This window comes from Saprospira grandis DSM 2844, from assembly GCF_000275825.1.
Taxonomy (GTDB): domain Bacteria; phylum Bacteroidota; class Bacteroidia; order Chitinophagales; family Saprospiraceae; genus Saprospira; species Saprospira grandis_A.
Map to the genome: position 1 here is coordinate 3,642,282 of NZ_JH719942.1, position 47,016 is coordinate 3,689,297.

The 47,016-nt window shown below is 46.9% G+C and carries 42 protein-coding genes and 1 pseudogene; 25 read left to right on the plus strand and 18 right to left on the minus strand.

Annotated features, from left to right (window positions below; all coding sequences use genetic code 11):
- Positions 1 to 231: pseudogene (locus SAPGRDRAFT_RS23295) on the plus strand (hypothetical protein); the annotation flags it as partial.
- Between the two features lie 86 nt (positions 232 to 317).
- On the opposite strand, the gene SAPGRDRAFT_RS16270 reads toward SAPGRDRAFT_RS23295, so the two are convergent.
- The 3 genes from SAPGRDRAFT_RS16270 to SAPGRDRAFT_RS16280 all read right to left on the minus strand — a co-directional run bounded on the left by SAPGRDRAFT_RS16270 (position 318) and on the right by SAPGRDRAFT_RS16280 (position 5,731).
- Positions 318 to 869 (minus strand): hypothetical protein, encoded by a 552-nt coding sequence (locus SAPGRDRAFT_RS16270; RefSeq protein WP_002660319.1) that lies wholly within the window; start codon positions 867 to 869, stop codon positions 318 to 320.
- A 1,167-nt stretch (positions 870 to 2,036) separates the two neighbouring features.
- Positions 2,037 to 2,456, minus strand: coding sequence for a nucleoside-diphosphate kinase (locus SAPGRDRAFT_RS16275; protein ID WP_002660320.1), 420 nt, complete (start codon positions 2,454 to 2,456; stop codon positions 2,037 to 2,039).
- Positions 2,457 to 2,545: 89 nt separating this feature from the next.
- Complete coding sequence (locus tag SAPGRDRAFT_RS16280; protein WP_002660321.1) at positions 2,546 to 5,731, minus strand: CHAT domain-containing protein; 3,186 nt, start codon at positions 5,729 to 5,731, stop codon at positions 2,546 to 2,548.
- Positions 5,732 to 6,105: 374 nt separating this feature from the next.
- On the opposite strand from SAPGRDRAFT_RS16280, the gene SAPGRDRAFT_RS16285 reads away from it, so the two are divergent.
- The 5 genes from SAPGRDRAFT_RS16285 to SAPGRDRAFT_RS16305 all read left to right on the plus strand — a co-directional run bounded on the left by SAPGRDRAFT_RS16285 (position 6,106) and on the right by SAPGRDRAFT_RS16305 (position 9,854).
- Positions 6,106 to 6,651 carry a YqgE/AlgH family protein gene (locus tag SAPGRDRAFT_RS16285; protein ID WP_002660322.1) on the plus strand — a complete coding sequence of 182 codons (546 nt, stop codon included), beginning with the start codon at positions 6,106 to 6,108 and terminating at the stop codon, positions 6,649 to 6,651.
- Positions 6,642 to 7,379 (plus strand): CRISPR-associated endonuclease Cas6, encoded by a 738-nt coding sequence (locus SAPGRDRAFT_RS16290; protein WP_002660323.1) that lies wholly within the window; start codon positions 6,642 to 6,644, stop codon positions 7,377 to 7,379. The genes SAPGRDRAFT_RS16285 and SAPGRDRAFT_RS16290 overlap by 10 nt, the downstream gene beginning before the upstream one ends.
- Before the next feature lie 106 nt (positions 7,380 to 7,485).
- A complete protein-coding gene (locus SAPGRDRAFT_RS16295) occupies positions 7,486 to 8,532 on the plus strand; it encodes a hypothetical protein (RefSeq protein ID WP_002660324.1) in 1,047 nt (348 codons plus the stop codon).
- A gap of 11 nt (positions 8,533 to 8,543) precedes the next feature.
- Positions 8,544 to 9,374, plus strand: a complete 831-nt coding sequence (locus tag SAPGRDRAFT_RS16300; RefSeq protein ID WP_002660325.1) for a GIN domain-containing protein — start codon at positions 8,544 to 8,546, stop codon at positions 9,372 to 9,374.
- A gap of 108 nt (positions 9,375 to 9,482) precedes the next feature.
- A complete protein-coding gene (locus SAPGRDRAFT_RS16305; protein ID WP_002660327.1) occupies positions 9,483 to 9,854 on the plus strand; it encodes a DUF805 domain-containing protein in 372 nt (123 codons plus the stop codon).
- 373 nt (positions 9,855 to 10,227) lie between these two features.
- On the opposite strand, the gene hemL is transcribed toward SAPGRDRAFT_RS16305, so the two are convergent.
- The 8 genes from hemL to SAPGRDRAFT_RS16350 all read right to left on the minus strand — a co-directional run bounded on the left by hemL (position 10,228) and on the right by SAPGRDRAFT_RS16350 (position 19,576).
- On the minus strand, positions 10,228 to 11,514 hold the full coding sequence (gene hemL / locus SAPGRDRAFT_RS16310) for a glutamate-1-semialdehyde 2,1-aminomutase (RefSeq protein ID WP_002660329.1): 1,287 nt from the start codon (positions 11,512 to 11,514) through the stop codon (positions 10,228 to 10,230).
- A 13-nt stretch (positions 11,515 to 11,527) separates the two neighbouring features.
- The gene (locus SAPGRDRAFT_RS16315; protein WP_002660330.1) at positions 11,528 to 13,321 is read right to left on the minus strand and encodes an ABC transporter ATP-binding protein; all 1,794 of its coding nucleotides are present in this window, start codon (positions 13,319 to 13,321) and stop codon (positions 11,528 to 11,530) included.
- A gap of 329 nt (positions 13,322 to 13,650) precedes the next feature.
- Positions 13,651 to 14,406: a menaquinone biosynthetic enzyme MqnA/MqnD family protein gene (locus SAPGRDRAFT_RS16320; RefSeq protein ID WP_002660333.1), complete on the minus strand. Its 756-nt coding sequence runs from the start codon at positions 14,404 to 14,406 to the stop codon at positions 13,651 to 13,653.
- Between the two features lie 11 nt (positions 14,407 to 14,417).
- Positions 14,418 to 15,050: a histidine phosphatase family protein gene (locus SAPGRDRAFT_RS16325; protein WP_002660335.1), complete on the minus strand. Its 633-nt coding sequence runs from the start codon at positions 15,048 to 15,050 to the stop codon at positions 14,418 to 14,420.
- Positions 15,051 to 16,259 carry an aminofutalosine synthase MqnE gene (gene mqnE, locus SAPGRDRAFT_RS16330; protein ID WP_037350902.1) on the minus strand — a complete coding sequence of 403 codons (1,209 nt, stop codon included), beginning with the start codon at positions 16,257 to 16,259 and terminating at the stop codon, positions 15,051 to 15,053. It lies immediately after the preceding gene.
- A gap of 1,077 nt (positions 16,260 to 17,336) precedes the next feature.
- Positions 17,337 to 18,329 (minus strand): biotin synthase BioB, encoded by a 993-nt coding sequence (bioB, locus tag SAPGRDRAFT_RS16340; protein WP_002660339.1) that lies wholly within the window; start codon positions 18,327 to 18,329, stop codon positions 17,337 to 17,339.
- A gap of 99 nt (positions 18,330 to 18,428) precedes the next feature.
- A complete protein-coding gene (locus SAPGRDRAFT_RS16345) occupies positions 18,429 to 18,899 on the minus strand; it encodes a hypothetical protein (RefSeq protein WP_002660341.1) in 471 nt (156 codons plus the stop codon).
- Positions 18,900 to 18,943: 44 nt separating this feature from the next.
- A complete protein-coding gene (locus SAPGRDRAFT_RS16350; protein ID WP_002660342.1) occupies positions 18,944 to 19,576 on the minus strand; it encodes a deoxynucleoside kinase in 633 nt (210 codons plus the stop codon).
- Between the two features lie 140 nt (positions 19,577 to 19,716).
- On the opposite strand from SAPGRDRAFT_RS16350, the gene SAPGRDRAFT_RS16355 reads away from it, so the two are divergent.
- Positions 19,717 to 20,469, plus strand: a complete 753-nt coding sequence (locus SAPGRDRAFT_RS16355; protein WP_002660343.1) for an ABC transporter ATP-binding protein — start codon at positions 19,717 to 19,719, stop codon at positions 20,467 to 20,469.
- 444 nt (positions 20,470 to 20,913) lie between these two features.
- Here SAPGRDRAFT_RS16355 and SAPGRDRAFT_RS16360 read toward each other — a convergent pair whose 3' ends face one another.
- From SAPGRDRAFT_RS16360 to SAPGRDRAFT_RS16370, 4 genes are all read right to left on the minus strand, one after another.
- Positions 20,914 to 21,405, minus strand: a complete 492-nt coding sequence (locus SAPGRDRAFT_RS16360) for a hypothetical protein (protein ID WP_002660345.1) — start codon at positions 21,403 to 21,405, stop codon at positions 20,914 to 20,916.
- A gap of 27 nt (positions 21,406 to 21,432) precedes the next feature.
- The gene (locus SAPGRDRAFT_RS22995) at positions 21,433 to 21,576 is read right to left on the minus strand and encodes a hypothetical protein (protein ID WP_002660346.1); all 144 of its coding nucleotides are present in this window, start codon (positions 21,574 to 21,576) and stop codon (positions 21,433 to 21,435) included.
- 28 nt (positions 21,577 to 21,604) lie between these two features.
- Positions 21,605 to 22,513: a WG repeat-containing protein gene (locus SAPGRDRAFT_RS16365; RefSeq protein ID WP_002660348.1), complete on the minus strand. Its 909-nt coding sequence runs from the start codon at positions 22,511 to 22,513 to the stop codon at positions 21,605 to 21,607.
- A 122-nt stretch (positions 22,514 to 22,635) separates the two neighbouring features.
- Positions 22,636 to 27,075: a hypothetical protein gene (locus SAPGRDRAFT_RS16370; protein ID WP_002660350.1), complete on the minus strand. Its 4,440-nt coding sequence runs from the start codon at positions 27,073 to 27,075 to the stop codon at positions 22,636 to 22,638.
- Between the two features lie 321 nt (positions 27,076 to 27,396).
- Here SAPGRDRAFT_RS16370 and SAPGRDRAFT_RS16375 point away from each other — a divergent pair, with 321 nt between their 5' ends.
- Positions 27,397 to 27,795 carry a DUF7793 family protein gene (locus SAPGRDRAFT_RS16375; RefSeq protein ID WP_002660352.1) on the plus strand — a complete coding sequence of 133 codons (399 nt, stop codon included), beginning with the start codon at positions 27,397 to 27,399 and terminating at the stop codon, positions 27,793 to 27,795.
- A gap of 67 nt (positions 27,796 to 27,862) precedes the next feature.
- Here SAPGRDRAFT_RS16375 and SAPGRDRAFT_RS16380 read toward each other — a convergent pair whose 3' ends face one another.
- Both SAPGRDRAFT_RS16380 and SAPGRDRAFT_RS16390 read right to left on the minus strand, forming a co-directional pair.
- On the minus strand, positions 27,863 to 28,942 hold the full coding sequence (locus SAPGRDRAFT_RS16380) for a fatty acid desaturase family protein (protein WP_002660353.1): 1,080 nt from the start codon (positions 28,940 to 28,942) through the stop codon (positions 27,863 to 27,865).
- 646 nt (positions 28,943 to 29,588) lie between these two features.
- Positions 29,589 to 32,249, minus strand: a complete 2,661-nt coding sequence (locus SAPGRDRAFT_RS16390; protein WP_002660355.1) for a TonB-dependent receptor — start codon at positions 32,247 to 32,249, stop codon at positions 29,589 to 29,591.
- Positions 32,250 to 32,755: 506 nt separating this feature from the next.
- Between SAPGRDRAFT_RS16390 and SAPGRDRAFT_RS16395 the strand changes: the two genes are divergently transcribed.
- From SAPGRDRAFT_RS16395 to SAPGRDRAFT_RS16450, 11 genes are all read left to right on the plus strand, one after another.
- Positions 32,756 to 33,454, plus strand: coding sequence for a MotA/TolQ/ExbB proton channel family protein (locus SAPGRDRAFT_RS16395; RefSeq protein WP_002660359.1), 699 nt, complete (start codon positions 32,756 to 32,758; stop codon positions 33,452 to 33,454).
- Positions 33,455 to 33,479: 25 nt separating this feature from the next.
- Positions 33,480 to 33,899: an ExbD/TolR family protein gene (locus SAPGRDRAFT_RS16400; RefSeq protein ID WP_002660361.1), complete on the plus strand. Its 420-nt coding sequence runs from the start codon at positions 33,480 to 33,482 to the stop codon at positions 33,897 to 33,899.
- 23 nt (positions 33,900 to 33,922) lie between these two features.
- Positions 33,923 to 34,330, plus strand: coding sequence for an ExbD/TolR family protein (locus SAPGRDRAFT_RS16405; RefSeq protein WP_002660363.1), 408 nt, complete (start codon positions 33,923 to 33,925; stop codon positions 34,328 to 34,330).
- A gap of 4 nt (positions 34,331 to 34,334) precedes the next feature.
- Positions 34,335 to 34,715: a hypothetical protein gene (locus SAPGRDRAFT_RS16410; protein WP_002660365.1), complete on the plus strand. Its 381-nt coding sequence runs from the start codon at positions 34,335 to 34,337 to the stop codon at positions 34,713 to 34,715.
- A gap of 306 nt (positions 34,716 to 35,021) precedes the next feature.
- Positions 35,022 to 35,867 (plus strand): hypothetical protein, encoded by an 846-nt coding sequence (locus SAPGRDRAFT_RS16415; RefSeq protein ID WP_002660367.1) that lies wholly within the window; start codon positions 35,022 to 35,024, stop codon positions 35,865 to 35,867.
- A 4-nt stretch (positions 35,868 to 35,871) separates the two neighbouring features.
- Positions 35,872 to 36,357: a YqiA/YcfP family alpha/beta fold hydrolase gene (locus tag SAPGRDRAFT_RS16420; protein ID WP_002660368.1), complete on the plus strand. Its 486-nt coding sequence runs from the start codon at positions 35,872 to 35,874 to the stop codon at positions 36,355 to 36,357.
- Positions 36,354 to 36,644, plus strand: a complete 291-nt coding sequence (locus SAPGRDRAFT_RS16425) for a DUF2752 domain-containing protein (RefSeq protein ID WP_002660370.1) — start codon at positions 36,354 to 36,356, stop codon at positions 36,642 to 36,644. The genes SAPGRDRAFT_RS16420 and SAPGRDRAFT_RS16425 overlap by 4 nt, the downstream gene beginning before the upstream one ends.
- Positions 36,645 to 36,985: 341 nt before the next feature.
- Positions 36,986 to 37,486 (plus strand): hypothetical protein, encoded by a 501-nt coding sequence (locus SAPGRDRAFT_RS16435; RefSeq protein ID WP_002660372.1) that lies wholly within the window; start codon positions 36,986 to 36,988, stop codon positions 37,484 to 37,486.
- A 17-nt stretch (positions 37,487 to 37,503) separates the two neighbouring features.
- Positions 37,504 to 38,001: a hypothetical protein gene (locus SAPGRDRAFT_RS16440; RefSeq protein WP_002660374.1), complete on the plus strand. Its 498-nt coding sequence runs from the start codon at positions 37,504 to 37,506 to the stop codon at positions 37,999 to 38,001.
- Positions 38,002 to 38,484 carry a hypothetical protein gene (locus SAPGRDRAFT_RS16445; RefSeq protein ID WP_002660375.1) on the plus strand — a complete coding sequence of 161 codons (483 nt, stop codon included), beginning with the start codon at positions 38,002 to 38,004 and terminating at the stop codon, positions 38,482 to 38,484.
- A 44-nt stretch (positions 38,485 to 38,528) separates the two neighbouring features.
- Positions 38,529 to 38,900 (plus strand): TM2 domain-containing protein, encoded by a 372-nt coding sequence (locus SAPGRDRAFT_RS16450; RefSeq protein ID WP_002660376.1) that lies wholly within the window; start codon positions 38,529 to 38,531, stop codon positions 38,898 to 38,900.
- A 98-nt stretch (positions 38,901 to 38,998) separates the two neighbouring features.
- Here SAPGRDRAFT_RS16450 and SAPGRDRAFT_RS16455 read toward each other — a convergent pair whose 3' ends face one another.
- Positions 38,999 to 39,979, minus strand: coding sequence for a polyprenyl synthetase family protein (locus SAPGRDRAFT_RS16455; RefSeq protein WP_002660378.1), 981 nt, complete (start codon positions 39,977 to 39,979; stop codon positions 38,999 to 39,001).
- Positions 39,980 to 40,351: 372 nt separating this feature from the next.
- Between SAPGRDRAFT_RS16455 and SAPGRDRAFT_RS16465 the strand changes: the two genes are divergently transcribed.
- From SAPGRDRAFT_RS16465 to SAPGRDRAFT_RS16490, 6 genes are all read left to right on the plus strand, one after another.
- Positions 40,352 to 41,194 carry an alpha/beta hydrolase family protein gene (locus SAPGRDRAFT_RS16465; RefSeq protein ID WP_002660381.1) on the plus strand — a complete coding sequence of 281 codons (843 nt, stop codon included), beginning with the start codon at positions 40,352 to 40,354 and terminating at the stop codon, positions 41,192 to 41,194.
- A gap of 194 nt (positions 41,195 to 41,388) precedes the next feature.
- Entirely contained in the window at positions 41,389 to 42,378 is a 990-nt protein-coding gene (locus tag SAPGRDRAFT_RS16470; RefSeq protein ID WP_002660382.1) for a hypothetical protein, read from the plus strand.
- Between the two features lie 19 nt (positions 42,379 to 42,397).
- Positions 42,398 to 43,558: a homogentisate 1,2-dioxygenase gene (locus SAPGRDRAFT_RS16475; protein ID WP_002660384.1), complete on the plus strand. Its 1,161-nt coding sequence runs from the start codon at positions 42,398 to 42,400 to the stop codon at positions 43,556 to 43,558.
- Between the two features lie 261 nt (positions 43,559 to 43,819).
- Entirely contained in the window at positions 43,820 to 45,019 is a 1,200-nt protein-coding gene (gene xseA / locus SAPGRDRAFT_RS16480) for an exodeoxyribonuclease VII large subunit (RefSeq protein WP_002660385.1), read from the plus strand.
- A complete protein-coding gene (locus tag SAPGRDRAFT_RS16485) occupies positions 45,003 to 45,869 on the plus strand; it encodes an SDR family oxidoreductase (RefSeq protein ID WP_002660387.1) in 867 nt (288 codons plus the stop codon). The genes xseA and SAPGRDRAFT_RS16485 overlap by 17 nt, the downstream gene beginning before the upstream one ends.
- On the plus strand, positions 45,853 to 46,368 hold the full coding sequence (locus tag SAPGRDRAFT_RS16490; RefSeq protein WP_002660389.1) for a hypothetical protein: 516 nt from the start codon (positions 45,853 to 45,855) through the stop codon (positions 46,366 to 46,368). The genes SAPGRDRAFT_RS16485 and SAPGRDRAFT_RS16490 overlap by 17 nt, the downstream gene beginning before the upstream one ends.
- Positions 46,369 to 47,016: the final 648 nt, after the last annotated feature.

The following is a 47,016-nucleotide window of genomic DNA, read 5'->3' on the forward strand; positions in this document are numbered from 1 at the left end:
ACCCACTCCGCAGCGCTGGGCCGTTTGGCCTTCGGCCATGGCGGCTTTGCCGCTATCTGCAGCCTAAAGGCCGCAGCCAATCTGCTTGGGCCATCATCTTGCTCGCCGCAGGAGCTTAAAAGCCCCTGCTTCGGTGATAGAAGGCAAGGGCTTGGGTTTTTCAGGAATCTGCAGCCTAAAGGCCGCAGCCAATCCGGTTGGGCTATTACCTTGCTCGCCGCAGGAGCTTAAAAGCCCCTGCTTCCAGGATAGAAGGCAGGGGCTTAGGTTTTTCAGGACCTGCGGCTTTTAAGCTGCAGGCCAAAATAACAATGAGCTTAACGGCTAATAATTGGGTTGTCGTTATCCACCGTATCATCATCGTTTGTAGATGAAGACTCAGGATTTTCTACTGTTTCTTCCTTGTTAGGAGATCCTTGTTTCTTAAAGCGTTCACTAAGACGGTCATAGGCCGTTTTTGCACCAGGTACGCTAGCTTCTGCATAGGCAGTAATAATCTTGTAGACAAAAAGGCTATTCACATAAGCTTCGCTACCTGATAGGGCCGCCGTGTTTTTGAGGGCCTTTAGAAACTGCTCCATACGCACGATAAACTGCTGAAGCTGATCAAAGAGCCGTAGGTCATTTGAAATTTCAGTCATGTTGATGTGTGCAGGCATGCTAAGGTCAAGGTAGTTGACCACAGAAATAGTTTCTGCAACAAAGCGATGATTGTCTACGCTAATGTGGTTAAGCTTGCGAATTTCTTCTTCATCTAGCTCTGTAAGAAAAGGAAAAAGCGTTTGGCAGTCATTCAAGAGCTGCTCAGCATTTGCGAAATCGGCGTCAGTCATAAATGCAGACACTCGATTCAAATTGAGGTTTGCCATAAAATTATGGGTATTAAAGTTTGTGAATAAGAGTTATAACTCCATGTACATTACAATTATAGGCGTATACTTTTATAGATGCAACTATATCTTTAATTTTTTACGACAAAAATAATTAGTCGCATTGTTTTATGTGACATACTTTATAACTTAAATTTTACCAAAAGACTTTATATATCGACCTTTGACGACGAAAAAAGCCAGTCTACTCTTTTGTAGACTGGCTTTTTTATTAACCTAGCATTAACACTTTTTTAGGACCTAGAGCTGAGCTGTCTTATGCAATTACTTGATAATTATGGTTTTGGTTACTCTTATTGCCTACCAAAAAGCTTGCAGTAGGTCTAGCTGCTAGCTGAGTAGGTCAGGCTGCTAGCTGGGTAGGTCAGGCTGCTAGCTGAGTAGGTCAGGTTGCTAGCTGAGTAGGTCTGGTTGCTAGCTGGGTAGGTCTGGTTGCTAGCTGAGTAGGTCTGGTTGCTAGCTGAGTAGGTCTGGTTGCTAGCTGGCTAGGTCTGGTTGCTAGCTGAGTAGGTCTGGCTGCTAGCTGAGTAGGTCTGGTTGCTAGCTGAGTAGGTCTGGCTGCTAGCCGAGTAGGTCTGGTTGCTAGCTGAGTAGGTCTGGCTGCTAGCTGGCTAGGTCTGGTTGCTAGCTGGCTAGCTGGTTGCGGGACTGTTCAGAATTTTGTGTATTAGAATAAAATTTGGGCCTTTAGCCTAGTGCTCAAAAGCAGGATTCAGCCAATCATCGCCTAGGGACAAGCCCCTAGGCTAATCCAATGGAGTCAGCCCTCTGCGAGGGCCTCAACTGTTGATGTATAAGGCCTTGCTAAGTCATTTTAGCAGAGAAGTAGCTTATCCAAGGCCCTCTTTAGAGGGCTGTCTGAAAAAGCTAGCCTAGGGGCTTGTCCCTAGGCAGCAAAAAGGAGAAACACAAAATTTTAAACAGTCTCAAATTTTGAACAGTCCCCATCCTACAGGCCCGAAGGGCCGCAGGCCTAGGGGCCTGAAAGGGTGGCCGCAGGCCAGACCGAGCCGCTGAAAGCGGCGAAGGGCCGAGCAGACCTGCGAGCCCTGCAAGGGCCCGGCCGCCGAAGGCGGCAGGCCCCAAACAAAAAAAAGCCAAGTCCTCTAAACAGAGAACTTGGCTTAATGCTCAAGCGAAAAAAGCTTAGAACTGCTCTAGTCCAGCAAAGTGGAAATCGCCTTCAATCTTGGCGTTTTCGTCAGAGTCAGAACCGTGGATAGCGTTTTCTCCGATGCTAGTGGCATACTTAGCGCGGATAGTACCTTCTGCGGCCTCAGCAGGGTTGGTGCTACCGATAAGCGTACGGAAGTCGGCTACGGCATTGTCTTTTTCCAAAATGGCGGCCACGATAGGACCCGAAGTCATAAACTCAACGAGTTCGCCAAAGAAGGGGCGCTCCTTGTGTACTGCATAAAAACGCTCAGCAGCAGCAGTGCTCAATTGAGTCATTTTTAGGGCCACAATACGAAAGCCTGCTTCATTGATTTGGGCCAAGATGGCGCCAGTGTGCCCAGCTTTTACAGCATCGGGCTTGATCATGGTCAGCGTTTTATTAGTTGCCATTAGTTTGTTTTTTATTATTGTAGTAAAAGGTATTCTGCTTAATTGGGCGCAATAATATAAAAAGCCCTTGGCATATCCAAATGCTGTCTTTAATTTCCTGATTGTGGCCGAAAATAACGAGCCAAAAGGCCCAAAAGCAGGATAATCAGGCTAGTGAGCAGCAAATAGAGTTTCCAGTTGCCGGCTCGGCTGAGCTTAATCGGGCGGTCATCGCCCAGCTCAATAAAGGAGGCCCAAAAGAAGGGGTGGCTACTGATATCGCCAGCGGCATCTAGGTAATTGAGTTTGGCTTGTCGCAGCGCTTCCGATTTGCTTTTGCCTGCGCTTAGGCCCTCATAAAAGTCTTGCATCAAGATGGCCGTAGCTTGGTCGTTAATGGGCCAAAGGGTCATTACTAGAGCGGGTACTCCGGCATACATAAAGCCTCGGCCTAGGCTCACCACGCCCTCGCCTCTTTCATATTTGCCAAAGCCTGTTTCGCAGGCAGAAAGGACCACCAAGTTGGCCTTAATCTTTAGTAAGTTGAGCTCATAGGCATGTAGGAGGTCATCTTCTAGGCTATCGTGGCGGTGGCTAAAGACCAGGTTAGAGTATTCGGGGCGTTCTTCATCTACCCAGCCGTGCATGGCCAAATGAATCAGGGCATATTCTTCTTTGCTAGTTTGCTTTTTAAATTCGGTTTCATTGGCTTGTTGGCCATATAAAAAGAGGCCCTTAAAGGCTTTGCTGAGCTGCTGCACCTCTATTTTGGCGCCGGGTAGTTCATCTACTGAGCTGCGAATATGATGTTGTCGGCTATCGGTTCCGGAGGCATGGGCTGCGGCATCATAGGCATAGGAGGGGGCCATACCCAGCACTCGGCCCGACTTAATTTTGGGCCTTTCATACAAGAGCAAGGCTGCCGAATAATGATAATTCACATTATAGCGCTTGAGCAAATAGGGTAGTGTCTTAAAGCTTGGCTGGCGGAGCTCTTCTGGGGCTGGGGCTTCAGAGAGCAAGACCTCAAAGGGAATATAATTGAGGAGGCCATCGGGGACCAAGAGAATTTTATCGATGCCATCTACTTTTAGGGCGGGGGCCACAAACTGCCGGTAGAGGTCCCAGCCCTCGGCAATGAGGAGTTGTTTTAGGGCCAAGATTTTTTGTTCATCCTTGAGCCAGCTGCTATTGGTTAGTGCTAGGCGAAAGTTGCGCATTTTGCGGTTAAAGTCTTCGCCTTTGGGCAAATAAAAGAGCTCTCCAGACTGGGGGCTAAGGGCAAGGAGATAAAAGCCATCTTGGGCCGAAAAGTACTCTAAAAAGCGTTCGCCCGGTTTCAATTTTTTCTGTAGTTGTTCTAGGCTAGGGGTTTTATCTTCATACTTGAGGCGGAAATAATCGTAGTAATTGGCCTCTAGGGTATCTTGTAGGCGTTGGCTTTCTCTTTTTAGGGCCAGCAGTTCTTTGTCGAGGGCATCCATTTGGCCTGCATTATTGGCGAGTTGGGCCTCAAAATACTGCTTGCGTTTTTTGGCCAACTCTCGGCTGAGGCGGCGCTCCTCTTTGAGGAGCTTTTTGGGCAGGCCACCAAAGGCTCTGGCATTTTCGGTTTGTAGGGCCTCTAGGAGCAGTAGGGCCTTGCTGCGTTCCACCAACTGAAAGGCCTCTAGGAGATAATCCGTTTTGGGTTCTTTTTGGTATCGTTTATAGACAATAGCGAGGGCTTGTTCGTAGATAGGAATCAGGCGTTGGAGTAAAAAGAGGCGAGAGCCTTCAGACTTAAAGCTATTTCGGAGTTCATAGGCGAGGCTAGCGGCTTTTAGGGCGAGGCGGTAGGCCATTTCTTCTTGGCCGGCTTGGTTGTAGAGTTTCATTTGGACCTCCATGACCTCCAGCAGTAGTTCTCGGTCTGAAACGGCAGAGAGTTTTTCGCTAGCGGCTAGGCCTGCCTTCATTTGCAGAGCTTCGCTAGCTTGTTCTAGGGCCAAAAGTGCCTGGCCGATTTCGGCTTGGGGTTGTTGGGCAAAGAGCAGGGCGCGTTCTAGATAAATGCGGGCCAAATCGGGGTGTTTGCCGGAGCTATAGGTCTTTTGGCCTTCTTTTAGGGCTTTATCGAGTTTATTTTTGGCTTGTTCCCAATCTTTTTGCAGGCGAAAAAAGCGGCCATAGAGCAAAAAGGTAGATTCGGTTTTGAAGCGCAGGCGTTTTTGCCAATTTTCGGTTTGGGCCAAAAGGGCGAGGGCCTCTTTTTTCTTTCCGATTTCCCAGGCCACTTCGGCCCAGCCCAAATTGAGTTGGATACGGGCTTGGACAGCGGCATTGGCGGCTTGTTCCTTGGGCGACATTCGGTTGAGGGCATCTTCGGCCTTCTTAAAGTTATTGTAGGCTCGGCTATAGGCGGCCTTTTTTCGAGTGAGTTCGGCTAGGTTGGTGTAGGTATTGGCAATACGGAAAAGGTCGCCTAATTGGCTAGACAAATTGAGGGCATTGCGGCAATAATCCTCGGCCTTGTCCACATCGCCAATTTCGATATAGAGCAGGCCAATATTATTATAATAAGAAGCCACCTCAATAGAATCTTGTCTAGACTGCATAGCTTCCTTAACAATTTCTAGGGTAGTTTTGGTACGGTCTAGGGCCGATTCATAATCTCCAGTTCGGTAATAGAGGGCGCCATAGAGCTGTAGGATTTTGCGCAAAGAGGGTAAATCATTATTGAGTTGTTCTTGAGTAACGGTAAAGGCATCGTCTAGGTAGCGTTCCATCAGTCTATAATCTTGCATATAGAGGCTTGATTCGGCTAGGGCTCTAGAGGCTTGGGCATAATCTTTCCAAGACTGGGCAAATTTATAGGTAAATCGAGACTGCAGGAAATAGAGTTTGGCAGTATCTAGGGCGCCTTGGCCCATATAATATCGGCCAAAGAGGTAGGCAATATGGCCTTGCCAGGGGTCATTTTCGGGCAATTGTTCGAGGGCGGTAGTTTGGGCCAGGCGGAGTTCATTTTTCATGGCCTGCATTTGGCCGGCTCTTTTGTGCATAATGGCCTTATTGTAGGAGATGCGGGTCCAGTTTTCCCAGCAGCCCGTTTGGGCCAGTAGGTTTTTGGCCTTCTCCATTTGGCTAAAGGCTTGGCCGGCTTGGCCTTGGCCCATGGCCTTTTTTGCGGCTTCAAAGGCGGCAAAGGCTTGGCTACTATCCTGTAGGGGGCAGTTTTGGGCAGAGAGGGGGGGACTGGCCAAAAGGCAAAAAAGTCCAAGAAGGAGGCTATAATATATAATAGTAGGCTTCAAATCTGAAGGTAGTTTTCTTAGTCGGATAAATGAGGCGAAAAATAGGGCTAATTTAAGAGAAAAAGCAAGGGCCTGCTTTTTTTTCGACCAAGGGAGGGGCGGAGTTGGTTGTGTGTCGGCTGGGCTAGGGGGCCAAGAGGGGCTTGGCCTAGCGATGTGCAGGGGTGGCCGTCAGGCCAGACCGAGGCCGCAGGCCGAAGGGCCGAGCAGACCTGCGAGCCCTGAAACGTAGCGCCGACGAGCGCAGCGAGGCGGAGGCCCCAAAAAAGTAGAAATGAAAAAGAAAAAGTGAAAAATTAGTTGAATTCTACTAAATTAGCCCAAGGCCCTTAGGGGCATCTTTTTTTATACAAAAAACAGCAATCATCGAGAAGTTGAGTTTGCAGGCGGGGCGTTTATTATTGGCCGAGCCCTTTATGTCTGATCATCATTTTAAGCGGGCCGTAATTTTGCTCTGCGACCATGGGCGGGATGGCAGTGTAGGTTTTGTGTTGAACAAGCCTATGGGGCTAGATATTAAGGATTTGGTCAATGATTTTCCGGATTTTTCTGCGGAAGTACATTTTGGAGGGCCGGTGCAGACCGACAGCATACATTATGTGCATACTAAGGGCGAATTATTGGAAGGGGCCATGAAAATTGAGGAAGGATTGTATTGGGGCGGGAATTACGAGCAGCTCAAGGTCTTGATTCGGCAGGGATTATTGGAGAAAAACGACATTACTTTTTTTGTGGGTTATAGTGGTTGGGGCGAGGGCCAATTGCAGGAAGAAATAGATGTGCAGACTTGGATTTTGGCGGAGGGCGACCGCAACTACATCTTTCGGCCACAGAACGAATTATTATGGAAAAGCCTGCTAGAAAACTTGGGTGATCGTTATAGTGTGATGGCGCAAATGCCGATTCCGGTATGGAACTAAATCTTTTGACTAAACCAATCAATATGACAAACAACAAGACCTCCTTAAAGAAACTAAGAATGCTAGAAGTGAGTTTTCAGACCTTTTTGCAGCCTTGGGACCTGAGTAAATTTAGGGGAGCAATGGCCCATAAGGTGGGCTTAGAAAACGACTGGTTTCACAACCACAACAATGAAGACGAGCAAAAAGAAGAGAGTTTTCATTATCGCTATCCTTTGATTCAGTACAAATTGCACAAAAGACGGCCTCTATTGCTCTGCATTGATCGGGGTGTAGAGGAGGCCCATCACTTTTTTACCCAATCGGATTGGAGCCTTAGAATTGGCGACAAGCAGCATGATATGCGGATCCATCGCTTGCATTTGCAGGAGTACGACTTGCATTATTGGGAGCATCCTCGTTTGTATCGCCTACACAATTGGCTGGCCTTAAACAGCGAGAACTATCGGGCCATTAAGGCTTGCCGCAGCTTGCGGGAGCGTTTGGAGTTGCTCGAGCGGATTTTGCGCAACCACATCCTCAACTTTTATGGGGCTATGGGCGTGCATTTAGAAGAAGAGCTGGAGGTGCATATTACCGAGCCGCTAGATCTGAAGCGGGTATCTTATAAAGGGATCAAGAAAGAGGCCTATACCTTAGACTTTGAGACTAATGTCTTTTTGCCCAACTTTATTGGTTTGGGACAAGGAACTAGCGTTGGTTTTGGGGTGGTAAAGCCTTATCGCTAAACAAAAAGGAGCTGGCATTAAGCCAGCTCCTTTTTTATCTTACTGCCCTAAATTGCTGAGACTTCTGTATCTTTGGGCAGTATTTTCAACCTGCCTAAGCTTAACTATGAATAAGATATTCTTTTTTTGCCTTCTTTTTTGTTTGCCCCTGTTGTCGAGCGCTCAAGATAGCGCCGCTTTGGCCATTTATCCCTTTGCGGGCCGTTATGTACAACTGGACCAACTGCGGCCCTATGAATCGGAGAACATAGCCGCCCAGAGCTTTAAGACCGAAAGCAAATACCGTAGCCGTTTTGATGGCTTATCTATTGATAAAATTGCCTTTAAGGGCCAACTATTTGAGCTCACTAGCGGGCAAGGCGTTCTGATGACCGACCTCAGCTCTAAGGCCGCTACCCCTTTGCTCAACCGAGAAGAAAAAGCCCTGACTGGAGGGCAAAACTTTTTACTCTTGGCCCAAGATGGGGCCGTTTGCGTTAAGCACCTCAAAGGAGCCGAAGGCTATAAGGTCTATAAATATAATGCTGCAGGTGAAGAGGTCTTTGGCCTGCAGATTCCCCATTCCGACTCCGTGAGCTACGCCCAATTGCGCTACTCTCGGCCCTACCTCAACTATTTTAGCCACAGCAGCAAGCAGCTGGTCTTCAATTCCTACTTGGAAAGCAAACAAAAATCAGTGGTCCTAGACCTAGAAAAAGGACAGCTGAGCGAATACGACTTTAGCTTTGATGGCCTCATTTGGGATGAGGCCACAGATAGCGAAATTAGAGGCTTTCTGCAAATTCTTTCCGATAATCAACAACTTCAAATCCTCTATAAACAACAGTCTTTTGCCCTGCCCATAGAGCAGATTCAACGCTATGAAGAAATGAAGACTTTGTTGATAAATGATACCCTCTACGCCATCGTATTTAACGAAAGAGCCCCCGGCGCACTGCTTCTGGCCATCTCCTTAACCAAAGAAAAATTGCTTTGGCGCCAACTCCTAGAACCCAAAAGCCAACGCCCCAAAGTAGGCCAAGCCTTTTATAACTATTTTTGGCTGTCGGCCTACAAAGATAAGCTATTGATTGAGCAACTCAGCCCCAATCAAAAACGCCTGAGCATCCATAAAGTAGAGGATGGCCAACGCTTAGAACAATTTATTCACTAATTACAACCCCTATGAAGTACTCTTTTTTGTTTTTAGCCCTTTTGCTTAGCCTCATGAGCTGCACTATTGAAGGAGAAGGCGATATTGTCGATAGCCAACTTCCCGTAGAAGGTCCCCTGACTGGCGTAGAGCTACAAGCAGCCTATGATGTCGATGTCCAATATGGCCCACAACTAGAAGTGATCGCAGAAGGACATGCCAATTTTATTGAACGCATTTTCTGGACCGTCAATAGTGAAGGCATCCTAGAGCTAGATTTGGACCAAGGTAATTATGGCGCCTACGAACTAAAAGTAACCGTCTATACCCCAGAAGGCTTCTATTTTGAAAATTCTGGCAGCGGAAATATGCAGCTCTTTACCGATGGAACCGCCAACTTTGATAGCCTTGTCCTCAAAACTTCCGGCTCCGGAGATATCAATGGCCAAAATATAATTACGGTACAAAATGCCCTCTTTCTAGAAATAACCGGCTCCGGAAATATCTCTTTTGAAGGTAGCGCTAGCCGAGCAGTAGGCCAAATTGAAGGCAGCGGAAATCTCCTGATCCCAGACCTACAAACTAACCAATGGGAGGCCTACCTAAATGGGAGCGGTAGCTGCAATATGAGCGGCTATAGCCCCAGCGAATCCGTCAACCTCAACGGTAGCGGTAGCTATGCGGGTTTCAACTTCCTGAGCCAAAATGGAAGCTACCAACATGCAGGCAGCGGCCAGATAGAATGCCAAGCCAGTAGCCTACTCGATGCCAACCTCTCCTCAAGCGGAAACCTCTACTATAAAGGCAATCCCGCCAAAACCGTTACAGCAACTGGCTCGGGCCAAGTTATCGATGCCAATTAGCCTTAATTCTGTAGTTTTGTGATAATTTTCACAAAAACAATTGCAAGTCTAAATATTTAGCCATAAATTAAATCATTGTTTAATCCCTAACCAACAAAACCTTAATCTATGGAATGGTATTTAGCCCCATGGCAAAAGTTTGCCACATTCTCTGGTAGAGCCAGAAGAAAAGAGTACTGGATGTTCATCATCATCAACACAGTCATCCAACAAGTATTGTCCGGAGTAGGCATGGCTGTTATGGGCGAATCTGGTGTCTTTTTGGGCAGCATATTCTCGCTCGTTACGCTTGTTCCCACTATTGCTGTGGCCGTTCGCCGTATGCATGATGTAGGAAAAAGCGGTTGGTTTATGCTAATCCCTATCTACAACTTCATCTTGGCTGTTTCTGATAGTGAGCATGGTGAAAACCAATATGGTCGCAATCCTAAAGGTTTGGGTAATGAAGAAGGTAATCTAGAAGATCACTTTGTCGCCTAGCCTATAAGCTAATTCGATTTTTAAGCCCCCAATTTACAAGCGTGAATTGGGGCTTTTTTCTGCCCCTTTCTCAGGGTTTTTGGGGCCTCCGCTAAATATAATATTGCGGCGGTTACTCCCTTTGGTCGTCGAAGACACCCTAAAGGGCTTGTTGTCGTTTCGGGGCTCGCTGCTGTTTTGGGGCCTCCGCAGCTTTGCTGCGGCGCTACGTTTCGGGGCTCGCTATTCGCTCGGCCCTTCGGCGGCTTTGCCGCCTCGGTCTGGCCTTCGGCCACCCCTGCACATCGCTAGGCCAAACAAAAGCCCTTCGGGCCCAAAAAAAAGCGCCATCAGCCTCAGGCTGATGGCGCTTTAGCTATACATGCGCAAGGACCTAAAATACACGGCCTAAGCTCGCCTTGATTTTTTCGGCGGCCTCGGCCAAAATCTCGGGCGTATGTGCTGCCGAAATAAAGCCTACCTCATAACCAGAAGGACCCAAATAAACGCCATGGTCCAAAAGATCGGCATGTAGGGCCTTAAAGTGCTCCATGCTCGCCGCATCAATTTGGTCCGCCCGGCGAATCGTACTGCGGTCAAAGGCCATCCAGAAAATAGACCCAATGGTCGAAATATGTATAGGATACTCCCGCTCATCACAAAAATCCTGAATATTCTTTACAAAAGCCTGCGTTTTAGCTTCCATATCCTCATAAAAACCTGGGGCCAACAACTGTTTGGCCGAAGCATAACCCGCAGCCATAGCCACCGGATTCCCCGATAGGGTTCCCGCCTGATAAACTGGACCATCAGGAGCTACATGGCCCATGATTTCAGCAGATGCACCATAGGCACCCACGGGCATTCCCCCACCAATGATTTTACCATAAGTAATAATGTCGGGCTGAATGCCATAGTAGCCAGCCGCCCCCTCAAAACCTACACGAAAACCCGAAATTACCTCATCAAAAATAAGGAGACAGTCGTAGGCTTTGGTCAAGCGACGCAGCTCTTCCAAAAAGCTCTTTTGTTGAAGCAAAAGGCCATTGTTGGCTGGCACGGGCTCAATAATTACGGCAGCTACCTCTTCGCCATACTCTCTGAGGCATTCTTCCAAGAGGTCAGGACGGTCTAATGGGAGGACCAAGGTCTCTTTGGCAAAAGAATCGGGAATCCCCGCACTGGTGCTTTCTCCAAAAGTAACCAAACCAGAACCCGCCTTCACCAACAGCGAGTCTACATGTCCATGGTAGCAGCCCTCAAACTTGATAATTTTGTCTTTGCCTGTTACGCCTCTAGCCAAGCGAATGGCCGACATCACGGCTTCTGTGCCAGAGCTGACAAAACGGATTTTTTCTACAAAGCGGTTGTTCGATAGTAGTAGATGCCCCAATTCATTCTCCCAACGAGTGGGGGTGCCAAAAGAAGTTCCTTTGGCCACGGCGGCATAGATATTCTCTCGGATGTCATCATTGTTGTGGCCCAAAATAAGGGGACCCCAAGAGCCACAAAAGTCGATGAATTCGTTATCGTCTTCATCCCATACTTTGGCGCCCTTTCCTTCCTTAATGAAAAGAGGTACTCCTTTTACTGATTTAAAGGCGCGCACAGGAGAGCTCACTCCACCCGGAAAATAGCCTTTGGCCTCTGCGTATAGTGCTGCTGACTTAGTTGATTTCATTGTAGTTACTGTTTTATTTTTCTAATTCTTCTACTCTTTGCTTTTCGTAAAGCTCGTAATAGTAGCCTTCTTTTTTTGCAATTAGTTCTTCATGGCTGCCCACCTCTACCACTTGGCCTTCTTCTAGGACCATAATTTTGTCAAAGGCCAAAGAGGCATATAGCCGATGGGTAATAATAATGGTGGTCTTGTCTGCACAAACCGTTTTGAGGTATTGTGTAATTTCTGCCTCTGTTTTGGTATCTACCGCAGAAAGACAATCATCTAATAGGAGCAAACTAGGGTCTTTAATCAGGGCGCGGGCTAGAGATACCCGCTGTTTTTGCCCGCCTGATAGGGTGACACCTCTTTCGCCCACTTGGCTAGCAAAACCTTGGTCCAAATTCATGATGTCGTCATAGACGGCGGCATAGCGGGCGGCCTGCTCAATTTCTTCCTGGCTTTTTTCGGGGGCACCAAAGGCAATATTATTGCTAATGGTATCAGAAAATAGGAAGACATCCTGAGGAACATAGGCAATTTGCTGCCGCAATTGGTCCAAGGGGTAGGCCCGAATGCTTTGGCCATCCACCAAGATTTGGCCCTCTTCTATATCGTACATCCGCAGAAGTAAATCGGCTATGGTGCTTTTACCCGAGCCCGTGCGGCCAATAATGGCCATGCGCTCGCCTGCTTTTAGGCTAAAGTTGAGCTTTTGTAGGGCCAAAATACCCGTATCTGGATAGCGGAAGCTTACATTTTTAAATTGAAGGGCTCCTTTTAAGGGCGGAGCTGTTTGCCCTTGGGCCTCATCTTCTACGGCCACAGCAGTTTTTAAAAACTCATTGATGCGCTTTTGAGAAGCGGCCGCTCTTTGAACAATAGAGGCCACCCAACCAATAGAAGTGACGGGCCAAGTAAGCATATTGATATAAATGATGAACTCGGCAATATTTCCCGCCGAGATTTCCCCATCAATTACAAGCATACCGCCCAGCAGCACACTAATAATCGTACTGGCCCCAATCAAAATAATCATGAGGGGGCGGAACATGGCCTCTACACGGACCAAACTGAGCGACTTCTCTTTATAGTCTTCAATCTCCTCATCAAAGAAGTCGGCCATGGCTTCTTCTCGCCCATAAGATTTGACCACCCGAATGCCAGAGTAGACTTCTTGGGCCAAACTGTTGATGGTGGAGAGCTGCCCCTGAATGGCCTCACTCTTTTTATTGATAATGCTGGTCACATAATAAATAGAGAAGGAAAGGATAGGCAAGGGAATCAAGGAATAGAGCGTGAGCTCTACACTCACCGAAAGCATGGCCCCAATAACCATGACCATCAAAAAGATGAGATTGACGCCATACATAACGGCTGGCCCCAGATACATACGGACCTTAGTCACATCTTCGGTAAGGCGGGCCATGAGGTCGCCTGTATTGTTTTTGCGATAAAAGGCCAAATGCAGGCGCTCATAATGCTGGAAAATCTCTTGTCTCAGGTCGCGCTCAATCAAACGAGACATGACAATGAGCGTTTGCCGCATGAAGTACATAAATAGGCCCATCAAAAGGGCAAACAGCAGCGTGAGCCCCCCAAAAAAGAGCAAAATCTTGCCCAACTGACCAAAGAAATCGGCCTGTAGGCGGCTGCCCTCCAATAAGCGGTAGAAATAGACATTGTCAATGACTAAATCTAGGGCATAGCGGATGACCTTGGGCTGCAAAACCCGAAAGTAATTGGAGGCCAAAACAAACAAAACCCCCAGCAAAAATCGCCAGCGGTATTTGTAAAAGTATTTGTTTAAATAAGCTAATTCGCGCATAGATGACTTTTATTTTTGGCTCTCTGAGCAAGGGCCAAGATAGACCATAAAGCAGAGATGCAAAAGCTTTTTTATTTTCTTGACCTTTTCTTGACGATTGCGGCCAATGGCCTAGCGATGTGAAAGGGGGGCCGTAGGCCAGACCGAAGGCGAAACGAAGTGGAGCCTGAAGGGCCGAGCAGACCTGCGAGCCCTGACAACAAGGACTTTAGTCCGCAGTTCGACGACCAAAGGGAGTAACCGTAGCGCAGACGACCGAAGGGAGGCGACAACAAGACTGCAAGCCGCAGTTCGACGACAGAAAGGAGTAACGCCCCAAAAAAAACGACCTACAACAACCCCAATTCTACACCCTCTTGGAGAAACTTTTCTAGGCCTTTTCGTTTGGCCTCGTCTAGCTGGTAGTCAATGTTTTTATAGTAATACTCCTCTAGGCTAAATTGTTTTTGTGGGGGGAGTAGGGCCAGCAATTGCTGCCGCTGATTTAGTCCCTCGGTTAGGGCGGCATTAAATTTTTGGACAAAGCTAGGGGCCAGCGTTTTATTGGCCACCCAGGCCGCAAAAACAAAGGGCAGGCCGCTATATTGCATCCAAACTTCGGCTAAATCATAGGTATAGGCAAAGTCTTTTTCTAGGCCCATGCAGCGGTCGCCAATGACGACCCCAGCCGTTTTGCCGCCTAGCTTTTGGATATAGCCGCTGCTCGCTTGGGCAATTTTGGGACTAAGTTTCCAGTGCTTCTTGAGGAGAACCTGTGCTAGGGCCACCGAGCTTCTCGATTGATAATCAAGGTAAAGCGTTTCTATTTCTTCTATGGGGCATTGGCTATAAATGCAGACCGTTTTGACGGGGGAGGAGGCGCCAATGCAATAGTCGCTAATCAATTCATAATGGGCCAATTGGGGCAGAATAGCCACGGGCACCAGGCCCAAATCGGCCTGATTGCTTAGTAGTTTTTGGGCACAATCGGCGGGGATATCTAGGCTGAGGTCGACCTCTTGGTCCAGGTTGTGGCGAAACAGGCCGTATAAAAAGGGTTTGGAGTTGAGGTAGGAGACAATAGAGAGGCGGATTTTATTCTTCATAGTGGTAGGGCTCAATCGAGCAGATTTCTAAGCCTGAGGTGCTCTATTTCGTTTTGGGCCTTCAGGCGATAATGCGGCCCATCTTGTTCAAAAATAGAGAGGCCCGTATTATGGTGTTTGTATTGCTGCAAGGCCTTGAGCTCTTGCCCCTGAAGCAGGGCCGACAAAAAGGAGAGGGTGGCCCCATGCGTACAAATTAAGATTTTCTGTTGGGGGAGTTGTTCGATTTTGTGTAGGGCTAGGCGCAGACGGCCCGCCATTTCTAGGGCCGATTCGCCCTTTGGAATTCTGGCCTTATACTCCCCACGGCCCCAAGCATTCATTAGGGCTTTGTAGTTTTGGTGCATTTTGGGGGTAGAGGCCTGTCCCTCAAAAATGCCCCAAGAGACCTCGTCTAATTCGGGCCAATGCCAAATATCTTGCTCCAACTGCAGACCAAAGGGCGCAATGCTTTCTTGGCTTCGCTTGAGCGAAGAGGCCAGCAAGAGCTCGAAGCCCTCGCTTTTGTAATGCTCAAAAAAGGCATCTCTTTGGGCTAGGCCATGCGCATCTAAGGAGGAGTTGACGCCACGGCCCTGCACCCGATGCTCCAAATTGTATCGGGTGCGGCCATGTCGGTAGATATATAGCGTTTTTTTGGTCATTTATACTTTGGTCTTATCAATGACAGGCAGTCCTACAAAGCCTTTTTTGACCTTTTTGGGCTGCTTGCTGAAATCAAAATCCTGATAATCTTGGACCACATCATATAGGGTGCCTCTTTCAATAGGATGGCGGCCCACCTCCTTAATCAACTGCACCAATTCCTCTGTATTGAGGGCGGGGTTCTGTTCTTCAGAACCGGCCATGCTATAAATTTTGGTGGTATCATCAATGGTCCCATCAATATCATCTACTCCAAAAGCTAGCGAAAGTTGAGCGGTCCTGCGTCCAATCATGGGCCAATAGGCCTTGATATGCTCAAAGTTGTCCATATAAATGCGGGCAATGGCATAATTGCGCAAATCCTCTATGGAAGAGACCTCTGGCAGATGAGATAGCTCATTATTTTGGTTGCGGAACTTAAGGGGAATAAAGGTCTGAAACCCTCCCGTTTTATCTTGCAACTGACGCAATTGCTCCATATGGTCTACCCGATGCCTAAATTCCTCAATATGTCCGTAAAGCATGGTAGCATTGGAGCGCATACCCAGCTCATGCCAGATTTCATGAATGCGGAGCCATTGCTCGCCCGTACATTTTCCACCTGCAATTTGATCTCGGATTTCGGGGTGGAAAATCTCGGCTCCTCCGCCGGGCATAGACTGCAAACCGGCCTCTTTCATTAGGCGCATACCCTCTTCATAAGAGACCTTGGCCTTTTTGAAAATGTAGTGATATTCTACGGGCGTGAGGGCCTTTACATGCAAGTCGGGACGATGTGCACGGATCTGGCTAAACAACTGGCTGTAAAATTCCAAATCGTACTGAGGCAAAACCCCACCCACAATATGCACCTCGGTGACGGGCTCCTCATCATACTTTTTGATGATTTCCATCATCTCTTCTAGGGTCAGTTCCCAACCATCTTCCCGCTTCTTAATACGGCGAGAATAAGAGCAAAAAGTACAGGTATACAAGCAAACATTGGTGGGCTCCAAATGAAAGTTTCGGTTGAAGTAGGTCTTATCGGCATGCTTCTTTTCCCGAATAAAGTTGGCCAAAACCCCTAGGTAGCCCAAGGGGGCATGCTCATATAAATAAATGCCCTGCTCTACGGTCAAGCGTTTTTCTTGCTGTACCGCTTGGGCAATCTGATGTAGTCCTGCATCTAATGCGCTATCATTCAGTAAGGTATCAATGGCTGTAGACATATCTCTAGTTTTCGTTTCATGGCTAATGCGCCGCAAATTTAGCATTTTTTAGTGGCTTGCCTAACTAACAGTTTTTAAAACTTTCAGTTTGAATTGAAAGCTATTTATTTTTTGGGGCGTTACTCCTTTCAGTCGTCGAACTGCGAACTAAAGTTCTTGTTGTCGTTTCAGGGCTCGCTGCGGTTTTGGGGCCTCCGCCTCCCTTTGGTCGTCGGCGCTACGTTTCGGGGCTCGCTGTTCGCTCGGCCCTTCGGTCTGGCCTGCGGCCCCCCCTGCACATCGCTAGGCCATTTGGCCTTCGGCCATAGCTGCAGGTTGAAACCCGCAGCCAATTTCGGAACAGCTAAGCAAGCTTTTGGCTGCGAGACTGTTTAAATTTTTGTGGCTGCCCTTTCCTGCGCCTAGGGACAAGCCCCTAGGCTAGCTTTTTCAGACAGCCCTCTAAAGAGGGCCTTTGGATGAGGTCCTTCTTTGAAATAACTACTTAGCAAGGGCATGTATATAAGCCTTTGAGGCCCTTTAGGGCTGACTCCATTGGATTAGCCTAGGGGCTTGTCCCTAGGCGACTATTGGCCAAACCCTAAGCAGCTAAAGGCCCAAATTTTAATCTAATACACAAAATCCTGAACTGTCCCCTTTTTGCCCTATTCGCAATTTGTGAAATGGCATTTGTAAAGCAGGGTAAGCTATTGGGAATTTGTGAAATGGCATTTGTAAAGCAGGGTAAGCTATTGGGAATTTGTGAAATGGCATTTGTAAAGCAGGGTAAGCTATTGGGAATTTGTGAAACGGCATTTGTAAAGCAGGGTAAGCCATTCGCAATTTGTGAAACGGCATTTGTAAAGCAGGGGAAGCTATTCTGCGTCTAGAGGCGGCGAAGCCGCCGGCTGAGGGATGGATAAGGGTGGCCGAAGGCCAGACCGAGCTTTTTGAGCAAAGCGAAAAAAGCGAAGGGCCGAGCAGACCTGCGAGCCCTGACACAGCCCGACCCGCCCGCAGGGCGGGGCAGCCCCAAAAAAAAGCAGAAAAGCCAAAGCCTTTCTGCTAATCTGTAATTTTAATAGGAGGGGGAGGAGTTTAGACAAACTTACCGGCTTCCATTTCGTTTTCTTGTCCTTTGAAGGCGGCGCGGGGGTGTAGGCCGAGCAGTTGGAACATCTGGCGGTCCTGGTCTACATCGGGATTAGGGGTAGTGAGTAGTTTTTCGCCGGCAAAGATAGAGCTAGCGCCAGCCATAAAGCAGAAGGCCTGCTCCTCGATGCTCATTTCTTCGCGGCCAGCGGATAGGCGGACCTGAGAAAGGGGCATAATAATGCGGGCGGTAGCGATCATGCGGAGCATTTCCCAAAGCGTGATCCGTTTTTGGTCCTCTAGAGGCGTGCCGGGCACACGGACGAGGGCATTCACGGGTACAGATTCGGGATGCTTAGCCATATTGGCTAGGGTGTGCAGCATAGCGATGCGGTCTTGGTCGGTTTCGCCAAGGCCGATAATTCCGCCAGAGCAGACCGAAATACCTGTATTACGGACATTATCGATAGTGTCGATTCGATCCTGATAATCTCGGGTAGTGATAATATTCTCGTAATTTTCCTCGGAGGTATCGAGATTATGGTTATAGGCGTAGAGGCCGGCCTCTTTGAGTCGTTGGGCCTGTTCTTCGGTAAGCATACCGAGTGTACAGCAGACCTCCATACCGAGGCTATTTACGCCTTGGACCATTTGGAGGACGCGATCAAACTGCTTATTATTTTTGACATGTCGCCAGGCGGCGCCCATACAAAAGCGGGTAGCGCCATTAGATTTTGCGATACTTGCTTTGGTGAGCACCTCATCTACTTCGAGTAGAGATTGGTGGTCTACATCGGTATTGTATCGGGCGGCTTGAGGGCAATAGGCGCAATCTTCTGGGCAGCCGCCGGTTTTAATAGAGAGTAAAGTACAGACCTGTACTTCTCTGGCCTCGTGATATTTTCGATGGACCGTAGCGGCCTCATAGACCAAGTCTAGAATGGGGCGGTTGTAGATTTCCTCAATCTCGGCAGTAGTCCAATCATTACGTACTTCCATAATAATTTACATTTGGTCAGTAGATAAAAAAAGCAGCGGAAGCTTCCACTGCTTGTCTAGGCAAAGCTAAGCAATAATTCTAGAACTTAGACGAAAAACTTAACGTTTTAGGTCTAGGCGAAAAGAGCTAGCGCTTTGGCTATCGTTGTAGTCTAGTTCAATTTTATTGGGGTCATCAGAGATTTTGCCACGGACCTTGGCCCAGACCAATTCGTCTCCATCGGCATCTTCGCCTAATTCTTCGGCTTCGAAGGCGAAGGGAGAGGACATTTTGCCAGAGAGTTCATTTTCGATACTTTGGTCTTTGTGGCGGATAAAGCCCTTAACCTCTTGATTGTCGAGCATTTCGATAAAGAAGACATAATCATTGTGGCGGCCTTTAAAGCCGGGGCGGTCGGGAAATTCTTCTCCTTCTAGGCTATGATTATTTTGCGGGGCTGTTTCTGTTTGGCTGAGTTGGCCTTCTTCTAGGGCTGCATTTTCTGGGGTTTTGGGGGTTTCTTGGGTATTGCAGGCAATAGTTAGGCTAAGGAGCCAAAGGAGGACAAAGAAGAGGTTTCGGACTTTCATAAGATAAAGAGTTTAGTGATTTAGGGGATAGTTATTTTTGGGGTTTAGCCGTCTAGGGCGGCTTTGACCTGAGCAATCACTTTTTTGCGGTCTTCCTCATTGCCCACATAATCGAGTTGGTCGGCGCTGAGGGTGAGCAATTTACCTGCGGAGTATTCGGCGATCCAGTTTTCGTATCGTTCGTTGAGGGATTGCAGATAATTGAGGCTCATATTAGACTCATAGCTACGGCCTCTTTTCTGGATATGTTTGACCAGAGTGGGGACGCTAGACTTGAGATAAATCATGAGGTCGGGCGGGGTAATTTGCGACTGCATAAGGAGGAAGAGGTCAAAATAGTTTTTAAAATCTCTAACCGACATCAGGTCCATTTCGTGGAGGTTGGCGGCAAAGATATGGGCATCTTCATACAAAGAGCGGTCCTGAATGACGACATCATTGCCGGCTTTGATTTTCAGTACCTGTCTATATCGGCTATTGAGGAAATAGACCTGTAGGTTGAAGGACCAGCGGCCCATATCATTGTAAAAATCTTCTAGATAAGGGTTGTCATCGGTAGATTCATAATTGACGGTCCAGCCAAATTCTTCTCCTAACAAACGACAGAGTGAGGTTTTTCCGGCTCCAATATTTCCGGCCACTACAATATGCTTGTAGGGCAGTTGCTCTTTAGACATAAGGTATTTTGATTTACGATAAGCGTTAATTTGCGGCTAAAATAATTTTTTTATCCCTAAAAAACCATTCTAATTTGTACTTTTAGCTAGCTCTTTTTTGGGCCTGCTTCTTTACCTTTTTGATTATCAGTAGATTCCCTATGGCAAATTCTAATAAAAGCATTATTAATATTCAAGACATCAGCAAGGTTTACCAGATGGGTGGCCAAGAGGTGCGGGCTTTGCAGTCGGTTAGTTTGGATATTTACGAGAACGATTATGTCTCTTTGATGGGGCCTTCGGGCTCGGGCAAATCGACTTTAATGAATATGTTGGGTTGTTTGGATACGCCTAGCGGGGGCCGTTATTTGCTCAATGGACAGGATGTGAGTGGGATGACGGAGGATGAGCTGGCCGAGATTCGGAACCGAGAAATTGGTTTTGTTTTTCAGACCTTTAATTTGATTCCCCGACTATCTTCTTTAGAAAATGTGGCCTTGCCCTTGATTTATGCGGGCATGAGCAAGCGCAAACGTCTAGAGCGGGCGGCAGAAGTCTTGACGGCGGTGGGTTTGGGCAGCCGTATGGACCACAAGCCCAATGAGCTTTCGGGTGGGCAGCGGCAGCGGGTGGCGGTGGCTCGGGCCTTGGTCAATAAACCCTCGATTATTTTGGCCGATGAACCCACGGGAAACCTCGATAGCCGCACTTCGGTAGAGATTATGGCCCTTTTTGAGGAGCTGCATGCGCAGGGCAATACCATTATTGTGGTTACGCATGAGCCCGATATTGCAGCGCACACCCACCGTATTATTCGTTTAAAAGATGGCTTGGTAGAAACGGACAATTATAATAAACAGCCTCGCTTGGCCAAAGAGCGATTGGCAGAAATGAAAGCCTTGAAAGGGGAGTAGGATAGGGATTTGGGGCCCGCGGCCAGCTTTGCTGGCCGCCGCTATGCTGCGGGGCTCACAGGGCTGTTCGGCCCTGCAGCCGCCTTCGGCGGCTTTGGTCTGGCCTTCGGCCACCCCTCCGCAGCGCTGGGCCGCTCATCGGGGTGCTTTTACTTTTGGCCTTCTTCTTTGGCCCTTAAATCATTGCGAAGCAATACCGTTCTTGCTGTAGGTTTCCACTTACAGAAAAAGGAGCGCAGCGACGCGGCTGAGGGGCTGTAGCAGGGCCGCCGTAGGCGGCAGACCAAAGCGGCGCAGCCGCTGCAGGGCCGAGCGAACAGCGAGCTGCGCAATGGCCCGACCCAAGGCCGCAGGCCGCAGGGGCAGCCCCAAAAAAATAGAAATAAAAAACTTTAAATATAGGCGTAAAAAAAGCAGCCCTTTGGGGGCTGCTTGAGGCTAAAGTTACTTTATGTTCCAGTCAACAACTTCTTTTTTGTTACAAAGAACAGCTTCATCTGCCATTTGGTCGCTAAAAATTTCTAATTGTTGGCTTGCGGGCAACCAATAAACTTTTGCGTCACATTCGCTAAAAGCCCATCGAGGAAAGCTACTAACAAGTTGCCATTTTTTCTGTTTGTTTAGTGCATAGATTGCAATAGAGCCCCAGCTTCCATTTCCCGGAGAAAGGGCGAAGATAAGCTCTTCTAAACCATCAGCATTTAGGTCTTTTGCGATAGGAGTTCCTGCTGCACTATTGATTCTTAAAATAGGTAAAGAGGAGGCTTGTTCAAACTGATCGACATTCATCTCGGTAAAGACAAAAGTGGTTTGGGTAGAAAATGGTGGATTGCCATCAGAGGTTTGTTTTTGAACAATATCTAATTCATAGGGACGTCCTGAAATATAGAGGGCTTTATCAGACTTTTGTTTTAGGTCTTTTGTAGTGAAAACCAAGGTTTTGCTTGCTTGATCTTTGTGTTTTTAGAGCTCTTTCTCTTTTAAGGCAAGTTCTTTTTTGGCTACTGCCAATTCTCTTTCTATTAACTCTTTTTCTTTAGGTGCATTAGGGTTCTCACAGGCTAAGCATGTAAGCGTAATAGGTAGTAAAAATAAAAGTTTCTTCATTTTGTGGTTTTATATGGATGTGAAAAAATTATTTAAAAGCGGGATTTTCTACTTTTTCGCCTTTTGTGTTAATGAAAAACTGACTACCATTTAAGTGGGCTAGGGCGAGGCCGTCAGGATTAAAAGAGAAATCTAGGCTATCAAACTTAGGGGGAAAAATAGTTTGTCCGAATGTATCTATACCGCCCCAAAGGTTATTTTCTTGGACAAAGATAACTCCATCAGAGATGCCCATTCCAATATTTTTATATTGTAGTGGGCGAACAACCTTGCCCGACTGGTCTAAAAAGCCAAATCGGTTGTTTTTATGGACTAAAATTAGAGGGTAGAAGCTTTGGGGATCAATAGATGAAAATACAGTAGGATGGATAAGTTTACCTTCATAGCTTAGAAATCCAGTAAGGTTATTTTGTTCTACAATAATTAAACTATCTGTAAAGTAAGGGGTTAGTTCGTCAAAAGTTGGAGGGTGTAGCTCTTTACCTTTTGTACTGTATAGTCCATATTTTCCTTTAGATTCAACAATGATAAGGCTATCGTTAGGAATACCGTAGTAAGCGTAGTCAAATTTTGTTTCCTGTAAGAAGTAAACTTTTTTGCGAAGAACACTGAGTTGGTCTTGAAAGGTTTGTTCGGCGCTCATCTCTGCAGCCAAATTAAGGACCTCAATGGCCTCATAGAATTTTTTTGATTTAATTAAGCTATCAAAAGATGGGTGCAAGTATTCTTGTTGCTCCATGAGTAGGTCATGAGCAATTAAATTTAGGGGTTTCCCCTTTTTTTGTTCTTCTTTTTGAGCTGGTGGGCTGCTGGCAGCAGTTGTACTGGGCGATGTATTAACTTGGATTTTTGGGGTTGTGCTGTTGATTGGTTCGCAGCTACTAAAGAAAATTAGGGCTAGACATAAGGGAAGTAAAGAGCGGTAAGATAGTTTCATTTGATATTAGATAATGGTTAAATAATGATTTAACTCAAAGATCAAGAAGAATAGTCCACCCTATTTAAACAGTAAGGATTAAAATAAAAAAGCAGCCCTTTGGGGGCTGCTAATGGCTTAACTTACTTCAGTTGGAAGCGAAGTTTTTTGTTTTCGGCTTGAAGTTCTAGGACCTCTGTAGAGATAATGTGCAGGCTAAAATTGATTTCTTGGGCGAGGTAGCGGTCATTTTTGTGTTCAATGTCATAATCATCGGAGAGGAGTTTGGGGCTTTGGTTCCAGTCTACGGTAAGGTCGACATCTCCCTCTGGGCTACTCCAGCTAATTTTAAGTTTTTTGGGGTAGAATTTAAGTTTCATATTGCCCCATTTGGCCTCTAGGCGTTGTTTTTCGAAGTGCATGAGGCTGGGGCTAAAATCGGCTTGTTTTGGGTCGATGATAATGGGGAAGAGGTTTTCCCAGGCGGAAGTTTGTCCTTGTTTATTTTCGTTTAGTTCGTCTTGGTCTTTATTGCGTTTAATGCTTTGCTTGTAGCGCTGTAGGTCTTTATTGAACTGCTCTTTTCGTTTTCGGATATATGTTTTTATGTTAGGGTTGACGGCTTGGAGTTGTTCTTCAAACTTATCGCTAGGGCTACCGAAGCGGCCTTTTTTGTATGGGCGTATTTGGACCCATTCAAAGAAGTCAAAAACCTCTTCTTTATATTTTGCAAAATTGCTCCAATCTTTGTCTATGGCCAAATCTTCTAGCCAGAGGCGCATACCGGCTAGCAATTCGCCTCGGAGGTTGGGGTCTATGGGTTCTTGTTCAATATTGAATCGCCAGGCATTGGGGTCTTTTTGCAGGGCCATGCGTTCTTGGACCAGGTGGAGGAATTTGGGGAGTAGGTAGGCGCGTTCTTTTTTTCCTCGAATTTTAGTAAACAGGGGCAAAACGAGTTTATCGGAGAGCAGTTCATCTAGTTGTTTGTGGTCGGCTAAAATTTCAATAAGCCAGCTTAGGTTTTTGCCAGCTTCTAGGCGTTCTAGGCGTAGCTCTTTTTCCAAATAATAATCGAGTAATTTGCGCTTGAGCGCCAGCTGTTGTTTGCTTCGGTAGTTGATTTGGGTGTCTAGCGACAAGATATCGAGCTTGATATTTTGTTTGATATCACGGGCCTCAATGATGGTGATATAGCGTTCTTCTTTCCGAATCATCAATCGGATGAGTTCTCTTTGCTGGGCTTCGCTATATTGTATATTGCCTTTTAGCAACCAGATTCTGTAGAGTTCTTGTAGGAGGGCGGGTTCACGGACATTTCTGTCTAGAATGCGCACTTTTTCTTGAGCATATTTGGTGGTTCGGACTTGGGCCAGCAGTTTTTCGGTACTTTCCATTTTTGGGTCAACATTCTGCCAAATTTCAAGTGCTTCTTGGTACCGCTTCAGTTGGAAGTAGCTGTTGGCTAAATGCAGTTGTAGCTTTTTAGAAATTTCTTCCTCCTCTAGTTGGGCGATATTTCGGGCCAGCAAGGCATAGCGATCAAAGCGGTTGTTATCTTTTTGGTTTTGGAAAAAGACCAATAATTGTTTTTGCATTTCGAGCAAAAGGGCTTGGCGTTTTGGATAGACCAGGGGGTCGAGCTCGAAAAACAATTTATTTTGGATATGTTGCTCTAGGCAGACGGCCAGATTTCTTTCTTTGGGCTGTAGCATAAAGGTTAAGACTTTCTCCCAAAACTTATCATTTTGTTGTTTGGCTACTTTGAGGGCATTATCTAGTAGACAACCACAGAGGTAGGCTTCTAAAACGGCTTTTCGATTGCCCATCTGTTTGAATTTTTCAGCGGCGGCCTCATATTGGCCCTCGGCCAAGAGCATTTTGGCTTCCGACTCATCTCGCTGGCTGCTAATCTCTTTATAGACATTATTGTATTCTGGGTTATCGAGGGCTTTATTGTAAAAGTAGACCGCTTTGCGGTAGGCGTTGGCCTCAATCTGCTTATGGTCTGCATTTTCGGCCTGTTGCCGGTGTTCTTCCGCAATTTCTAGAGGTTTTTGCTCAATATGATCGAGTTCTTGGGCGGGGGTATTGAGTTGGATCAGGCGGTCTTCAAACTCAAAGTTGAGCCAGTCTTTATGGTTTTCTTGATTTTCTTCTAGCAATTTCCGGCCTTTTTGGAGAATGCTCCAAAGGGCCGAAATACCTTCTTGGCTATCAATGATATAGAGGCGGTCTTTTGCTCTGGTTAGGGCCACATAAAGCTTATTGTAAAAATAGTTGAGTTTGAACTGTTGCTCATCGTTAAGTTGCTCAATAATTAGGTCTAGGCTAAGTCCTTGCTCGGCCAAATAGGCGCCAAAGCCATAGAGAATAATATTGGGGTACTCTAGTCCCTTGGCCGAAAGGGCCGTTTCGAGGTTAGAAATGGGTTTGTTATTCCCTTCTTCCTGCCCAAAGGCTTGGCCCAACGCTTTAAACATAGGAATAGAGCTCTCTTCTAGTTCGCTGAGTTGTACGCCTTCTATACGATCAAAGGGCAAAAGAAAGGTGGTGGCATCTAAGCGTTTGAGCAAGGCGCTATTGACCTCCTGTTCGGCCTCTCCAAAACGATAGACCGAGGGGGCTAAGCTCCCTTCTGCATCTTTATAAACAGTTTGAGGGAGAATATCTTTGCTGGCAGGAAAATCTCTTCTTTTGTACTGAATAATATTGGCCAACTGAATGATGCTGCTGCTCGAGCGGTAGTTGTGGTGCAAAGGCTCAATATCGGGCGGTGACAAATGCTCTCGGCTGAGCTGTTCTTGCATTTCGCCCAACAAATTGCCTAGGCTCCCTTTGAGCAAGGCCCAGCGAAAACCTGTAGGATTGACCGCCTGAAAGGGATCTCCTGCAAAAATGAGCGGCAACTGTCGAACATCTTCTAAATTGAAGTTGCTAAACTGAGAAAGACGCAGTAAGAGGTTGATTTCTAGCCGAGAAAAATCTTGCGACTCATCGCAAACCAAAAAACTATAGCTGCTATCGGTATACCAGCCCTTGCTCAAAATTTCTCGAACAAGATCCTGTTCATCCCAAAGCCCAAGCTCCTCCGCACGGCGCTTATACCATTTATAAGGCCCCTGATGTACCCGCTTAAATAGGTCTTCGTTAATGATGCTTCGGTCTTTTTTGCTAATCAAATTGAAGTCGTCCTCGCCTAAAATCTCCTTCTGGTAGCCTTTGATATAGCTACGAATAATATACCAGGCCACTTCTGCCGAAACCTTGCTGGCGTCTTTACAGTCTGCTGCATATTCCTGAGAAAATCGGGCAAAATCAACATATTTTGGAGCTCTGTATTGCTGCCGGTCCTCGCTGGCCTGCCGATAAATTTTAACTAAGAGGTCTCTAAAAGAAGAAAAGAACCGCTGAAAGTCTTCAGCCTTGATTTTCTTTTCCAATTCCATACTCTCTTCAGAAGAACTGCGCAACAGGTTGCGAATCGTGTTCTCTGCGGCCTTGAGCAGTTTTTTATTATAACTGAGGTAGAGCGGTGGGTCAATGTGTAGCGACCAGCCCTCGGCTGAAAGTTGAGCGGGTTTTTCTAAGTAGACCTTGAGAATGTTGCGATACAAATAATAGAGCATGGTCGATTTTCCACTGCCCGCCTGCCCATCAATCATTAGGGGGAAGTCAAATTTGCGCAAAAGCTGCTCCTGCTCCGGACTAAGCGCCAAGTTGATATTTTCCTTAAAATCTTGAATTTGTTTGGGCACAATCATTTCCCAAAGTTCATCCGAATACAAGACCTCCTCTCCATAGGCCCGAACCGCCAAACGGTCTAGTTTTTTGGCCTGACTATCTTCTTCAAAACTAATGAGCTGCTCTTCAAAGGGGGCTAGGTAGTTTTTCATTTCTGCTTTGGTCCCAAAGGCATACAGCAGATAGCCCACTCGCTGCTCGGTTTCATCTTGGGCCAATTGTGCGGCCAAAATATAATGCCCTTCTTTTCCAAAGATCAGGCTGTTGTGATTATACTCTTTGTAGTCATAGCTAGCTAAATTTGCCTCCTTTAAATCACAGAGAAAGGTATCAATCCTAGAACTAGCATTAAAGTGCTTCCTGATGGTTTTGCGCCAGTTTTTGGCCTCAAAAAAAGAAAGCATGGGCTTTTCGTTCTTTACCTCTTGCAGCATTTTGTCAAAAGGAACAGGTAGGGGTTCCCGCAAGCTCTGCATTTCATTATGTACACTCCTTTGCTGCGCTTTTAGCGCTTCCACATCTTCCAAAAAATACTTGTTGTACCAGGCCTCTATTTCATTGACCACTTTGTCGTAGTCGTTGTTTTTTCGCTTGAAAATGGCCAGGAAAAAGAGCTGATCCGCTTCAAATTTATAAATCAAGCGATAGACGTTTTCCGAACGGCCAACCTTTTCTTTGTGTAAACCATTTTTTAGCCGTAGGGTCTGAAATCTACTGCCGTTCCAGTCAAAGTTCTCTTTGAGGAACTGAACCTTTTTGCGAATGCGACTTTGGTCTTCCTGCGATAAATTTTGAAGCCCTTCTTCAAAGTTAGGGTGCAAATGATGAGGATAAGTCATAATCTTATTGTTTGAGGTAAAAAAAAAGCCTAGCCGCCATTTGGCAGCCAGACCCAGTTATAACGTAGCGGGCAGAAACGCTTGCTGCGCTCCTGCTTCTGCATGTATTTAATGTATAGCGAGCTTAGCCGAAAAGCTAAAGCCGCTGATTGTCTTAGGTGTTTTGGGTCTTTCTTAAATATAAGAGCTTTTAAACTAAAGCGCAACTAAGGGTATGTTTTTTTCAGAAGGCTTTATTGCCCTGCCTATTTAGTCCAGTTTTAAGCTGGAAAAATGAAAGAAAACGCTTACCTTCGGTCGCCAAATACACTATAAGAGAAAATGAAAAAAGAAGTACGACTAAAAAAGAGCTGGCTCATTACCGATGAGGCTAATGGGATCCTCATCCAACGAATGGATGAAGGCAGCTATTTAGAAGCCCAAGATTCTTACGATTGCTTTGAGCAATGCTTTCAGCTAAAGGGAACAAAACCTATTTATTTCCTCTCTGATATGAGAGGCGTTAAGGGGATAAGCAAAGAAGCCCGCAAAGTGACCGCTGCAGATGCCAAAGATGCAAATTTTTATGCCGTGGCCGCATTGATCAATAGCGGAGTATCTAAAATTCTAGGCAACTTTATGATCCGCCTCAATAAACATCCGCATCCGGTCAAGATGTTTACCAATGAGGCCGAAGCCATTGCTTGGCTGAAAAAACAAAGAGAAGCCGCTGGCCTTTAGGCCCAATTTTGCCTCAAAAAAAGAAAAAGCCAAGGACAAGCGTCCTTGGCTTTTTTGCTTTAAGCCCCTATTTTTTTTGTCCTAAAACTCGCAAACAACGCAAATGCGACTGCAGGGCCTTAAAAAAACTAGGGTGCTCATGATAGGGTAGACCAAATTCAGCTGCCGTTTGCTGTACAATAGGAGCCAATTTGGGATAATGCACATGAGAAATATGCGGAAAAAGATGGTGCTCTATCTGGTAGTTGAGCCCCCCAATACACCAAGATATCCAGGCTTTTCCTCTAGAAAAATTGGCCGTGGTGGCTAGCTGATGGGCCATCCAGCTGTTAGAAAGACGCCCCTTCTCATCGGCCTGAGGATAATCTGGCCCCTCTACCACATGGGCCAACTGAAAAATACTAGAGAGCAGAAAACCCGCCAGCAAATGCATGAGCAGAAAGCCCAAAATGACCGCCAAAGCAGGTATCCCCAAAATGAAAATGGGCAAAATAAACTGCACAAAAAGATAAGCCAACTTAAAAGCAATCAATTTTGACCAAACCGCCAAGGGCTTTTTACCCAAGAGCAAATTCTTTTTAGTATAACGGTACAAGGACTGATAATCGCCCCAAATTATCCAACTCAAAGTGAGCAAACTATAGATTGGCAAGGCATAAATATGCTGGTAACGATGCATCGCCCGCCAAGGCTCCTCGGGCTCCAAACGCAAAATCGTCTTATGGCTAATGTCTTCATCCCAACCCGAAATATTCGTGTAGCTATGGTGCAAAACATTATGCTGCACCTGCCAATTGAAAGAAGAACCACCCACCAACTCCATACTATGGGCAAATAAACGATTGACCCAAGACTTTGACGAAAAAGAGGCATGCACGGCATCGTGCATCACACTCACCCCAATGCCAACCATCCCCAAACCCATCACAAAATAAAGCCCCAAAATAAGGACATAATGACTAGGCTGAAAAATAAAAAGAGCCAATAAAGGCAGTACATAAAGAGCCAACATCAAAACTGCTTTGAGGTACAATTGCCGATTCCCAGAAGGCCGCCGCTCCTGCTCCGCAAAATAATCTTGTACCCGCGCCTTGAGCTGACGCACAAACTCGTGCTGCTGGCTCTTGTCAAATTTTAGTGCTTTCATAATTTCAATTAAAGTTGTTTCTACCCCAAAGATGAACCCAAGCCCCAAGCCCCTATAGATTGAACAAGCTTTTAGTTTTTTTTAACAACTAGGAGGATAAAGGAAGGACTTTGGGGCCTCCGCTGCGGCCTGCGGCCTTGCGGCGCTACGCTTTGGGGCTCGCAGGTCTGCTCGGCCCTTCAGGCTACACTTCGTTTCGCCTTCGGTCTGGCCCTTCGGGCCACCCCGCCGCATCGCTAGGCCTGTTTGGCCTTCGGCCATAGCGGCTTTGCCGCTATCTACAGCCTTTAACTAGTCGCTCAGCTTTTTCTTTGCTGCTTGGATTGGGGGGAAGAGAATAGAGAAGGATTGTAGTTTTGGCTTGCCCCTAGGCCCACTATAAAAGTATACATAAAATTTTAAACAGTCTCTCTGGGTTTCCGGCTAGAGCAAAAAGGCCCGAAGGGCCGTCGGCTTAGGGATGGAAAAGGGGGCGGCGCAGCCGCAGACCCAGCAAAATGAGCGTAGCGAATTTTGCGCAGGGCCGAGCAGACCTGCGAGCCCTGACACAGCCCGGCCCGCCCATCGGGCGGGCAAGCCCCAAAAAAAGCCCCAGTAGAACAAACTACTAGGGCCAAAAAGATAAATATTTACTCCTCTAATTGACTTAGAACTCTAGTTTTAAAGAAACATTCCATGTGCGGCCAAAGCCATAGAAACCACTGGCCGACTGCAACATTTGTTCATTGCTCATATTGGGCGCATAGAAGTTGTCGGCCTCGGCTATATACTTGCTATCTAGGATATTATTGACATTGGCGCGGAGTTTTAGGGCCACTTTATTGAAGGCAAAGCGGTAGCCAATACCGCCATTGAGTAGGCCATAGCTAGGCAATTTTAGGGCTTGGCGACCTTCTGCGGCGCTGCTGTTATAATCAATGGGGTCAAAGTTGGCGTATAGATTGGCCGCATAATAATAGTTGGCATCTAGTTGTAGGCCAAAGGGAAGTTTGTACTCCAGCCCCAGGCTCATGGTCGTTTGGGCGGCATCGCCAACTTTGAGGCCCTTGGCATAGACAAAAGCCGTATCAATGACCACATTATTGTCATCGCTGATGAGGGCCTCTACATTATTGGTCCATTGCCAGTCGCCAAAAGAGGCCATAAAACTAAGGTAGAGATCTTTGGCCAAAAGGGCTTTTCCATCAATTTCAATCCCTTGGTGAACAGCATCTAGGCCATTGAGGTTGGCCGTGAAATTATCGCCTTGGCTATCTTGGTAGCCACGGATAAAGGACTTATTGATCCAGCGAGTATGATAAAGATTGACATTGGCTATGACTTTTTGAAGACGGAGCCCGTAGCCAATTTCGGCCCCAAAGGTGTTCTCGTTTTTGGCTTCTTCATTGGCCTCATTATTATAGTTTGGAAAAACCACATCAAAAATAGGCGCTCTAGAAAAGTAGCCAATATTGCTAAAGATGTTATGAGCCTTATTGATGTTGTAGTTTACTCCAGCTTTGGCGGTATAGCCAAGGAAGTTGTAGCTATCGCTTTCTTGATTGCCTTCTTCATACTGAAAATAATCAATTCTTTGATAAGAGGTATTGGAGAGGGCGCCAGAGAAAAAGGCCGTAATGCCTTTTTGGTTGTCGTATTCTACTTGGCCAAAAACGCCTTGCCAGCCCACAACGCCATCATTATAATATTGGATTTTATCGCCTTCTTGTTTTAAGGCGCCTGTTTCAGTGGGGTCTATTTGGCCATCGCCATTAAGGTCGACGCTATCGCTTTGGGCGTTAATATCTCTAGAGTCTAACCAATAATCATTGCCCAAAAGGTCATTGATTTCTCGGTAGTGAATACCTTTGTAGTAACGCAAGTCAATTCCGCCAGAGGCCGTAAATTGCTCATTGATATTATAAGTAAGGTTAGAGAGCAGGCCGGCCCAATTGTGCGAATTGACAGAGCTGCGACGAATAAGACCATCATTTTCTCCAGCTACAGCCCCTAGACCAGCTACCTGATGTTTTCCACTGCTCGGAAAACCACTAATATTATCGGTTCCTTGGTTCCAGGCAACAATATCGTCCATACGCAGGAGGCCCTGATCATCTCGGTAGCCCCAGCTGCCTCGGCCATCAATGCTTCCGCGGTCGCCAGTTCCACCACCACGGCCCACCGAATAGTAGGCAGAAGTAGAGAGGAAGAGCTTGTCGTTGATCGTCCAATAGTGGTTGAGGGCCATTTGGGGTTTGTGGTAAAAGTTGCGGCGCATATTGTATTCTTCGCCATCTAGGTAGCCCCAATCAGAGTTATAGCGATAATCGCGGATAGAGTCATAGGTGATCAGGCTTTCTCTAAAGCTTCGTTGGCCATGGCTTTGGGGGGCACCAATAGCTGTAAAAACGAGCCGGTGTTTTTCGCCAAATTCTTTAGCAATAGAGGCAAAATAAGAGCCGCCCAAAAAGCTAGTGCCATCAATGTAGCCATTTCCTTGCGTATAGGCGCCAGAAACGGTAAGGGCCCAGCCGCCTTTTAGTCGGCCCGTAGACAAGGTAAGCGCATTGCGCAGATAGCCATCATTAGCAATCATAGAAGTAAAGCTACCGCCTTTTTTCTGGTCGGTTGTTCTCGTAATAATGTTAATGGTCCCTCCAATAGAAGAGATAGCCAAACGAGAAGCCCCCAAACCGCGCTGCACTTGCATTTGGCGGGTCACTTCGCTCAGGCCGGCCCAATTGGACCAATACACCCAGCCATTTTCCATATCATTAACCGGAATACCGTTAATGAGTACAGCCGTATTTCTTTGGTCAAATCCACGAACATTGATGCGGGCATCGCCCCAGCCTCCGCCAGATTTTGTGGCATAAATAGAGGGGGTGTTGCGCAGAATTTCTGGAAATTCCTGGTTGCCCAGTTTATCTTCAATATAATCGGCATTGACAGAAGAAACCGCCACCGGCGTTTTACGGTCAATGGCCAAAGAAGCAATGACTTTGACCTCATCAATACCCACCGAAGAGGCCTGCAGGCTAATTGTCCCCAAATCGAGCGTTTCGCCAGCCTTAATGTCTACCTCTTTTTCAATGGCCTCATAGCCCAAATAAGAAAAGATCAAGGTTTTTGATCCTTCATTTAGGCCGCTAAGCCGAAAATAACCGTCAAAGTCGCTAACGGTCCCTTTGGCCGTTCCTTGTACAAAAATCGAGGCCGAAATAAGCGGCTGCTTTGTGTTCGCATCAATCAAAATGCCTTCAACTTGGCCCTGGGCAACAGCCAAGCTAGCCCAAAGACTGAAAAGTAGTAGGTGAAAGTAGTTCATGGAAGATAGTTTTTGTGAAAAATCTGCTACAAAGTTAAATTTATAGGCCTAGGCTTATTTTATTCTCTCTTTAGAGAATTATTAAGAATTAAGGACGGACCTTAACCTATTTTTTAAAATTGGACACTACTCATTTAAGTCCTATAAAAGAACTATATACTAATATATGTTTTCTTAATATATTTTTAACTGAAAGCAATGATTTTTTTTTGGGGCTTGCCCGCCTTTCAGGCGGGCCGGGCTGTGTCGCAGCTCGCTGCTCGCTCGGCCCTTCGCAGGCAAAGCCTGCTCGGTCTGGCCCTGCGGGCCACTGCTATCCATCCCTAAGCCTGCGGGCGCTTCGCGCCCTGCTCAACGCAAAAACAGAATCTAGCAGATTAAGGGCCTTTAAATAGAAATTAAACCTTCAAAGCCTTTTTCTTGTCGAAATATTATTTATTATTGCTAAAATTGCTAGCTTCCTAGCCTATCATACCGATTTTTAACCCTAAATCTACTGGCAGATTATGTTTCCATTCTTTCTGTTTCAAGACCCTACGACTACAGCCACCGATGGCGGCGAAGTAGTTCCTGAAGAGGTAAGCTTTTCCCTCATTGAGGTCATTTTTTCGGGTGGCCCTATTGGGGTTGTCATTGCAGTGATTCTGCTCCTATTAGCCGTTATGGCCGTTTATATCCTCATCGAGCGCTATCTTACCATTAAGCGAGCAGGTGATCTAGACGAAAATTTTATGGCCCAAATTCGCGGCTTTGTACAAACCGGAGACGTAGAATCGGCCCTAGCGCTTTGCCGCCAAACCAATACGCCCGTAGCTCGTTTGGTGGCCAAAGGCCTACAACGTATCGGCAAACCCCTAGAGGATATCAATGCCGCCGTAGAAAATGTAGGTAACCTAGAAATCTTCCAACTCGAAAAACGCCTCTCTACTTTGGCCACCATTTCTGGTGCCGCTCCCATGATTGGCTTTTTTGGTACCGTTACCGGAATGATTCTCTCTTTTATGAATATGGCCGGCGGAGATGTAAGTACAGAAGCCCTAGCAGGCGGTATTTACCAAGCCCTAATTACTACCGCTTTTGGTCTTTTTGTCGGAATTATCGCCTTCATCGGCTATAACTCACTAATCGCAAGCATGGGCCGCGTCATCTTTAAGATGGAAGCCGCCACCGTTGAATTTATGGACCTACTACAGGAGCCAGCCTAGGCCCCTGAGCAAAACCTTTTAGCTTATGGGACTCAGTAAACGCAGCTCGGTATCGGCAGAATTCAATATGTCTTCCCTCACCGATATCATCTTCCTGCTGCTCATCTTTTTTATGCTTACTTCTAGCCTGACGAGCCCCAATCTCAAAAACCTCGATCGCCCAATTTCAAGCAGTACCACGCCCTCTCCCCAAAATATTGCCCTTTCGGTTACCCCCGAAGGCGAGTATTTTATAGAGTCGGAGCTGGTCACTAAAGAAAATTTGGACCGCCGAATGGAACTCCGGATTATCGAGGAAAGAGAAAAGAATCGTCAAAAAGGAATCAAAACCGAGGTGACTATTGTCCTCAATTTAGACAAAAACGAGCCTACTAGCACCATCGTCGAAATTATGGCGCTGAGCAATAAACATAAGGCTCGCCTCATCTTGGCCACCGATCCTTAAGGCCTCAAAAGCTCCAATTTATTATGGGACTGAAAAAACGTACAGAGGTTTCGGCCGAGTTTAATATGTCCTCGCTGACCGATATTATCTTCTTGTTGTTGATTTTCTTTATGCTGACCTCTTCTCTGGTCAACCCGACAGCGATCAACCTCAAGTTGCCCAACTCCAGCCGCTCCAAACCAATTTCCTCCAATAAACCCGCAATTATTGTGGTCAATGAAAGTAAGGAAATTCGATTTAATCAACTTAAGGTGGATATTCCCGCCCTCAAAGCCAAAGTTGGCCAATATGTCCTCGCCGATGGCCGAACCGCTGGCGATGTGACCGTCATCCTAGATGTACATCCTAAGGTCGATGCCCAAACCCTAGTTTCGGTAGTCGATGCCCTCAATGATGTAGGCGTCAAAATGATTTTGGCCACCCGATTATAGCCCTATGCCCAGATTCCGACAAAACCTTGCCCAGCAAAAATTGTCTTCCTGGCGCATCTATTTGCTCCTTTTGGTCATCTTAGGAATGGGGGGCTTTTTCTACCTCTTTACCCAAGCCCTGCTGCAAAGCTATAAAACGACCATTCTCAGAGTCGAATGCCTGCCGCAGGGCCGCTATTGGGTCCAAGGAGATACCGTAGATTTTGAGGGCTTTGCCCCCAAGCTTCGACAAAAGGTCGAGCGCTACCAAGATCTCAACCCCAATATGCAAATTCACTTTTATTTGCCGCCCAAAGCAACCGCCCAAGAGATCGCCCCCCTCATTCAGGTCGCCAACGCCTTCGAACAGGCCGATCTGCAACTCTACACCCTGCCGAGGAACTAATTTTTTAGCGGCCTATATTATATAGTATGTTGTTTTGGGGCGTTACTCCCGTTGGTCGTCGAACTGCGGCTTGCAGCCTTGTTGTCGCCTCCCTTCGGTCGTCGGCGGTTACTCCCTTCGGTCGTCAAACTGCGGCCTAACGGCCTTGTTGTCGTTTCAGGGCTCGCTGTTCGCTCGGCCCTTCAGCGCTTGCAGCGCTTCGGTCTGGCCTGCGGCCACCCTTGCACATCGCTAGGCCGGCTCGCTGCGCTCGCCCCTAAACGCAGAAATTGGCCCAACAACAAATTATCTAGAAAATCTAGCCTTATGTCTACTCAAGAAATGGAATTTCAACCCGGCGCAGATCATCTGAGCCAAAGCAAAGACCGAAATATCGCCCGCATTGGAGCCCTGGTCTTTCTGATTCTCCTGCTCACGCTTATTTTTTGGCGGTTCTTTAGCTATGAATATCCGCTCAAGGAGGCAGGTGGACTAGAAGCCTCTTTTGGTAATGTTCAAATTGCAGGCGGTAGCGCTTCCGAAAATCCTACGCCCACTACAGATCCTCAACCCCAAGAGGAAAATAATCCTACGCCAACTACCCAAGAAATTGAGGAGGTCCAAACGGATGACAATATGGAGTCGGAGGCCGTGAAAACAGAACCTACGCCAACACCACCCCAAAATACGCCTAGCGAAAATACCAATACCAATAATTCTTCTTCCTCTTCATCTAGCTCTTCTAATACCTATACGCCTAGTTTTCCAGGTACTGGAAATGGAAACAAAACAGGCCCCGGCCAGCAAGGAACTCCCGCCGGAAAAAAAGATGACCTAGGCGGAATTGGCAAAGGAAAAGAAGGCGAAGGCACAGGAGAATTGGGCGCTGGCCGAAATTGCCAAAGTTCTTGTAATTGTGAATTGAGCGCCAATCAGCTCTCTCAGTTTGAGTCGGGTAACCGTACCGCTTATATTGAAATCTTGGTAGATCCTCAGGGAAATGTAATTGAGGCCAAGATGGCTAGCGTAAAGGATTTTCCTCAAAATGCGCAGTTTACCAAGGCGGTAGAAATTGATTTACTAGAAAAATGTGCGCTCAAAAGAAAATACGATCCTTCTGATAAGGGCTTTAAGGCCAAGGGCGTAATTACCATGAGCATTGTCCAAAAATAAGCAGATGAAAATTGCCTATTTCCATGGGCTAGAATCTAAGGTGGGTGGCCCCAAACCCAACTGGCTCCAAGCAGAGGGCCATCAGGTTTGGGCGCCACCCATGCCATATAAAAGCCAGCCCCTTTTATTTGAAATGACCAAAAAAGCAGTGCTAGAGCAAGAAATAGGGCTCTTAGTAGGGAGCAGTATGGGCGGCTATTTTGCCTATCATTTGGCTCGTTTGCTAGATCTTCCCGCATTGTTATTTAATCCCGCCTTGGGCGTACGTTCCGTAAAGGTAAAGGCCGATCATACAGGAGAAAAAACGCCTTTGTTGCTTTTGGCCTTTGGCCAAAATGACCCCTTGATTGCGCCAACTAGCAGCCAAGCCTTTTTGGCCGCCAATTGGTCCAAAAAAGAGCAGCTACATTACCTTTGGGGCGAGCATGGACATCGGACGCCCCTGCCTTTTTTTCAGCAGGGCGTTAAAGAAATTTTAAGATTATTGTGATCCTTCGGAAACTTTTTCGTAGCTATTTTGAATTAGCTGTTTGGTTATTTGCGCTAATCTATTTGGCCCTCTTTGCCCAACCCGATGCTATAGAACACTTTAGTATTTGTGTTTATCGAGCTATTGGTTTTGATAGCTGTTGGGGCTGTGGTTTGGGCCGATCGGTAGCCTTTGCACTGCAAGGCAATTTGGCCAAATCTTGGGAAATGCACCCTTTGGGTTTGCCCGCTATTGCTATCCTTTTGCACCGCATTTATCGACTCATTCGCCTGGCCCGGAAAAATTAGCTCCTTTTGCAGCGAGCAGGCCCGAAGGCAATAGCCAGATTTAAACGCACTCACTTTTATAGTTTGCAGCAATTTCTCGCTAGTCGGCTCTATTTTTATCGACCATAGCGAAGGCTATGCCCTTAAAAAATAGCTGGCCTAGCCAAAAAATCATAGCAAACTATAGCCAAAGCAGCGCGATTAAATCTGGCTGAGGGATGGACAAGGGTGGCCAAAGGCCAGACCGAGCTTTTTGAGCGTAGCGAAAAAAAGCGAAGGGCCGAGCAGACCTGCGAGCCCTGAAACAGCCCGACCCGCCCGCAGGGCGGGGCAGCCCCAAAGAAAAACAACCCATTCAAAATATGAAGACCTTAGTTAAAATTAGTGTACTTGTTCTGCTTGTTATTACTGTAGCAACCTGTCTTTTTCAGCCTTCTCAGGAAGAGCAGCAGCTGTTGGGAAATTGGGGAATAGAGGAGGATGGGGCCAGATTCTGTCTACAATTGAATCCCAATCATCAGGCAAACTTTTACTTTTTTTATTCGAATCTATTTACGGGTGAATTTCTTATGAAGGTGAAGATGAATTGGGAGCTGACTGATGGAAAGTTATCTTTGCGCTTCGATAAAAAAGATCCTCCAGAAATAGCGGTCAATTCGGCATTGATGAATACCGCTATGCGGATGAAAATAAATGAAATGCGGGATGATTTTTTGAAGGGTTTGGAAGAGGATTTTGCTACGGATCAGCCCTATGAAATTACAGAGGAGGGGGATTTAATGATAGGAGGAGGAGAGGCCCTCCGTCCTTATAGCCAGGCTAATGTTGATTTGCTTGAAGATTTTTTAAAAGAACATAAATAATTAAATAATAAACATTTATGAAAGTAGTAACCTACAGTTTTTCTTTTATTTTGCTCTTTTTATTGAGCAGTTGTAGCCTTTTGTTGAGCGATGCCGAGCGGCAGGTCGTGGGGAAATGGAAGCAAGTGACTTTGGTCTCTAAAAATTATATGGAATTTGGGGCCGACCATAGCGTAACCAATTATATTCAGGTTAATATTCCGATGGGCGGTAAGGCGCTGATGGTGGCTAGAGGAAGCTGGAGCTTAGAAAAGGAGGAGTTGCGCATTGAGTATAAGGGAGTGCCCGAAATTGCGACAGAAGGCAGCGCAAAAACCATTGAAAAAGCCATTGAATTGATGGCCCCAGAGCTGAATATGGAAGCTTTGGAGGACCAAGAGGTCAGTTTTTCTTGTACAGGCCAAAAAAATGACAAACTGCAATTGGATGGAGTGGGCTGGAAGCCCGCCAGCGGCAGTGAAATTCAGGAAATGGAACAATTTCGTAAAGACCACAGCAAAAAAACCGAACTCTAGATGCGATATTTAGCGATTATTTTATGCCTAGCGCTATTTTCTTGTGGGCCTTCTTTTGACCAATCGGAGGAAAGTCTGATTGGGGGCTGGATGCAAAGCCGCTTGGGCACCGACTCTTATTTGATCCTAGAAAAAGACCATAGCTTTAAGCGCTATAGCAAAAATGAAATTCCGGGCGGTGGAAAGTATTTTACCGTTGTAGAAGGAAGTTGGAAACTAGAAGGCGAGGAGCTGTTGTTTGAGCTGGGCGAGCCAAAACTTTATGTTAATCATAATGAGAAAATGACCAAAGAGCTCTTTAACCGTATGGGAGGCATGCAGCATTCCAAAATTTTTGATCAAATGAAAATTGGCTATATTTATACGGGCAAAAAGTTGGACCGCTTGTACTTTGAAGAAGGGCAATGGACCACGGTTTGGCTGCCACTCAACCCCAGAGAACTACAACTTTTAGAAGACTTTGTTGCGCAAGAAGAAAATTAGTTGCATCTTTTGGCACAGAAATCATTTTAAAACAAAACATTCCCATGAGAAAAGATATTATGGTCCTGCTACCTAAAGCAGAATCCGCAGAAATTGAATATTTGGCGGGCATTATTCACGATATGGATGATGCTGATCGCAAGAGCTTTTTACGCATTTATAAGGGACGAAGAATGGACCCCATTCTTTTGTTGGCCTTTTCTATTGGAGCGCCTTTTGCCGGCATTTCGGGCATTCATCGTTTTATGATGGGCCAAATCGGTATGGGCATCCTTTATTTACTAACCGGTGGACTTTGTATGATTGGTAACATCATTGACGCAATCAATTATAAAAGTATGGCCTGGGAACACAACCGCAAAATTGCCGATGAGATTTATGGCAGTTTGCATGGCGGCGGTGGAGTGGTCTTTTAATTTACCGCCAATTATAGAGAATTAAGTTGGAATGGCAATAAGGCCCGCCTCAACTATGGGGCTTGGGCTGTTATGATCGCCCCCGCCCCGCTAAATGCCTACTTTTTGCGCTCCGTTACAAAACGGACCAAACCTTCTAGAGCGTCTCTCGCCTCCGATGCGGGAAACGCTCTTATTAATGCTATAGCCTCCTCCTGATAATCATACATTTTCTGACGAGTGTAGGCAATGCCCGGACTTTGCAAGACAAAATCTGTTACTTCCTGTATTTTCTTGGGGTTGGTGTTTTCATTTTTAATAATATTGATCATATAATTTCTGGTCTTTTTATCGGTCGTGTTCAAGGCGTGAATCAAAGGCAAGGTCATCTTTTTCTCCTGAATATCATTGCCCTGCGGCTTGCCCGCATCGCCATCGCCAAAATCAAATAAATCATCGCGAATCTGAAAGGCGATGCCAATTTTTTCGCCCAGCAAATGCATGCGCTCAATTTCTTCCTCACTGGCCCCCACAGAGGCCGCCCCCAAAGCACAGGCCGCCGCAATCAAAGAAGCCGTTTTCTTACGGATAATCTCATAATAAACCTCCTCCTTGATGTCTAAACGACGTGCTTTTTCAATCTGCAAAAGCTCGCCCTCACTCATTTCTTTTATCGCATTGGAGCTGATTTGTAGCAAATTATAAGCTTCATTTTTTAAAGAAAGCAAAAGCCCCTTGGCCAACATATAATCGCCAATCAATACCGCCACTTTATTGCCCCAAAGCGCATTGAGCGAGAAAAATCCACGGCGCTGCATAGAATCATCCACCACATCATCATGGATCAAAGAGGCCGTATGCAACATCTCAATCAAAGAGGCCGCATGATAACTCATCTCCCCAATTTCACCGCAAATTTTGGCCGATAGGAAAATAAATAAAGGCCGCACCTGCTTGCCCTTCCGCTTGACCACAAAGCGCATAATGGTATCTAATAAAGAAACCTGCGAACGCAATTCCTCCTCAAATACCCCCTCAAAGGTCTTTAGCTCTTCGGCAATTGGGGCTTTTATCTGGTTCAAACTCATCAAGGTCTTCATGGGCTACTATCTAGTGTCAAAAATATCGTTTTTATAAGAACAAGAACCGCCCTAAAAAGATGAGCCAGCCCCCTATTTTTTGCAAAAATACAAAGAACTTCAAGCAAGTGGAACAGCTTTCTCTGAAAATGCCCAACTTCAGCAAGATTTCATTATTTTTAGTTAAGTTTTGGGGCTGCCCCGCCTTGCAGGCGGGTCGGGCTGTGTCGCAGCTCGCTGTTCGCTCGGCCCTGCGCTTTTTTCGCTACGCTCAAAAAGCTGGGTCTGGCCTTCGGCCACTGCTATCCATCCCTCAGCCGTTGCAGGCCAAGGCCTGCCGTGGGCCGATTTTCCCACTCCAAAATTATCCAATTACTTAAGAACAACTAGAACATGATAGAGAAGAAAACGGCTTGGATTCCAGCCGCCGCTGGCCGCCAATTGGCCCTAGATATTAGTTTTCCGAACGCCAGGGCGCCCAAAGCGGGCTGGCCGCTGCTCATTTTTGCCCATGGTTTTAAGGGCTTTAAGGATTGGGGCCATTGGAACGCCCTAGCCGAGGCCTTTGCGCAAGCGGGCTATGCTTTCCTCAAATTTAATTTTTCGCATAATGGCCTAGGGCCAAATCTAATTGATTTTGAGGACCTAGAGGCCTTTGGCCAAAATAATTATAGCAAAGAATGCTTTGATTTTGAGGCCGTACTCGATTTTGTCCAAAAAAGCGATTGGCCCATCCAAAAGACCACTCCTGTCCTCATCGGCCACAGCCGAGGCGGCCCCATTGCCGCCCTAACGGCCCTAAAAAGAGGGGCCAAAGCACTCATTAGTTGGGCCAGCGTACATGAACTAGATTATGCCTGGCAAGATCAAGCCTTTTTGGCCCATTGGAAAAAAGAAGGACGGCAGTTTATCCGAAATGGACGAACCAAGCAAAATATGCCCCTCGATTATCAACTTTATGAAGACTTTAAGGCCCATGAAGAGGCCTTTTGCCTTGGACCAAAATTAGCCGACTTATCTTGTCCCCATTTAATTGTACATGGCAGCCAAGACCCAGCAGTTTCCCTCACTTCAGCCCATTATTTAGATGAACATTCTCCCAAAGCAGAATTGCAGATTATTGAAGGGGCCGACCATGTTTTTGGCGGTCGCCACCCTTTTGCCGCAGGAGCCGAGCTGCCCCCGCATAGCCAAAAATTGCTGCAGGCTTGCCTTGGCTTTTTGGCCAAGCTTTAGGTCCTTGGGGAGGAGCGAAGCGACGACCGGCCTAGCGATGTGCAGCAGTGGCCGTAGGCCAGACCCAGGCGGCAAAGCCGCCGCAGGGCCGAGCAGAGCTGCGAGCTGCGAAACGTAGCGCCTGCCGCAGGCAGGAGGCCCCAAAAAACAGCAGAAAGTCATTCAGAAAAAGGCCCCGATTAAAACCAGCGATCATGAAAATACTCACCCTTTTTTTGCTGCTTCTGAGCAGTTCCATTATGGCCCAAACTTGGCCAAAAGCCTTTACTAATAGCCGTTGGAAATTTAGTTATGCCTGCGAGGCCGAAAGTCAGGATGTGCTTTTTCGGGCCGAGGAGGAGTACCAGCATTTTGTCTGGTTTAAGTATGATGAAACGGTGCATACCTACCTCAATGGGGCCTTGAGCAAGGACCGTTGGCGTTTGGCGGCTCCTTTTGACAAACTCTATTATAATTTTTCGCAGGTAGAGCATTGGAAAGTGGCCAATTATAATGCGCAACATCTGGTTTTGGAGTTTGAGTTGAATGGGGGAGAGGGCCGCTATCAGTACCATTTTATACGGATGAGCGAGGCCGAAACGCCTTTTTTTCGCTATGATTTGGGCCAATATCCAGAGGCGGTCGTCGAGCGGACGATTATGGGCAGCGATCCGCATCCTTATCGCTACCTCAAGGATGAGCCCGGCAAGCGGCGGATTCCAAAAGCGGGCAAAAAGGGCCAAATTCGCCCAGATTCGCCTTTGGATACCACCCCAAAATTTGAAATTGAATTGGTGGGCGGCGGATTTTATGGTCCACCCGATTTTGTGCGCAAAAACCAATTGACAATCAACTCAGAGGGCTTGGTAAAACGCAAATTGCAAAACGAACAGCAGGGCTTGCGGCTTTGGGAATCGCAGATTTCTCCGGCAGAACTCGAGCAATTGGTTGCGTATATAGAAAAAAAAGGGTTTTTTGAGTGGGAACAAATTTACCCCTGCCAAACGGCCAATTGTATGGACCGCCTCAAGGAAACGCCTAGGCCGGTGACCCTCAGTTTGGCCATTAGTAGAGGGCATAAGGGCCGCAAAATTGTGATGCTGCCCATTTATGCCGGCCCCGATGCCAAACAACAATATTTGAGCTATCCCAAAGCTTTGGACGATATTGTTCGCTTGCTCGAAAAAGTGGCCGTAGAAGAATAAACTGACAAAAATCTCAACTATGCATTATTACCAACTCGGAAAAATTCCGCCCAAACGCCATACTCAATTTCGCAAAGAGGACGGCAGTTTGTACCAAGAAGAACTCTTTTCTACCGAGGGTTTTTCAGATATTTACTCCAATATTTATCACCTTTATCCGCCCACCCAAATTAAGCAGTTGGGCGAGCCTTATTCGGTGGCCCCAAAACTAAAAAAGGACAATCAGCTCAAGCCCCGCTGCCTGATGGGCTTTGAGGTACAGCCTGAGGCCGATTATTTGAAAAGCCGCAAGGTGATTTTGGCCAATGAAGATTGTAAGGTGATTTTGGCCGCCCCCAAACAGTCCTTAACCGACTACTTTTTTAAGAATGCCGATGCCGACGAAATGATTTTTGTGCATGAGGGTAAGGGCGTACTCAAAACCCTTTATGGGCAAATTCCCTTTGGCTATGGCGACTATCTGATTATTCCGCGTGGAACGACTTATCAGATTGATTTTGAGGAGGAAAACAATCGCTTGCTGATCGTTGAATCTTATTCGCCCATTCGCACCCCCAAACGCTACCGCAATGAGTTTGGCCAACTAGCCGAGCATGCGCCTTTCTGCGAGCGAGATATTCGCAAACCGCAAGATTTGCAAACCCATGATGAGCAGGGCGAATTCAAGTTTTTTATCAAAAAACAGGACATTATTTATCCCTACACCTACCTCAATCATCCTTTTGATGCCGTGGGCTGGGACGGATATTGCTATCCCTACGCCTTTTCGATTCACGATTTTGAGCCCATCACGGGCCGCATTCATCAGCCGCCTCCCGTGCACCAAACCTTTGGTAGCCGCGGTTTTGTGATCTGCTCTTTTGTGCCTCGTTTGTTCGATTATCATCCGCAGGCGATTCCGGCCCCCTACAACCACAGCAATATTGATAGCGATGAGTTGCTCTATTATGTGGATGGCGATTTTATGAGCCGTAAACATGTCGAAAGAGGGATGATTAGTTTGCATCCGGCGGGCATTCCCCACGGTCCACATCCGGGCACTATCGAGAAGAGTATTGGGGCCAAAGAAACCCTAGAATTAGCGGTGATGGTGGATACTTTCCGCCCACTTTATATGACAGAAGAAGCCTTTGCCATTGAGCAGGGCGATTATTACAAAAGTTGGTTAACAGAGGATTAGAATAGGATTTGGGGCTGCCCCTTCCGCCGGGTTGAAACCCAGCGCAAAGCGGCATCGCTTTGCGAGCTTATACAAAATGAGGGTTAAAACCCTCATGAATTATTGCTCGGGTCGGGCTGTGTCAGGGCTCGCAGGTCTGCTCGGCCCATCGCTTTTTTCGCTTTGCTCAAAAAGCTCGGTCTGGCCTTCGGCCACCCTTATCCATCCCTCAGCCAGCGGGCTGCGCCCGCTTCTAGGTCCAAAATTGCTAAACAAATAACTATGGTTCCAGAAAGTCAACAACTGGGTTTATTTGACCTAATGCAGCATTTGCGGCGTTTGGTCAGTCTAAACTTGCCTCAGCCGCTTTGGTTGCGGGCCGAAATTGCTCAATTAAAAAAGAATCGTTCGATTTACTACCTCAATTTGATTGAGCAGGAAGAGCAGCGCCCAAAAGCCAAGGCCAAGGCCCTGCTATATGCCAGTAGTCGGCATCGGATTAGCAAAAAGCTAGGCGATACCTTTTGGAGCATCATGCGAGAGGGCCAGGAGGTCCTCATTAAGGTCCAAGCTCATTTTAGTGAGCAATATGGCTTTAGTTTAGAAATTTTGGACCTAGATGCTTCTTTTAGCATTGGCCAATTGGAGTTGGGCCGGCTCAACAACCTCAAACGCCTAGAACAAGAGCATTTAATTGAGCTAAACAAGGGCTTGGAGCTGCCTCATTTGCCGCAGCGAATTGCCATTATCTCGTCTAAGGAAGCGGCGGGTTTGCAAGACTTTTTGGAACAGCTCAATGCCAATAGTCAGCGCTATGCTTTTCGGACCGAATTATTTCAGGCGGCCATGCAGGGCCAGCAAATGCAAAAGGAAATTCGGGAACAGATTCGAGAAATTGAGGAACAAGAAGACCGTTTTGATTGTGTGGTCCTCATCCGTGGAGGAGGGGCCAAACTAGACCTCTATGGCTTTAACGACTATGAGCTTTGCCGAGATTTGGCGCAGTGCAGCCTGCCCGTGCTGACGGGAATTGGCCATGATATTGACGAAAGTCTAGCCGATTTGGTGGCTCATACGGCCTTAAAAACCCCTACGGCAGTTGCCGACTTTTTGGTCCATCAATTATTTTTGGCCGAGCAGCAGCTGGCCCTTTTACAGCAAGAGCTGCGGACTAGCGTACAAGGGCATATCCGTCGAGAGGAGCTGCGTTTAGAGCAATTGCACAGCCGTTTGCGTTTGAGTAGCCAAGAGCGCTTGCGTTTGGCCCAAAAGCAACTAGAGCATTTTGATAAGCAGTTGGAGCTCTTATCTCCAGACAAAGCTTGGAAACGCGGTTTTGCTCAATTGAGCAATGAAGAGGGCCAAATTATTCATAGTTGGACCGATTTGCAGGATGGGCAGCGACTGCGCCTAGCTCTAAAAGACGGCAGCAAATGGATTCGCATCAATATAGAAGCAATAGAAGATGAAACTGAAGGATAGTATTGCCTTGGTCACTGGGGCCAGTTCGGGCATTGGATATGCGGCGGCCTTGGCCTTGGCCAAAGAAGGGGCGCATTTGGTCCTACTTTGCCGAAATCCAGAAAAGGGAGAGGCGGCTATGCGGGCTATTGCCCAGGCTAGTCAAAACCCCAAAATTGACCTCTTATTGGCTGATTTATCTGATCAAGAATCGATTCGGAAAGTTGGCCAATATGCTAGAGAAAGCTATCCCAAACTAGACATCTTGATTAACAATGCGGGGGCTATTTTTCCTAAGCGCCGATTGAGTTTAGATGGTCTTGAGCAGCATATTGCGCTCAACCATATGGGCTATTTTCTGCTCACCCATCAGCTAATGGGCTTGCTTCGAGCTGGAGAGCGCAAGCAAATATTAAATCTTTCTTCTTCGGCCCACAAACTGGTTCGAAAGTTAGAGCTAGACAATTTGCAGGGAGAAAAGCGCTTTGGTCGTTTTTATCAGTATGGCTTGAGCAAGTTATTCAACCTCTATTTTACGCAGCAATTGGCCCAGCGTTTTGGTCCGGATGGTTTTGGCGTCAATGCCTTACATCCGGGAGTTGTGAATACTAATTTTTCGCAAGAGGGAAAAGGCTTTACGGCCTTTTTGTATCGTCATTTGGAGCGTTTTATGCGGCAGCCGGAGCAGGTTGGCCAGCAAATCCTCCAATTACTAACTGCTGATGAATACTTGCTCATTGAGGGGCAATATTTTACGCCCAAGGGAGCGGAGCAGCCTTCTGTCTTGGCGCAGGATCGGGCTTTGGCCGAACAAATTTGGGCGCGTTCTATGGATTGGGGCAAAATAGAGGAATATGGGATTTTGGACTAAGGGCAGCTTATTGGTTTTGGGCTTGGGGCATTCGGCCTTTTTGGGGGCCATGATTGGAGAAGAAGCCTTTTTTTTGTGGCCTATTTGGATCTTGTTAGTATTGGCCTATTATCTCAGTCATCATCGGGTACTGGAGTTGGGCCGTCTAGATTGGGCCGATAGTTTGGCAATTATAGTTGGGGCCTTGGGGGCCTTGGCCTTACAGCAAGAGTTGGGTGTGTCTGTGGTGATAGCCTCTGCTTTAGTGGGTTGTTTAGGCGCAATGGTCGATCATTTTTTTCAGCAAAAATGGGCCGTAGCACTTTATTGCGGCAGCTTTTTGGGCATGAGTCAATTGCCACTTTCTTGGCCCTATTTGAGTATGCTTGCCGCCGCTAGCTTTACCGCTTTATTGTATGGTTTTTCGGCCCCATATTTTAAGGGGGTGGGCGGTAAATTGGGCAGTTTGGCCTTTTTAGGCGTTTTATTGATGCAGTTAGTGGGCTTTTTATTGGGTTAGGGAGGTTTTTTGGGGCCTCCCGCCTTCGGCGGGCGGTTACTCCCGTTGGTCGTCGAACTGCGGACTAAAGTCCTTGTTGTCGTTTCGCGGCTCGCTGTTCGCTCGGCCCTGCGCGGGCTGCGCCCGCTTGGTCTGGCCTTCGGCCACCCCTGCACATCGGTTACTCCCGTTGGTCGTCGAACTGCGCCCTAAAGGGCTTGTTGTGGCCGTTTGGCCTTCGGCCATGGCGGCTTCGCCGCCTGCCATTCATCGCCTAGGGACAAGCCCCTAGGCTAACCCCATGGAGTCAGCCCTAAAGGGCCTCAACTGCTCATATAGCTGGCCTTGCTCATCTGCTTTTGGAGAGAAGTCCCATATCCAAAGGCCCTCGCAGAGGGCTGTCTGAAAAAGCTAGCCTAGAGGCTTGTCCCTAGGCAGCAAAAAGGGCAGACACAAAACTTCAATATTAGTCCCTCAACTTTTTCTTGGGAGTTTTGAAAAAGGAGAGATAAAGAAAACGTCTTTTGGCGGCAGGGTAGTTTTGGGCTGAAGCTTAATGGAAAGCTACAAGTAGAAAAAGCGAACAAGGACTTTAGTCCGCTAGTTCGCTCAGGTAACAACCCTGGGCTTCAGCCCAGGGCGGTAAGCATAGCCGCCTATTAGTCCCTC

Bases quoted from the DNA above. Each gene is read 5' to 3' on its own strand.
- SAPGRDRAFT_RS16290 (WP_002660323.1), top strand. From the start codon at position 6,642: ATGGAACTAAATCTTTTGACTAAACCAATCAATATGACAAACAACAAG.
- SAPGRDRAFT_RS16275 (WP_002660320.1), bottom strand. From the start codon at position 2,456: ATGGCAACTAATAAAACGCTGACCATGATCAAGCCCGATGCTGTAAAA.
- SAPGRDRAFT_RS16300 (WP_002660325.1), top strand. From the start codon at position 8,544: ATGAAGTACTCTTTTTTGTTTTTAGCCCTTTTGCTTAGCCTCATGAGC.
- SAPGRDRAFT_RS16485 (WP_002660387.1), top strand. From the start codon at position 45,003: ATGAAACTGAAGGATAGTATTGCCTTGGTCACTGGGGCCAGTTCGGGC.
- SAPGRDRAFT_RS16325 (WP_002660335.1), bottom strand. From the start codon at position 15,050: ATGACCAAAAAAACGCTATATATCTACCGACATGGCCGCACCCGATAC.
- SAPGRDRAFT_RS16455 (WP_002660378.1), bottom strand. From the start codon at position 39,979: ATGAAGACCTTGATGAGTTTGAACCAGATAAAAGCCCCAATTGCCGAA.
- SAPGRDRAFT_RS16370 (WP_002660350.1), bottom strand. From the start codon at position 27,075: ATGACTTATCCTCATCATTTGCACCCTAACTTTGAAGAAGGGCTTCAA.
- SAPGRDRAFT_RS16400 (WP_002660361.1), top strand. From the start codon at position 33,480: ATGGGACTCAGTAAACGCAGCTCGGTATCGGCAGAATTCAATATGTCT.
- mqnE (WP_037350902.1), bottom strand. From the start codon at position 16,259: ATGTCTACAGCCATTGATACCTTACTGAATGATAGCGCATTAGATGCA.
- SAPGRDRAFT_RS16350 (WP_002660342.1), bottom strand. From the start codon at position 19,576: ATGTCTAAAGAGCAACTGCCCTACAAGCATATTGTAGTGGCCGGAAAT.
- SAPGRDRAFT_RS16405 (WP_002660363.1), top strand. From the start codon at position 33,923: ATGGGACTGAAAAAACGTACAGAGGTTTCGGCCGAGTTTAATATGTCC.
- SAPGRDRAFT_RS16410 (WP_002660365.1), top strand. From the start codon at position 34,335: ATGCCCAGATTCCGACAAAACCTTGCCCAGCAAAAATTGTCTTCCTGG.
- SAPGRDRAFT_RS16320 (WP_002660333.1), bottom strand. From the start codon at position 14,406: ATGAAGAATAAAATCCGCCTCTCTATTGTCTCCTACCTCAACTCCAAA.
- SAPGRDRAFT_RS16465 (WP_002660381.1), top strand. From the start codon at position 40,352: ATGATAGAGAAGAAAACGGCTTGGATTCCAGCCGCCGCTGGCCGCCAA.
- SAPGRDRAFT_RS16295 (WP_002660324.1), top strand. From the start codon at position 7,486: ATGAATAAGATATTCTTTTTTTGCCTTCTTTTTTGTTTGCCCCTGTTG.
- SAPGRDRAFT_RS16305 (WP_002660327.1), top strand. From the start codon at position 9,483: ATGGAATGGTATTTAGCCCCATGGCAAAAGTTTGCCACATTCTCTGGT.
- SAPGRDRAFT_RS16270 (WP_002660319.1), bottom strand. From the start codon at position 869: ATGGCAAACCTCAATTTGAATCGAGTGTCTGCATTTATGACTGACGCC.
- SAPGRDRAFT_RS16490 (WP_002660389.1), top strand. From the start codon at position 45,853: ATGGGATTTTGGACTAAGGGCAGCTTATTGGTTTTGGGCTTGGGGCAT.
- SAPGRDRAFT_RS22995 (WP_002660346.1), bottom strand. From the start codon at position 21,576: ATGAAGAAACTTTTATTTTTACTACCTATTACGCTTACATGCTTAGCC.
- SAPGRDRAFT_RS16395 (WP_002660359.1), top strand. From the start codon at position 32,756: ATGTTTCCATTCTTTCTGTTTCAAGACCCTACGACTACAGCCACCGAT.
- SAPGRDRAFT_RS16450 (WP_002660376.1), top strand. From the start codon at position 38,529: ATGAGAAAAGATATTATGGTCCTGCTACCTAAAGCAGAATCCGCAGAA.
- SAPGRDRAFT_RS16415 (WP_002660367.1), top strand. From the start codon at position 35,022: ATGTCTACTCAAGAAATGGAATTTCAACCCGGCGCAGATCATCTGAGC.
- SAPGRDRAFT_RS16470 (WP_002660382.1), top strand. From the start codon at position 41,389: ATGAAAATACTCACCCTTTTTTTGCTGCTTCTGAGCAGTTCCATTATG.
- SAPGRDRAFT_RS16355 (WP_002660343.1), top strand. From the start codon at position 19,717: ATGGCAAATTCTAATAAAAGCATTATTAATATTCAAGACATCAGCAAG.
- SAPGRDRAFT_RS16420 (WP_002660368.1), top strand. From the start codon at position 35,872: ATGAAAATTGCCTATTTCCATGGGCTAGAATCTAAGGTGGGTGGCCCC.
- SAPGRDRAFT_RS16440 (WP_002660374.1), top strand. From the start codon at position 37,504: ATGAAAGTAGTAACCTACAGTTTTTCTTTTATTTTGCTCTTTTTATTG.
- SAPGRDRAFT_RS16390 (WP_002660355.1), bottom strand. From the start codon at position 32,249: ATGAACTACTTTCACCTACTACTTTTCAGTCTTTGGGCTAGCTTGGCT.
- hemL (WP_002660329.1), bottom strand. From the start codon at position 11,514: ATGAAATCAACTAAGTCAGCAGCACTATACGCAGAGGCCAAAGGCTAT.
- xseA (WP_002660385.1), top strand. From the start codon at position 43,820: ATGGTTCCAGAAAGTCAACAACTGGGTTTATTTGACCTAATGCAGCAT.
- SAPGRDRAFT_RS16345 (WP_002660341.1), bottom strand. From the start codon at position 18,899: ATGAAAGTCCGAAACCTCTTCTTTGTCCTCCTTTGGCTCCTTAGCCTA.
- bioB (WP_002660339.1), bottom strand. From the start codon at position 18,329: ATGGAAGTACGTAATGATTGGACTACTGCCGAGATTGAGGAAATCTAC.
- SAPGRDRAFT_RS16445 (WP_002660375.1), top strand. From the start codon at position 38,002: ATGCGATATTTAGCGATTATTTTATGCCTAGCGCTATTTTCTTGTGGG.
- SAPGRDRAFT_RS16435 (WP_002660372.1), top strand. From the start codon at position 36,986: ATGAAGACCTTAGTTAAAATTAGTGTACTTGTTCTGCTTGTTATTACT.
- SAPGRDRAFT_RS16315 (WP_002660330.1), bottom strand. From the start codon at position 13,321: ATGCGCGAATTAGCTTATTTAAACAAATACTTTTACAAATACCGCTGG.
- SAPGRDRAFT_RS16365 (WP_002660348.1), bottom strand. From the start codon at position 22,513: ATGAAACTATCTTACCGCTCTTTACTTCCCTTATGTCTAGCCCTAATT.
- SAPGRDRAFT_RS16375 (WP_002660352.1), top strand. From the start codon at position 27,397: ATGAAAAAAGAAGTACGACTAAAAAAGAGCTGGCTCATTACCGATGAG.
- SAPGRDRAFT_RS16380 (WP_002660353.1), bottom strand. From the start codon at position 28,942: ATGAAAGCACTAAAATTTGACAAGAGCCAGCAGCACGAGTTTGTGCGT.
- SAPGRDRAFT_RS16475 (WP_002660384.1), top strand. From the start codon at position 42,398: ATGCATTATTACCAACTCGGAAAAATTCCGCCCAAACGCCATACTCAA.